The sequence below is a fragment of the Streptomyces sp. NPDC001787 genome (assembly GCF_040297465.1).
Classification (GTDB): Bacteria; Actinomycetota; Actinomycetes; order Streptomycetales; family Streptomycetaceae; genus Streptomyces.
The window spans coordinates 1-57,671 of the sequence record NZ_JBEOZE010000029.1; the positions used below are offsets into that span (position 1 = coordinate 1).

At 68.4% G+C, this 57,671-nt stretch carries 29 protein-coding genes and 3 pseudogenes (1 of these 32 running past the window's edge); 6 read left to right on the plus strand and 26 right to left on the minus strand.

The window, feature by feature from the left end; translation table 11 throughout:
• Positions 1–1,005: 1,005 nt before the first annotated feature.
• The 5 genes and pseudogenes from ABT170_RS31050 to ABT170_RS31070 all read left to right on the plus strand — a co-directional run bounded on the left by ABT170_RS31050 (position 1,006) and on the right by ABT170_RS31070 (position 5,816).
• The gene (locus ABT170_RS31050; protein WP_351872882.1) at positions 1,006–2,292 is read left to right on the plus strand and encodes an MFS transporter; all 1,287 of its coding nucleotides are present in this window, start codon (positions 1,006–1,008) and stop codon (positions 2,290–2,292) included.
• 402 nt (positions 2,293–2,694) lie between these two features.
• Positions 2,695–2,961 (plus strand): hypothetical protein, encoded by a 267-nt coding sequence (locus ABT170_RS31055; RefSeq protein ID WP_329944502.1) that lies wholly within the window; start codon positions 2,695–2,697, stop codon positions 2,959–2,961.
• A 242-nt stretch (positions 2,962–3,203) separates the two neighbouring features.
• A pseudogene (locus ABT170_RS31060) lies at positions 3,204–4,066 on the plus strand (IS110 family transposase); the annotation flags it as partial.
• Positions 4,067–4,131: 65 nt separating this feature from the next.
• Complete coding sequence (locus ABT170_RS31065; RefSeq protein ID WP_329944503.1) at positions 4,132–4,647, plus strand: hypothetical protein; 516 nt, start codon at positions 4,132–4,134, stop codon at positions 4,645–4,647.
• Positions 4,644–5,816: an MAB_1171c family putative transporter gene (locus ABT170_RS31070; protein ID WP_329944504.1), complete on the plus strand. Its 1,173-nt coding sequence runs from the start codon at positions 4,644–4,646 to the stop codon at positions 5,814–5,816. The genes ABT170_RS31065 and ABT170_RS31070 overlap by 4 nt, the downstream gene beginning before the upstream one ends.
• A 139-nt stretch (positions 5,817–5,955) precedes the next feature.
• Here the strand turns inward: ABT170_RS31070 and ABT170_RS31075 are convergent, their stop codons facing one another.
• The 12 genes and pseudogenes from ABT170_RS31075 to ABT170_RS31130 form a co-directional block, all read right to left on the minus strand.
• Entirely contained in the window at positions 5,956–6,771 is an 816-nt protein-coding gene (locus tag ABT170_RS31075) for an SDR family NAD(P)-dependent oxidoreductase (protein WP_329944505.1), read from the minus strand.
• 959 nt (positions 6,772–7,730) lie between these two features.
• Positions 7,731–8,897, minus strand: a complete 1,167-nt coding sequence (locus ABT170_RS31080; RefSeq protein WP_329944506.1) for a lipid II:glycine glycyltransferase FemX — start codon at positions 8,895–8,897, stop codon at positions 7,731–7,733.
• Positions 8,898–9,010: 113 nt separating this feature from the next.
• A pseudogene (locus tag ABT170_RS31085) lies at positions 9,011–9,353 on the minus strand (hypothetical protein); the annotation flags it as partial.
• Between the two features lie 44 nt (positions 9,354–9,397).
• Positions 9,398–10,705, minus strand: coding sequence for a cation:proton antiporter (locus ABT170_RS31090; protein WP_329944507.1), 1,308 nt, complete (start codon positions 10,703–10,705; stop codon positions 9,398–9,400).
• A 216-nt stretch (positions 10,706–10,921) separates the two neighbouring features.
• Positions 10,922–12,220, minus strand: a complete 1,299-nt coding sequence (gene dpgC, locus ABT170_RS31095) for a (3,5-dihydroxyphenyl)acetyl-CoA 1,2-dioxygenase DpgC (protein WP_329944508.1) — start codon at positions 12,218–12,220, stop codon at positions 10,922–10,924.
• Complete coding sequence (dpgB, locus tag ABT170_RS31100; RefSeq protein WP_351872890.1) at positions 12,217–12,885, minus strand: enoyl-CoA-hydratase DpgB; 669 nt, start codon at positions 12,883–12,885, stop codon at positions 12,217–12,219. The genes dpgC and dpgB overlap by 4 nt, the downstream gene beginning before the upstream one ends.
• A complete protein-coding gene (dpgA, locus tag ABT170_RS31105) occupies positions 12,885–13,985 on the minus strand; it encodes a 3,5-dihydroxyphenylacetyl-CoA synthase DpgA (RefSeq protein ID WP_329944510.1) in 1,101 nt (366 codons plus the stop codon). The genes dpgB and dpgA overlap by 1 nt, the downstream gene beginning before the upstream one ends.
• A gap of 232 nt (positions 13,986–14,217) precedes the next feature.
• Positions 14,218–15,294 carry an alpha-hydroxy acid oxidase gene (locus ABT170_RS31110; protein WP_329944511.1) on the minus strand — a complete coding sequence of 359 codons (1,077 nt, stop codon included), beginning with the start codon at positions 15,292–15,294 and terminating at the stop codon, positions 14,218–14,220.
• Positions 15,291–16,322, minus strand: coding sequence for a 4-hydroxyphenylpyruvate dioxygenase (gene hppD / locus ABT170_RS31115; protein ID WP_502970586.1), 1,032 nt, complete (start codon positions 16,320–16,322; stop codon positions 15,291–15,293). Before hppD ends, ABT170_RS31110 begins: the two co-directional genes overlap by 4 nt.
• Positions 16,323–16,897: 575 nt before the next feature.
• Complete coding sequence (locus ABT170_RS31120; RefSeq protein WP_351872898.1) at positions 16,898–18,097, minus strand: cytochrome P450; 1,200 nt, start codon at positions 18,095–18,097, stop codon at positions 16,898–16,900.
• 14 nt (positions 18,098–18,111) lie between these two features.
• Entirely contained in the window at positions 18,112–19,848 is a 1,737-nt protein-coding gene (locus tag ABT170_RS31125) for an amino acid adenylation domain-containing protein (RefSeq protein WP_351872901.1), read from the minus strand.
• Between the two features lie 94 nt (positions 19,849–19,942).
• The gene (locus ABT170_RS31130) at positions 19,943–20,767 is read right to left on the minus strand and encodes an alpha/beta fold hydrolase (RefSeq protein WP_329944515.1); all 825 of its coding nucleotides are present in this window, start codon (positions 20,765–20,767) and stop codon (positions 19,943–19,945) included.
• A gap of 286 nt (positions 20,768–21,053) precedes the next feature.
• On the opposite strand from ABT170_RS31130, the gene ABT170_RS31135 reads away from it, so the two are divergent.
• Positions 21,054–22,307 carry an aminotransferase-like domain-containing protein gene (locus ABT170_RS31135; protein WP_351872987.1) on the plus strand — a complete coding sequence of 418 codons (1,254 nt, stop codon included), beginning with the start codon at positions 21,054–21,056 and terminating at the stop codon, positions 22,305–22,307.
• Positions 22,308–22,322: 15 nt separating this feature from the next.
• Here ABT170_RS31135 and mpaM read toward each other — a convergent pair whose 3' ends face one another.
• From mpaM to ABT170_RS31205, 14 genes and pseudogenes are all read right to left on the minus strand, one after another.
• Entirely contained in the window at positions 22,323–23,144 is an 822-nt protein-coding gene (gene mpaM / locus ABT170_RS31140) for a daptide-type RiPP biosynthesis methyltransferase (RefSeq protein WP_329944516.1), read from the minus strand.
• A gap of 23 nt (positions 23,145–23,167) precedes the next feature.
• A complete protein-coding gene (locus tag ABT170_RS31145) occupies positions 23,168–24,046 on the minus strand; it encodes a PIG-L deacetylase family protein (RefSeq protein WP_351872905.1) in 879 nt (292 codons plus the stop codon).
• Entirely contained in the window at positions 24,043–25,269 is a 1,227-nt protein-coding gene (locus ABT170_RS31150) for a glycosyltransferase (protein ID WP_329944518.1), read from the minus strand. The genes ABT170_RS31145 and ABT170_RS31150 overlap by 4 nt, the downstream gene beginning before the upstream one ends.
• Positions 25,270–25,328: 59 nt before the next feature.
• The gene (locus ABT170_RS31155; RefSeq protein ID WP_329944519.1) at positions 25,329–26,807 is read right to left on the minus strand and encodes a tryptophan 7-halogenase; all 1,479 of its coding nucleotides are present in this window, start codon (positions 26,805–26,807) and stop codon (positions 25,329–25,331) included.
• Between the two features lie 70 nt (positions 26,808–26,877).
• Positions 26,878–28,098, minus strand: a complete 1,221-nt coding sequence (locus tag ABT170_RS31160) for a cytochrome P450 (protein WP_351872910.1) — start codon at positions 28,096–28,098, stop codon at positions 26,878–26,880.
• A gap of 64 nt (positions 28,099–28,162) precedes the next feature.
• The gene (locus ABT170_RS31165) at positions 28,163–28,996 is read right to left on the minus strand and encodes a sulfotransferase domain-containing protein (RefSeq protein WP_351872912.1); all 834 of its coding nucleotides are present in this window, start codon (positions 28,994–28,996) and stop codon (positions 28,163–28,165) included.
• 54 nt (positions 28,997–29,050) lie between these two features.
• Positions 29,051–30,247 carry a cytochrome P450 gene (locus ABT170_RS31170; RefSeq protein ID WP_329944522.1) on the minus strand — a complete coding sequence of 399 codons (1,197 nt, stop codon included), beginning with the start codon at positions 30,245–30,247 and terminating at the stop codon, positions 29,051–29,053.
• 45 nt (positions 30,248–30,292) lie between these two features.
• On the minus strand, positions 30,293–31,498 hold the full coding sequence (locus ABT170_RS31175) for a cytochrome P450 (RefSeq protein WP_329944523.1): 1,206 nt from the start codon (positions 31,496–31,498) through the stop codon (positions 30,293–30,295).
• 114 nt (positions 31,499–31,612) lie between these two features.
• A complete protein-coding gene (locus tag ABT170_RS31180) occupies positions 31,613–31,819 on the minus strand; it encodes an MbtH family protein (protein WP_266932989.1) in 207 nt (68 codons plus the stop codon).
• On the minus strand, positions 31,816–37,410 hold the full coding sequence (locus ABT170_RS31185; RefSeq protein ID WP_351872917.1) for a non-ribosomal peptide synthetase: 5,595 nt from the start codon (positions 37,408–37,410) through the stop codon (positions 31,816–31,818). Before ABT170_RS31185 ends, ABT170_RS31180 begins: the two co-directional genes overlap by 4 nt.
• A 10-nt stretch (positions 37,411–37,420) precedes the next feature.
• The gene (locus tag ABT170_RS31190; RefSeq protein ID WP_351872920.1) at positions 37,421–49,729 is read right to left on the minus strand and encodes a non-ribosomal peptide synthetase; all 12,309 of its coding nucleotides are present in this window, start codon (positions 49,727–49,729) and stop codon (positions 37,421–37,423) included.
• Positions 49,730–50,392: 663 nt separating this feature from the next.
• On the minus strand, positions 50,393–51,490 hold the full coding sequence (locus ABT170_RS31195) for a prephenate dehydrogenase (protein WP_329944526.1): 1,098 nt from the start codon (positions 51,488–51,490) through the stop codon (positions 50,393–50,395).
• An 82-nt stretch (positions 51,491–51,572) separates the two neighbouring features.
• Positions 51,573–51,852: pseudogene (locus ABT170_RS31200) on the minus strand (IS5/IS1182 family transposase); the annotation flags it as partial.
• A gap of 39 nt (positions 51,853–51,891) precedes the next feature.
• Positions 51,892–57,671, minus strand: partial view of a non-ribosomal peptide synthetase gene (locus ABT170_RS31205; protein WP_351872922.1) — the 3' portion only. The gene runs 3,643 nt beyond the window's last position; the window shows 5,780 of its 9,423 coding nt (coding positions 3,644–9,423); its start codon lies off the right edge, out of view; the stop codon is at positions 51,892–51,894.

Consider the following 57,671-nt stretch of genomic DNA (forward strand, 5'->3'; position numbering starts at 1 on the left):
GGCAGGAATGCCGACCTGTAGCGCCATTGGGGCCTCACTCATCCCGGGGCCGAACCCCAGATCTCGAATGTCCGTCAAAGCGGATCAAGCCCAGCCATCGTCTGTCGTGCAACCAGGACAGCGAATGACGAAGTGTCACGAAAACCGCTGGAGCGAAGGTTGGCCGGAATGACCTTGCTCGACATGATGGCTCTTGCCAACCAGTGGGGAGGCTGGGTACGCATATGTCGCGGGTCCCGTCTGCGGTGTGGGAGCTCCGCGCGGATGTCCCCTGGGAACGGAGACACCAGGCCATGACGCGAAGCACCATGAACTCGTAACAGAGTCATGCTCAGTGCTTCTTGAGGCGTCGCCAGCAGATGATGCCGCAGGTCAACGAGATGAGACATTCGTGGAGCTCGACTCGCCGTTCCCAGTGCACGGGCAGGCGTTTGAACTGGTGGAGCAGAGCAAAGATCTGCTCGACGGCATAGCGAAGCCTGCCCAGGCCCCTCCCTGATGTTCGGGGAGCCCTTGCGGGAGATCACCGGCATGATCCTGCGGCGCCGCAACGCGTGACGTACGGCCTTGGAGCCGTATGCCCTGTCGCCCAGGACGCACTCGGGATGCCGTGGAGTGACGTGCCCAGGCCGTCACGGATCAGGTGATGTCAGGCGCCGCCAGCAGGTCTGGCCGGAGCCGAACCCCAGCTCCAGGGGCAGCAGTTGCCAGTCGACATCGCTTGCAGAAGACGTACCGGATGCCCTGAAGTCAATGCCGGTCGCCCACCGTGCCGCGACCGCTCGGGCCAGGACGGCAACAGCAGCTTCACGCGTGCCCACAAGTCATCGTCCACGATCCACGGCCGAGTACTCACACGCCACGAACGGCCGGAGCAACCACATCGGTCACGCCCAACCAGGTCCAACAACCATCATCTCGCGACGAGTTCATAGTCCGCCCACTGCAGTTATCTCTTGGAGCACGATGCGCCTGCCCTCGCGCGCACCTACTAGACGCCCGCGGTTGTCCCCTGCCTACAAGGCCGGACTCGCCGGCCTGATGGGAACCACGGTCGAGTGGTACGACTTCTTCGTCTTCTCCACCGCATCCAGCCTGGTCTTCCCAGAGTTGTTCTTTCCCGACGTGCAGCAATCCACCGGTCTGCTCGCATCGTTCGCCACCTTCTGGGTTGGCTTTCTGGGGCGCCCGATCGGCGCTGTTCTGTTCGGTCATTTCGGGGACCGGCTCGGACGAAAACGCAGTCTGCTCACGACACTTGGGCTGATGGGAGCAGCTACCGCAGGCATCGGACTACTGCCTCGTTACGAGGAGGCGGGAGTCATCGCTCCCGTGCTGCTGTGCGTCCTGCGGCTCATTCAAGGGGTCGCAGTGGGTGGCGAGTGGGGCGGCGCGGTACTGCTGGCCGGCGAACACGCGCCACAGGGGCGTCGGGTCATCCTGACGGCCATGGTGCAACAGGGCACACCGCTGGCCTCCATCCTGACCAGCGCCGTCTTCCTTCCGTTCTCGCGGCTGGGCGACGGCGAGTTCCTGACCTGGGGCTGGCGGGTTCCCTTCCTGCTCTCCCTCCCCCTCATGGCCGTCGGCCTGGCCATACGGCTGGCAGTGCCAGAATCCCCGGAGTTCGAGCGACTGTCGGCGCAGGGCCAGGTGGCCTCTGCCCCGGTGCGCGACGCCGTGCAACGCCACTTCCCGAGGATTGCGGTGTGCGTCGGTGCCTGCGCCGTCCCTGTTGCCGGGACGTATCTAGCCGGCACCTTCGTGCTGTCCTGGGCGACCGCGCACATCGGCTTTCCCCGGGAGAAGGTGCTGAGCGTGGTGCTACTCGCGGCGGTCGCCCGGTTCCTGGTCCAGCCCCTGGCTGCGATAGCCGCCCAACGCTTGGGGGCCGCACGCATCTGCGCCCTTGGCCTGGCTCTGTACCTGCTCGCCGTTCCCCTCACTGTCCTTGCCTTGGGCAGTGGTTCGCTGGTCCAGATCACGCTGGGGGTGTGCGCGTTGGAGTCCGCCAGCGCCATCGTCTACGCGGTGGTCGCCGCCCTGCTCACCGATGCCTTCCCGGTCCGGGTTCGCTACACCGCGATCTCCTTGGCCCAACAGCTGGCCGGTGTGGTGTTCGGGGGTACGGCTCCGGTCCTGGCCCAATCCCTGGTCACGGCAGGACATGGCTCACTATGGCCGGTGGCCGCCTACCAGGCGCTCCTGGCCGTCCTGTCGGCCTGCTGCCTGCTGGCTCTGACATCCGCCCGCCGCAATGCCACGGCATCTGCGCACACCGTCGGGAAGTGACCAACGCGCCAGAGTGAGTTCCCTGGAGCAGCATCTCATTACAACGGCCAACACAATGAGTTGATCTGTCGACGGGTGATCAGGCAGCGGGCGAGCTTGAGGAAGGCTTCGTGGATGCCGCACAGCACCTTCCGGTCACGCATCGGCTTCCGGCCCGGGTGCCGGAACCGACGCTCCTTGCGCGTCAGGAGTGGCTCGTCCGCTCCCACAAGTCATCCGGCACAATCCACGGCGAAGTCCCCATGCATCGCCAACGCCCAACTCCTGACGCGGACACGGCTACCCAGGCCCAGCCAACTCATTGTGTTAACCGTTGTTAGCCGGGCTAGACTCTCCCTCGTTTGGCAGACGCCGGGTTGGCTCCTGCCTTCGTTGGGAGACCTCGGCTAGGAAGGGCGAGAGATGCGCAGTAACGGATCGGCCCGCGGCGAGGAAGACCGTCCGCTGCTCCTGCAACTCGAGCAGTTCCTCAACAAGCCGATCGATGCACTCCATTCCGACGAACGCACCCGTCCCGGTTGCGCGCGGCTCGCCAAGGAGATCCGCGAGACGACCGGAGGAACCATCTCCGCTACCCATCTCTGGGAATTAGCCACCGAAAAGAGGAGCAACCTCACACTGGAACAGCTGGACACTCCCGCTCATATCGCAGCCGGATCGCATGGCTGAGGAAACGTTCCCGTTGGAACATCCAGATGGTCCGGGTCCGTTTCTCTGCCACCGGCGCTCCGGAGCGCACGCGTCCCGGAAGCGGCCGACCTCCCCCCATCGCCGTTTTCGTAGACTCGCAACGGAGTTACCGACCTTCGGAGTTGGCATGAATACCGGCCTTTTTCGCAGGCCGGGAGGCTCTTCGTAATGTGGATGTGGCGATCAGTGCCGTGGCAGGACCGGGTGAACAGCACCGAAGGATGCCCGACGTGATCGATGCCAGCAGCATCGACGTCGACCTCGGCAAGGGCGAACACCACGCCACCGCACTCACCTCCACCGGCAAGAAGCCCCTCCACAAGCGCCCGCCCGACAGCGAACCCGGACTCCGCGACGTCTTCGTCGGACTGCAGGCCGGACACGGCACCGTCCTGGTCATCATCGACCAGGACGCCTCCATCGGAGCCCTGCCACCGACCATCGCCCGCGACCTTGACCGGCATGTCGCCCATCTGCCCGGCCTGACGATGCGGCGGATCGCCGACCTCCATCCCGGCGAGGCCAAGACCGACACGAGAGACGCGTCGATCAACGACATCTTCACCGCGCTCGACGAACAGACCGTCGTCGTTCCCGGCACGGACCCGGCCGCATTGATCGTCTCCAGCCTCATCGGCCCACTCCAGGCGGTACTTGACCAGCGCGCGCTCCTGGCCCACCGGATCGAGGAACTGCTGGAGGCCCACTCTTTCGAAGGTCCCGATGGCCATGCCCGACATCGGCATCAGGGCAGGAGCCCGCATTCTCATCGACGCCGGATGCGGTACCGCGTTCCCCTCCGCGGCCCATCTCGCCGCTTACGCGGGCCTCGGCCGCACAACCCGCAGCTCCGGGTCCTCAATTCGGGGCGAACAGCCCTCCAGGAGAGGAAAAAGGCAGCTCAAACGCGCCTACTCCCTCTCCGCATTCGTCACCCTGGCAGAACCCGGCCTCCCGCACCTACTACGACAAGGAGATCGCCCAGGGAAAGCACCACACCCAAGCCCTCCCCTGCCTCACCCGACGCCGAGCAGACGTCCTCTTCGCCATGCTCCGCCTCGGAACCTTCTACCGACCAAAAACCACCAACCCCCACTCACCCCTTGACCAAGGTCATAGGGAACCCCCACGCAGGCTATTGGGAGAACCATGCCGAATGAATACGCTCAATTGCACCAGCGTTGCCAGTCGGTCCTAGAGCAACTCAATGTGCCACACCCCTTCACCATCGATGCTCTGTGCGAGGAGCTGTCCGTCCAGCGGGGACGGCCGTTACATCTGCATCCGCTGCCTCAAGAGGCTGTCAGGAACAATATCTGCGGTATGTGGCTCGCCACCGAGACCGACGACCACATCTTCTGCGAGCAGCGCACCAGCCGAGTGCACAGAGAACACATCCTGCTGCATGAGATCGGGCACATGCTGTTTGACCACTGCGGCATAGACTTCGGCCACAGCGAGGCGTCTCAAGCGCTTCTGCCCAATCTAAGCCCGCAGTTGGTGCAACGGCTACTCGGCCGCACCAACTACACCAGCCGTCAGGAACGGGAAGCGGAGATGCTCGCCAGCCTGCTGCGCATCCGAGCTTCGCAGTCCGCCACCAAAGCTCCGCACGGCGTGCTGGGCCGGCTGGAGGTCGCGCTGGGGCGCGCGCGCCGCGGATGAGCGCTGGACCCTCCGCTGTGCTGAGCTGGTTCAACTACTTCTGCGTGAGTTGTCTCTGGCTGGCTCTGGCACTACGTGGCTCTACCGCTCTACGGACCCCTGAGCAGCGCGGGCTGTGGTTGGCCGTGGCCACCGCTACGGTTGCCATCACTCTCACGCTCCCCGCCGCGACCCAACTCGCACTCCAGGCCAATGTAGAGGGACATTCCATTGTCCTGGTGCGGAACCTGATCGGAGTGCTTTCGTCGGGGGCAGTGCTGTACTTCGTCTCAGCCACCGTCGGCGGCCGATCACTTCTGCGCGTGTGCTCTGTGACGATCCTGGCCATGGTGTCCCTGCTCATCACGGATGCCTTGGCTCCACCGCACCAGGGACACACCGCCACGGGTCACGGTGCACCGGACCCTTCCACTGCCTACTGGCTCATCCTGGTCATGGTCCATCTCATCGCGGACTTCTCCTGTACCTCCCTGTGCCGCCAGTACAGCAGGCGCACGTCGGACCCCGTCCTGAAGGCAAGCCTGGGGATGTTCGGAATCGGCACAGCGCTCTCCTTCGTGTACTGGCTCTGCCAGCTCATCAGCCTGCTGTTCCACTCCGAACTGCTGATGCCATACCTCCCGTATGTCATGGGCTTTCACGGGCTGTTACGGGCGATCGCTCTATTGGCACCCACACTGTGGGCTGTGCGGGGCGCCGTCACGGAGATCTGCACCATCTGGCGCCTGTGGCCGCTGTGGCACGACTTAGTACAGGCCACGCCAGACGTCGCGTTCCTCAAACCTCGCCACCGCCTGCTCGAGATCATGTGGCCGCAGGCAACGTGGCAGCTGCTGGCCTACCGCAAGATCATCGAGACTCGCGATGCCATCCTCGTCCTCAACGACTATGTGGCCGAAGGTGCGTGGGCTCGCGCGCGCCGGCATGTCGAGCGTATGGATGTCGCTCACTCCAAAGTCGATGCGACGGTGCTCGCGTGCGTGATGGCGGGGGCACGCAACGCCAAGCTCGCGGACATGCCTCAAGAGCAGTCCGCTGACAGTCTCGTCAACTTCGACAAAGGTGACCTCGACAGCGAGAAGTCTTTCCTCCTCGACATGGCGCGAGCCTACGTCTCGCCTCCCACCCGGAAATTCGTGATCCATACGGATACGTCCACCAGGAAGTAGGAACTCGTCACGAGATCTGGTTGCTGGAGAGCCGGCTCTGCCACGGGCGCGTCAGGCCTCTTGCTGGGGCCCTGACCCTGCCATGGATCCTGAGTCACCTTGAGCCGGGCCCCTGGGGAAGCGGCCTGTCCCCAGTCCGTTACGGGCGCGGGGGACGCGCCTCGATTCGGTAGTCGAAGGCGGCACCGCCGACGCCGACCGCGGTCACCCCGCCATCGACCGTGAGGACGGAACCGTTGACGTAGGACGCGGCGGGTGACAGCAGCCAGTCGATCGCCGCGGCGACCTCCGCCGGATCGCCCGGCCGACGGGCGGGAGTCAGCCGGGTCGCCTCCGCATAAGCCTCCTCGACACCGCCCGCCAGCTCCTCCTCCGCCGCGAACCGCGCCATCCGGCCATCGGCCATCTCCGTACGCACCCAACCCGGACACACCACGTTGGCCCGCAGCCCCTGCGGCCCGTAGTCGACGGCGAGGGAGCGGCACATGTGGAGCAAGGCCGCCTTGGACGTCGCATAGGCGGCGTTGCCAACGCTGTTACGAAGCGCGGCAACCGAGGCGACCGCTACCACCGCACCGCGGGTCTTCAGCAGGTGCGGCAGCGCGGCACGCAGCAACAGGAACGGGCCGGTGAGGTTGGTCCGCATCAGCTCTTCCCAATCCTCGACCTCGGTGTCGCCGACCGCGCCGCCCCGCCCGATTCCGGCGTTGAGTACGACACCGTCGAGTCTCCCGTAGGCCTTCACCGTCGTCTCGACGAGTTCGCAGACGGCCTCGGGATCCGCGACGTCCGCAGGGTGGGCCAGCGCTCCGGTCTCGGCAGCGACCCGGTGCAGCAGCTGCGGTCTCCTGCCGGCGATCACGACACGGTGTCCGTCGGCCCGTAGCAACCGTGCCGTCGCAGCACCGATGCCCGTCCCCCCGCCAGTCACGACAACAACTCGCTCGCCGGTCATGAACGTTTGAACTCCTCACCTCTTGAAAGCGTGCAGTTCGATCATATGCAGCACTGTCGAATTCGGATGGCTCCGCTCTTGTTCACACATGTCAATGGCTGGTTGTGTCGCTGACGATGATCGATGGTGGCTGAATAGCGGGCTCGCAATCCCCCGGGCTGCAATTCTGCTGAGCGTTCAGACGCTGTTGGCCTTCCCGCTGTCACCGCCTCCTCTGTGGAAACCAGTGGGCGGTGCCGGCGGGGTCGGAAAACTCCCCTCATCCGGTCCAGGCACTGGACGATGCCGTGCGCAAGCCGAAGCCGCCGGTCCGAGTCGAGCCGGAGGAGCGTTTCTCGGTGCGGTCGCCATCACGAAGGTCGAACGCCGGCTCCCTGACGGAAACGAGCGTGAGGAATTCTGGCGCAGCCAGGGGGATATCGACGCGGCCGATTCGAAAGCTGAGCTGCTTAGCTGCTTAGCTTGAATGTGTGATGCCGGTGCCAAGGGCGACTGTCGCGAACGTCCTACGCTGCGCTTCGACGATCAAAGAGAATGCATGGAATCCTGCGCCGAGTGCGGTGTGTCCGGCGTCCGGTGGCGGCCTTCGGGCCGGCTGATTACGCCGACGTACCGGGTGCTCGACCTGGTCCTCGACCGGCTCGGCGGCGGTCCTTCACGCTGCGGACCGCCGCCACCTCGGCTCGCATCGGGCTGCCGCTCGTGGGCGCGCGCACCAGGCACTCGACGCGGCTGCTGCCACGGCGGCAGCACTCGCGGCAGAGCTCCCCCTCGATGTGGCCGCGGCGGCGCGATGCTGGTCAACGGCTCCTACGACGCCCCGTCTCCCGGGCCGGCGTGGTGGCGGCTGTCGAATGGCTGCGCGGCCACCTTGCCGCAGACGAATGTGTGCTGGTCAAGGCTGCCTGCGGCACGCCGCGACGAAGTCCCCGCCGCGCTCGCGCAGCCGGCTGTGCGGTTCAGCGTCCGCGCCGCCTCATGTAGAGGCCGAAGGCCCGGTAAACCATCGGCCGCAGCGGCAGGTCCCATTCGCCGACGTACCGCAGCGCCTGGCCTCCGGTGCCGACTTTGAACTGGACAAGGCCGACGTGCGGGTCTTCGGCGTCGAGGGTGGGGGTGATGCCGCGCAGGTCGTAGACGTCGCATCCGGCCGCGAGCGAGTCGCGGATCATCGCCCACTGGCAGGCGTTGGAACCACGCACCTCGCGCTTCGCGGTGGAGGAGGCGCCATAGGCGTACACAGCGTGGGCGCCGACGCGGACCAGGACAGTGGCGGCGGCCAAGTCGCCCTGGTGGCGGGCCATATAGAGCTTGATCCGCTCGGGGTCCTCGGCACTCAGCGCCGCGAACATGGTCTCGAAGTAGCGCAGCGGCCGGGGTGTGAAGTGGTCGCGCTCGGCGGTGTGGACGTAGAGGTCGTGAAACGCCTTGAGGTCTTCCGCGCTCCTGTCGCTGACCGTGACCTCGACGCCCTCCTTGGCCGCCTTCTTGATGTTGCGGCGCCACTGCTGGTTCATGCCCTTGAGCAGCTCGCCCTCGGTCCTGCCTGCCATCGGGATCTCGTACTTGAACTGTGGATGCCCGACCCCGAACCCGTCCTCCGGGCTCTGCGACAGCCAGCCGGCCTCCCGGAGCTTGCTGCCCACGCGGGCACCGACCGGGTCGGACCAGTGGCCGGAGATGTCGGTGAGCCGCTTGCAGCCCGGGTCGGCGATGCCCTCCTTGACCTGGGCGGCGCTCCAGGCGTCAGTGCGCACCGGCGGGCCGAGCCGGATCGCGAACGCGCCCTGGGCCTTGAGATGGGTCGCCAGCGGATCGAGCCAGGCACCGATCTCGCCGCTCCAGTCGATGACCGGGCCCTCGGGCAGATACGCCAGCGTGTAGCGGTCGAGCCGCGGCACCGGGCGGTGCAGTACGAGCCCGGCACCAACCAGGCGCTGACCCAGGAACCAGCCGAGGGACTCGCTGCGCCACTCGGTCTTGACGCGGCCCCACGCCGGGGTCTGCAGAAAGCTGACCGACCGCTGGGCCTGCACGAACGCCACATGCTCTGCGTCGCTGATCGGCCTGACGACCGGATTCCCGGCTGCAGTCCGCATGAGTTCGCTGGAGGGGTTGATGGACATGCCGCCAGTCAATGTAGTGGTGTGTTGCCCGGGCGTATGCGTTTCTCGATATGCCGACGATATGTCACCGCCCGGCGGCCAACCATCTGATTCTGGCCACCACCGGCCGACAGCTCCACGCCGCGGACCAGGGATTGTTCGATCCGCGCCACCTCGCCGGCCAGCTGGAGCCGAACCCGTCCCCGGCCACCTCCAGGACCGAGCGCAGCCGCGGGGTGAGGCCGTCGACCCGGTCGTCCACGGTGCCGTCGAAGCCACCGAGCACCGGCACCCGCTCGCTGCGCCCGGCGGCGACGGCCGTGGTGAGCTTCGTCGCACCGGCGTCCCACGAGTCCGTCCGGAAGTCGCCCCTGCGTATCCCCCTCACGGACCCGGATGCGCCACGTACACCGCCGGCAGCCCCCTCTCGGTGGCCACCGTGGTGCGCAGCGCACGAGGTGGGTCCACCGGGATGTCCTCGGCCCGACCATGGGTCTGGGCCTCCGGCGGGTGCTTGCGCCTCAGTGCATGTCGGTCGTCGCGAGGGGGCGTGGTGCCGGCGCCGGAGTGGGCACTCCGCTGCCGAGTTGCATCTCCAGGTGTTCCGGGAGCGCCCGGCGGTACAGCGGCAGGGCCGTGGCGCTCGTGACAACGGCGACCACGACGAGAACGGAGAAGACCGGCTTGGTGATCAGGCCCTGCGCCAAGCCGATGTTGATGAAGATGAGGATCATCATGCCGCGGGCGTTCATCAGTCCTCCCACAGCGAAGGCCTCGCGCCAACTGAAGCGCAGTGTCTTCATGGCCAGGGCGCTGCCGAAGTACTTGCCCGCGAATCCCGCCAGGAGCGCGGCGACGCCGAACAGCAGGGTGTCGGCCGAGATGCCCTGCAGGTCGGTGGTGAGGCCGGACAGGGCGAAGAAGATGGGCAGCAGTAGCGTGGAGACGGTGTCCATCATCCGGCTGTGCAGCGCTTGGCGGAACTGCGGGTCACGGGGCATGGCCAGGCCGGCGACGAAGCCGCCGAAGACCGCGTAGATCCCGATCAGGTCGGTGAGGTATCCGCAGACGATCGGGACGATGACGACGACGTACATCACGCCGGGGCTCAGCGTGCCCTGCCGGCCGACGTGCCGCGCCAGCGGTCGCAGCAGCCGGGACACTCCGAGCAGCATCACGGCGGTGAACAGGATGCTGTAACCGATCATGGGCAGAGCGCCCGCGGCCCCGGAACCGGTGTGCACGGCCGTCAACACGGCCAGGAAGCACCAGGCCCCCGCGTCGTCGATCGACGCGGCGACCAGGGACAGCCGCCCCAGGCGGGAGTTCTGCAGACCCCGCTCGTACAGCATGCGGGCCAGCATGGGGAGCGCGGTGAGGGACAGCGCGCCGCCTACGAAGAGGGCGAACTCCCACTGGCCGACATCCCCGCGCGCGACGTCGTCCCACATCAGCAGGCCGACGAGACCGCCGAGGACGAGGGAGGGCAGGAACCCCGAGGCGGCAAGGACCGCCGGGTGGTGCTTGCGACCGGACTCCTGGCGGACGTGGTCGAGACCGGCGCCGACGAGGAACATGTAGAGCGTCAGCCCGATGGTGCTCAGGACGTACAGCACCGACCGCGCCTCCGCCGGGAAGACATCCGCTTGGAGACCGGGCGCCAGCCAGCCGAACAGGGTCGGGCCCAGCAGGATGCCGGCCAAGATCTCGCCGAGCACCCTCGGCTGTCCGAGCATGGCCGCGAGCCTGCCGAACACGGCCGCCGCCAGCAGGATTATCGCCAGCGCGGGAAGCACGTCGAGCGCCAGTTCAAGGTTGCGATCGCTCACGGCCAAGGACATATGGTCGTGCATGGGAATGAGCTCTCCTTGAGTCGGGGGCCAAAGGCTGTCGTCAGTGACGGATCAGACAGAGATCAGCCAGGGGTCAGTGGGCGTCGCGCCCCGGCCGCACGCCACATCAGGTCGAGGGCGGCCGTGCGCGGAGTGGACGGCTGCTGCATGCACAACAGGGAGCGGATGACCCGCAGTTGGGCCGGATGCGGTTCATGTCCGCCGTGCGGCGAACCGGCCCACCTTGTCGATGACATCGGCGCCGTACAGCCGCAGCGCCTGCTGGAGCGCGAACTCCGCCATGTAGCGGCGGAACTCCTCGGGCGGCTCCTCGGACAGATTCAGCATCCGACGGTTGGCGAGCACCGCTTCCCCGCCCAGCCGTTCCAAGGCCCGTTCGATCGCAGCGTCCAGGTCGGCGGGTTCGGCGACCTCGTCGACGATCAGACGGGCGTCCGGCTCGCTCGCCCACAGCCGTCGGCCGCCGAGGATCACCTGCCGGGCAGCGCGCGGGCCGACCGACCGGGTGAGGCGGAAGTTCGCGACACCCGGGATGATGCCCTCCTTGGCGGCGGGCAGGCTGAGGAAGGCGTCGGACGCGGCCAGCACATGGTCGAAGACGAGCAGCAGCTGGGTGCCGCCGCCGATCGCGAAAGCGTCGACGGCTGCCGCCCACGGCTTGGCCGCATACGGCGGCCGCCAGTCACCGTCGTCCAGGCGGAGCCCGCGAACGATCTTGTTGATGTAGCCGAGCTCACGGCGGAGCAGGAACCCGACGAGCGGGATGTCGCCCGACGACAGGTACTTGAGGTTGATCCCGGCACTGAACACGCGCCTGCCTCGGTAGCGCGGATGACTCATCTCGCCGCCGCGCACGAACCCGACCTTGACGTCCTCGTCCAGCAGGGTCAGGTCGACCGCGGTCTCCATGTCCTCGACCTGTTGCTCGTCCTCGGCGTTGAGGCGGTCGCCGCGGCACATCGTCAGATGAGCCACGCCGTCGCGCCGCTCCAGCCGAACGGACTCGGTCTCCAGGAGGCCGGTCCGCCGAAACTCCGGGAGCAGTGCGAGCGCCCGCGCGGTCGGTCGGAGCATCGCGTCGACCAACTGCGGGCCCGTGACGGGCGAGCCGAGCACCGCCCGCAGGAAGATGCCCTGGTCGATCTCTCGGCCTTCCTTGTCCGCCTGGACCCGCGACCGCTCGTCCGCGAGCTGTGCCTCCGTCGGGACCAGGCCGGGGAAGACCTCGGCGGCCTCCGTGACCAGGGCCTCGATCCGCAGGCTCCGGCCGCCGGTGAGCCTGGCGTACACCTCCTCGACGTGGTCGGCCAGGAACCGCTCGCGCAATCGGCGCACCTCGTCCTGGGCGGCGGCGGCCTCGGCCCGCTGACCGGGGGTCCGTTGAGTGGGCTCGGGCAGGACGGCGAGCAGGTCGTCGACCCGCTCGGCCGCCTTGTGCAGCGCCTCCCCGGCGGCGGCGAGACCGCTCGGAAGTCTGCTCGCGACCGTCATGCGGACGGTCCCGTTCGGCGCAGGGTGCGGTCGCAGGCAGCGAGGTGCCTGCCGAGCGCGTCCTCGAAGGCCGTCGAGCCGGCTTCGAGAATCAGCTGCCTGCGAATCGCCAGCTCCGTGCCGTCCACGGCACCGGCCGCCTCGGCCAGGTGGGCCAGCGTCGTCGCCGGGTCCTCGGTCACCTCGTCGACCAGGTTGAGCGCGAGCGCGCGGTCCGCCTCGATCGGGACCCCGAGCAGCACGGCCCGCCGGATGCCTGCCGTACCGGCCTGATGGGTGAGCCGGTGCACGGTCATCCCCGGCCAGGTGGCATCGCCTGCCCAGGAGGGCAGCAACCGGGTGCCAGGAGCGACGATCCGGACGTCGGCGGCGAGGAGGACGTCCAGCGCCGTTCCGGCGCAGTCGCCCGACGCCACCGCGACCGTGAGCCGGCCGAGCCGTTCGAACCGGCGCACCACCCGTTCCCATTTGGAGACCACGCCGACTGTCAGCTCCGTCCACCAGCCGACTGGTGGGACACCCGTGACGTGGACGGTGACCGGGCCGGATTCCCGATGGTCCTCGGCGCGGTCGCAGAGGTCGTTCATCTCCTCGACCGACGCGGCCGACAGCGGCCGAGTGCCGTCCAGGTGCAGCATCAGTTCGCCATTCGTTTCCCCACGCATCACCACTGGATCAACACCATTTCGATCGAGGAGCCGGGCCCCATGGTCATCAGCACTCCGTATTCGCCAGGCCGGGCGACGTCCTCTTCGACGAGTCGCTCGTAGGAGAAGAGGAAGGAGCCGCTGGAGAGATTTCCGTAGTCGCGGAGCACACCGGTGGTGTGCCGGACGTCATGCCGGCTCAGGCCGAGATTGACCACGACGGCGTCGATCACCTTCTTGCCGCCGGAGTGCACCAACCAATGGCTGATGTCGCTGCGGCGCAGCCCCGTACCGGACAGCAGCCTGTCTACGACGATTTCAGCGTGTGCACCGACCACGTAGGGAATCTGCGGATCGAGGAAGAAGCTGAACCGGTCCTGGTCCCGGTCCCATTCGTAGCGCATCGCCTCGATCGCGTCGGTGATGATGTAGCTCGCGGACTTCAGCACGCGTGGACCGGGCACCCGCCCATCACCGGAGACGACGGCGAGGGCGGCGGATCCGTCGCCGAACAGGCTGTTGACGACCGCGGTCCGCATCGTGCCGTCCAGAGCGTACGCAGCGGAGCATGCCTCGCTGCACAGGACGACGCCGAGCTCACCCGGGTGCGCCGCGGACCAGCCCGCGACCATGTTGAGCGCGTTCAGACCCGCGTTGCATCCCATGCCCACGATGTCCGAACGGCTGCAATGCGGGTCTATGCCGAGTTCACGGATGATCAATGCGCTCAGGCCGGGAGTCAGGTAGCCGGTCGAGGTGACGCAGCACAGGTGACGCAGGTCCGAAAGTGTCGCTCCCGCCGACTTCAGGCAGGCCTCGAGCGCCCGGCACCCCATGTCGACGGCGATCTTCTTGTGTTTGTCCAGGAGATCACCCTGGGGTTCCGCTGCACGCACTCCACCGGGGCCCTCCTGCGGAAGCGTGAGAAAGCGCCGGTCAATCGCGCTGTTCAGGAATACCGATCGGACCCTGGGATCCTCGATATCGAGGATTTCGAGCAGCTCGGATTGAGAGTAGGACGTGTCGGACACCGCGGTCCCGACACCCGCGAACCTGGTGATCTCGGTTAGTCCGGTGAGAACGGAAGGGTCCACGGCCGGCGCGATAGTGGTAGTCATCGGTACATCCAGCCCCAAGTCCTGAGCTTGCTACGGAGCACTGGCCTTATCTGTGACGCGGTCATCGATCTCACCTTTCGCGGGTATGAACGGACACCATGAACGCAGCTTGACCGCCTTGTGACAGCGGGGGCGGACATTCCCGAGGCATCACATGCCGAACGCCGGCGGCACCACCTTTCGCCGTCGTGGCCAAAGGGCGCTGTCGCCGCCGGACCACTCCCGCGGAGCATCAGCCATACCGGAGCCCCCTCGTGCTCAGCCGACCGGCCGCGTGCACCGACTCGCAGCCCGCCAGGCCCATCGCGTCCCGGAGTTCGACGGCGATCAGTTCGAGCACCTCGCGAGCGCCGTCCTGGCCCGCCGTGGCCAGCCCCCACATCACGGGCCGTCCGACCAGCACGGCCGACGCGCCAAGGGCGATCGCCTTGAGGATGTCTCCGCCACTCCGGATTCCCCCGTCCAGCAGCACCTGACAGCCGTCGGCGACCGCTGCGACGATCTCGCCCAGCACCTCGATTCCGGGCACGGCACCGTCCAGCTGACGGCCTCCGTGGTTGGACACCACGATGCCGCTGACACCGGTCTCGACGGCACGGCGGGCGTCCTCGACAGCGAGAATCCCTTTGAGCACCACCGGCAGGTTCGTGCGCGCGCACACCGCCGCCACGGAGTCCCAGCTGGCGGGGGCGAACTCGTGCGCGGTGTGGTCGGCCACGGCCGACACCCCTCGGGTACGGCGGTGCGCGATCTCGGATGCTTCGAAGTTGGCAGGCGTCACCCACTCCGGCAGCGCGAAGCCGTTGCGCATGTCACGCAACCGCCGCCCCATCCACGGCACATCGACGGTGAGCACGATCGCCTCGCAGCCGGAGTCCTCCGCCCTGCGCACCAAATCCAGAGATCGTTTCTGGTCACGCAGCCAGTACAGCTGGAACCACGGCCGGCCACCGACGGCCGCGATCTCCTCCAGCGGAAGGCTGCTCATGGTGCAGATGGTGTACGGCACGCCGGCGTCCCGAGCCGCGCGAGCCGCCGCGAGCTCGCCCTCGGGATGGAACAACCGCTGGTACGCGATCGGCGCGACCGCCATCGGCAATGCGGCGTGGTGGCCGAGGACTTCGGCCCCTGTGCTGCTGTCGGTCAGGTCACGCAGCATCCGGGGCACCACGAAGATCCGCTCCAGCGCGGTGCGGTTGGCCGCCAGAGATGCCTCGGTGCCGCTGCCCCCGGCGAGAAAGTCCCAGACCTGGCCGGGCAGGGCGTCTCGGGCGGCACGTTCGAACTCTGCCAGGCGAAGGTACGTCATCGTCGGATGGCGCCAGGCTGGCTCTGCCCGGTCCGTTCCAGCTCCACGGCCTCGTACAGGGCCTTGATGTTGGAGCTGCCGAAGGTCTGCGCCCCCTGCCTCTCGATGATCTCGAAGAAGATCGTCCGCCGAGGATGAGTAGAAGCGGTGAAGATCTGGAACATCTGGCCGGCGTGATCCTCGTCGGCGAGCACGTTCGTCGCCCGCAGATCATCCAGCTTGTGCGTCTCCAGCGCGATCCGTTCACCGAGCATGTCGTAGTAGGCCGCCGGCGTCTTCAGGAACTCCACCCCGCTCCGGGACAGCGCCTGGACCGAGCGGACCGCGTCGTCGCTGGTGAATGCGATGTGCTGGACGCCGGCCCCGTGGTGCTCCTTGAGGAAGTCGTCGATCTGGCCCGGGTCAGCGCTCCCATCGGGCTCGATCAACGTGAGGGTGACCGCTCCCGACGCACTCTGCACGACGATGGAGTTCATCGCCTGGGCACCGACCACGATGTGCTCCTCGAAGATCTGCCGGAACCCCAGTGCCCGCTCGTAGAACTGCACCGTAGGGCCGAGGTCACCCCCGCTCAGGCAGACCGCGAAGTGATCGATCTCGAGCAGGTCCGCGTCTCCCCCGCGATGGCCGTTCGCCTCCGGCGGGGCGGTGGTTTCGTCACTCTGGACCAGGGTGTGCACCACATCGCCGAAACCGACGACGGCTGCCGTGACGCCCGGTCCGTACGGCTCCGATTCGTCGCGCCGCGCCGGCTCCCGGACAGCGACCGCCCCGCCCCGCACGGCAGCCTCGAAAGCGGCGGCCGCGTCCGAAGTACGCAGCGCGATATCGGCCACACCGTCACCATGGGTCTGGAGGTAGGCCGTCGCCGGATGACGATCCGACGTCGGCTCGGTGAGGACCAGCTTTATCGGCCCCTGAGACAGCGTGACGCTCCGGTGGTCGGCCGAGCGGCTCGTACCGGCGACGGCGAAAGCGTACTTGTCCACCCAGCCGAAAGCGGCCTCCTCAAGATTCCCGACATACATTTCCACATACTCGATCTCAAAATCCTGAACAGCGCTCAAGACTTCCTCCATCAAGGAATAGATGCCTATTCACAGCATGACTGCGAGTCAATTTCGCATCAACTGTGTCAGCTTGACGTCTCCCGGGCACCGGCGTCATGGATACCGGTTGGACAAACGCCGTTTGTGCCCCCGAATACCAACCACTACTGCTGATCGATATCCCTGCAATTGCGGTGGCCGAGGCGACGGCGGCTGACGTGAGTTGGCCGTGGGAACGTCGCCGTGGATGGTGTCGGGATGAACTGCGGCAGCGGATCGAGCCATTCACCGGCGCGGCATCGACGAGCAGGTCGCCCAAGGGCTGTCCCGCAATTCCTGGTGGATCAGCGCGCGGCGTCAGATGCGGTGCATCGCAAGGCGGAGAGGCGCCCGCATACTGGATGTATTCGGGCGTTTCGACAACGCGGCGAGGTGCCGCAGCTGTCGTCGTGCGCCCGCAAGGAATTGCGGGACAGCCCTCAGGCCGAGGCGGGACAGCCCTTACGCCCGCGCGAGCACTTCGCACGGAACGATCCGGCGAATCGGCTCCCGGGTCAACGCCCCGTGAACCGCACCGGGAGCTCCCGGTACCCCTGCACGGTGATCGCACGCAACCAGGTGGGCTCCTTCACCAGTTCCACCTGCGACACTCGCTCGGCCAGCTCGCGCAACACGACCGACAGCTCGATCCGGGCGAGTGCGGAACCGAGGCAGTGGTGCACCCCATGGCCGAACGTGATGTGCCGATTGGGCTTGCGCCCGGGGTGGAACGCGTCGGGGTCGTCGAACTCGGCGGGATCCCTGTTCGCGGCGGGCAGCCACGCGACCACCGGCGTGCCGGGCGGCAGGTGACGGCCGTTGATCGTGACCTCGCCGGTCGTCACCCGGAGCACGTGCATCGCCGGCGAGGTCCAGCGCAGCACCTCCTCAACGACGGTGTCGACGTCCACGCTCCCGTCTCGCAGGTCGGTCAGCAGGCCGGGCACCGTGGCGATCGCGTGCACCGCACCGGTGATCGCGTGCCGGGTGGTCTCGTTGCCCCCGATCAGTACGTTGTCGCAGTTGAGCAGCACGTCGTCGATGGTGAGGCTGTCGTCGGCCACCAGCGTGCTGACGAGATCGCTACCGGGGCGCTCGCGGCGCGCGGCGATCAACTCGTAGAAGTAGACGAGGATCTCGGTGTGGGCCTGACGCGGCGTCATCCCGTCGAAGGATTCGTCCGCGCCGCCGAACGCGTGATTGGTCAGCCCGATGAGCAGGTCCTGGTCCTCGGCCGGTACGCCGAGGATGTCGCACACGACCGCGGCCGGAATGCGTGAGCCGATCGCCGGGGCCACGTCGCACACCCCGTCGTCGAGCGCCTGGTCGAGCACGCTGCCAACCTCGGTCCGCACTCGCTCCGCCAGCCCCTGCGCAGCCGCTCTGGAGAGCAGCGGTCCGACCAGCCTGCGCAACTTGCGGTGTTGCTCCTGTTCGGAGACCACCATCATCCGGCCGCCCGATGTGTCCGGATGGTCGCGGTCGAACCCAATCATCATTCCGTACTCGGAGGTGAACGGCGCGGAGGGCGCGAGGACCGCAGAACATGCCCGGTGCGAGAACACGGACCAGAAGCCGGTGGGTGAACTGCCCGGATCACTCCACACCATCGCGTCTTCCGCCGCGAGCGCGCGCCAGCGGGCGTGCCGGTCGAGCGTCGTGTACAGATCGGGGTTGCCGAGGTCGGTCTCGACTACGGTTTTCGTCGTACGCATGGATGGCCTCCCGGTCACGTCGGTGCGCCGTCGAGCACCTTGGCGAGTTGTGCCACGGTCGGCGCGTTGAAGAAGGCCTGTACCCGCAGCCGGACGTTCAGGCTTTCGCGGATGCTGGCCACCAGCCGAGTCGCGAGCAGCGAGTGGCCGCCGACCTCGAAGAAGCTGTCCTCGACGCCGATGCTGCTGACGCCGAGCACTTCGGCGAACAGCCCGGCCAGGAGGATCTCCGTGGGTGTGCTCGGCGCTCGCCCCGATGTCGCGCGTCGGGCGCTCTCGGGATCGGGCAGGGCGGCGCGGTCGACCTTGCCGTTCGGTGATGTCGGCAGACGCGGCAGGTCGACGACCACGTCGGGTACCAGGTAGGAGGGCAACCGCTTACGCAGCTGTGCCAGGAGGTGTTCGGCTGCCACCGGCGCGCCCGCCGTGCCGACCACATAGGCGACCAGCCTGTTCTCGTGCTCGATCACGACGGCCTGGGCCACCCCGTCCACTTCGAACAGGGCGGTCTCGACCTCGCCTGGCTCGATCCGGTGGCCACGGACCTTCAGCTGGCCGTCGGCGCGGCCGACGAAGACGAGCTGGCCGTCCGAACGCGCCCGCACCCGGTCGCCGGTGCGGTACATGCGGTCGCCCGGACTGCCGAACGGATCCGGCAGGAACCGCTGCGCGGTCGCCGCCGGTCGGTACAGGTATCCGCGGGCGAGGCCGGGGCCGGTCATGTACAGCTCGCCCACGTCCCCGTCCGGGACGGCCCGTAGCCGGTCATCCAGAACGTACGTACGGACGCCGGTGATCGGCCTGCCGATCGGCGGCGTTCCATCGCCGGTCAGTGGCTCGCTCGCGGTCACCGCGACGGTGGCCTCGGTCGGGCCGTACGCGTTGATCATCACGCGGTCGGTGGCCCAGCGTTTGGCGACCGGTGCCGGGCACGTCTCGCCCGCGACCAGGAGGGTCAGCCCTGCGGGCAGGCCGCCGGCCTCCTCCAGCGGCGCCAGCGCGGACGGCGGCAGGGTGACGTGGGTGATGTTCTGGTCGCGCACCAGCCGGGCGAGCGGTTCGCCCGGGATCAGGTCCGACGCGGGGGCCAGCACCAGGCAGCCACCGGCCAGCCAGATCGGCCAGAACTCGGCGACGGAGGCGTCGAAGCTGGGTGACGCGAACGCCAGCAACCTGCTTTCCGGCAGCTGCCGCTGGCGGCGCACGTAGTCGGCAGCCAGGTTCGGGATCCCGCGGTGCGTGACCAGCACGCCTTTCGGTCGTCCGGTCGAGCCCGAGGTGTAGATGACATACGCGGGGTGGTCGGGAAGCAAGGGGCTGAGCCGGTCGTGGTCGTCCAGGTTCGGCTCGGACCGGGATGGCTCCCGTTCCACGGTCATGGCGACGCGAGCGCCGGCCACATCCTGCCCCGGCAGGGACAACACGCAATGCGCTGACGCGTCGTCCAGCATCTGCCGCCTGCGTTCCTCCGGATAGTCCGGGTTGACAGGCACGTACGCGGCACCGGCCTTGTGCACGGCCAAGACCGCGATGACGAACTCGATCGACCGCGGCATCACCGTCGCGACGAGCCGTTCCGGGCCGACCCCGTACTCGACGAGCCGACGCGCGAGGAGGTTGGCCTCCGCGTTCAGCTCGGCGTAGGTCAGCGTGGTGTCACCCATCGCCGCCGCCGGCCGGTCCGGCACCGCCGCGGCGGTTGCCTCGAACAGTGCAGGCGCCGTGGACGGCAGCACTATCGCGCCGGTCATTCCTGCTCCTCCGCGGCTCCGCGGGCGTCCTCGACCGTGTCGACGGGGAGCCCGGCACGACCCAGGTGACTTTCGTGGGCTGACTCAAGGGGTGTCATGCGGTCTCCTCCAATGGCGCGCGGGACTCGGCGTGGAGAAGCCGGATCAGCTCGCGGTTCACCGCTTCCGGGTTCTCCAGGTAGCCGAAGTGCCCGCACCCGGGAATCGTGCGGTGCGTTGCGCCGGGAATCGCGGCGGCCAGCTCCCGTCCGGCTGCCGGCGGGGCCACGAGGTCGTGCTCGAACGAGACGACGTGGCAGGGCACCTTGACAGCGCGGTAGGCCCGGATGCGATCGGGCAACGCGCTCAGGAGCAGCTGAGCCCGGACACCCGGCCCCCCCGTGCCTGACGCCTCGAGCAGGTCGAGCCAGTCGGCGGTGAGGTCGTCGTCGGTGAGCGTCGCGGGCCCCAGGTTGTGCAGGGCGCGAACGGCGGCGAGGTACCCCTGCGGCAGATCGATACCGCGTTCGATCAGCTCCGCCTCGGCCTCGGCCAGCACCTGCTGGACGAGGCTACTCCTGCCGCAGGCCGCCATCAGCACGACCGCGTCCAGCAGCTCGGGGCGGGCAAGTGCCAGCTCCTGCGCGATGTACGAGCCCATCGAGGTGCCGACCACGCGGCACGGCGCCACACCGAGGTGCTCGATCAGGGCGGCCACGTCCGCGACGAGGTCGTCGATGGTGAACCCGTCCGTGCCGTCGTCGCTGGGCGGGATCCCGCGGTTGTCCATGGTGATCACCCGAAATCCGGCGGCGCGGAGCGCGGGCACCTGGTGCAGGTCCCACACCGAGCTCGGCGCCCCGGTGCCGGTCAGCAACAGCACGGGGGAACCATTTCCATGGTCGTGGTAGGACAACCGGATCCCGTTCACCGTTGTCATCAACATGCCGCTCCTCCCCCGCCCGCCGCACGTCCACTGCGCGGCGGAGTTCTCGTTTCCCGCAACGGTTTGGCCCTCACCAGGTGCTGTGGCATACGTGTGACCGTACCTTCGAATATCGAGCATCTGGAATAGCGCTCATAGACATCCACAGTTTTGGACACGCTCAGCGCAAATCAGCGAGAACCGCCATCAATTCGCGTCCACGGCCGCTTCTTGACACCTCAGCCACGTATGAAAAACCCTAGCATTCATGGAATCATACGGTCTATCCACTCGCTTGAGCGTGGAAACTCTGCACGGCTCCCTCGCCGATCCGGCCATCTCGTCGATGAACCTGCTCAATGAGCTGATCGGCGAATATCCCGTGGCCATTTCCATGGCGGCAGGTCGCCCGTACGAAGAGTTCTTCGACGTCCGCCTCATCCACGAGTACATCGACGCCTACTGCGACCACCTCCGGAACGACCGGGGGCTGGACGAGGCGCAGGTCACCCGCACGCTCTTCCAGTACGGCACCACGAAGGGCGTCATCACCGATCTCATCGCCCGCAACCTCGCCGAGGACGAGGACATCGACGCCGACCCCGAGTCCGTGGTCGTCACCGTGGGGGCGCAGGAGGCCATGTTTCTGACTCTCCGCACGCTACGGGCGGATGAGCGGGACGTGTTGCTCGCCCCCGCCCCCACCTACGTCGGCCTGACCGGGGCCGCGCTGCTGACCGACACCCCGGTCTGGCCGGTCCGGTCCACCGAGAACGGCATCGACCCCCAGGACCTCGTCCTCCAGCTGAAGAATGCCGAAGAGCAGGGCAAGCGAGTCCGGGCCTGCTACGTAACGCCCAACTTCGCCAACCCCACGGGCACCAGCATGGACGTGCCCGCCCGCCGTCGGCTCCTCGAGGTCGCCGAGGCGAGCGGCATCCTGCTCCTGGAGGACAACGCCTACGGGCTCTTCGGATCCGAGCACCTCCCCACGCTGAAAGCACTCGACCGGTCGGGGACCGTGGTCTATATCGGCTCCTTCGCCAAGACCGGCATGCCCGGCGCCCGGGTCGGCTACGTCGTGGCGGATCAGCACGTGGCCGGGGGCGGCCTGCTCGCCGACCAGCTCTCGAAGCTCAAGGGCATGCTCACGGTGAACACCTCGCCCATCGCGCAAGCGGTGATCGCCGGAAAGCTCCTGCTCAACGACTTCAGTCTGGTCAAGGCCAACGCCAGGGAAATCGCCATCTACCAACACAACCTCCAGCACACGCTGGGCGAGCTCACCCGCAGGCTCGGCGGCTGCCCCGGGGTCAGCTGGAACACGCCGAAGGGCGGGTTCTTCGTCACCGTCACGGTGCCCTTCGTCGTCGACGACGAGTTGCTGAAACACGCCGCCGGCGACTACGGCGTCCTGTTCACCCCGATGCATCACTTCTACGGCGGCAAGGCCGGGTTCAACCAACTCCGGCTTTCGGTCAGCCTGCTCACACCGGAGCTCATCGAGGAGGCCGTCTCCCGGCTCGCCGCACTCATCACCGCACGCCTCCCCTGATCCGAGCTCAGAGAGTCATGAGGGATCGCCCCTCAATGACGCCTCCAGCAACAGCGCGTCATGGCGGCCGCTACCCCCGGCGGACCTGAACGAAGCCGGCTCCATCACGTCGAATCCGGCCTGTTCCAGTTCCCGCACCACCTGATTCGACTCCAGGAGCCTCAGGCGACTCGTGCAGATGACGAAGGGGTCCGACGTCTCGTCGGCGGGGTAGACGGTGATTTCCTGGATTGATTCCGCCGGCGACCGCCGCACGTGCAACACGTACCGTCGGCCGCTCCGACCTGACAACTCTTGATCGCGCTCCAGCGACTCCGACTTGCCGGCGTTGGACATGCTGATCAGGAACTGCCCGCCGGGCTTGAGGTGCTCACGAACCGACATGTACAAGCCACGCCTTCCGGCGTCGTCCAGGAGGCTGATCGAGCCGTAGCTGATGACCACGCTTCCGAAGCGCTGATCCAACGCGAAGGCGCTCATGTCTCCCTGAACCACGGTGCACCGGCCCCGAAGATCTGCCGGCTCGTCCTCCAGCTGCCGCCGAAGGCTGGCGACCATCGTGGTCGACAGCTCAAGTGCGGTCACCTCGAACCCGAGCGTCAGGAAGGGGAAGGTCAGCCGGCCCGTTCCGGCAGCGAGTTCCAGCACCGGTCCGGACGCGGGGCGAATGCGGGCGGCCATCTCCTGCGCTTCCGAGATGCCGTCCGCATCCTGCATCAAGTCGGACCCGACGTCCTCGTCATAGAAACTGCGCAGTACGCCTCGCTCGCCCACGGAGGCCAGCAGAGCTTCCGCGCGAGTCGTCCGAATGGGGCCATGCTCCAGCTGATTACTCATGAGGCCAACCTCCTGGTCGACATTTATTGGACAACTTCCCAGGTCTTTTCGCCGTATCCGCCGTGTGGTGAGTTTTCCCGAGCATGCTTTTCCAGCTGGGCGAACAAATCCTTTTCGGGCCCGTTGAGCATCGACATCTGCGACGGATAGCGCTTCAGGGCTTCGAATTTCCGCGCCCGTGCCTCCGTCTTGACGGAACTGAAATCGGGAGGACCGAGACGAAATCCCCTCGGCAGTTCGACGGGACCCAACCCGAAGATCGCGTGCGGAAGGTCTTCCCACAGCCGTACCGGTATGCGCTGCTCGCGCGCCACGAACAGCGCGGCATCTCGTGCGATCTCGTTGTCGATATGGCCGTTGGCGGCCGCGCAGGTGACGATCAGCGTCGGAGTACACTCGTCGACAACCGTCTCGATGTCAGCCTTTACCGCGGAAAACAGATCCGAATCACCCTGTGGCGATTGTCTGCTGATTGCCACCTTCTGCCGGCCTGGCACGTTGTCAGCCAGCCATTGACCATCCGGCGACTTGCGATAAATGGCCTCAAGGAATCGGCCGTGCCGGTGGTCGACCCCCAGGTGGCCGAGCGCGGCAATGTCTTCTTCACGGCGATACAGCGATGCGTCTTGATTCGGCGAGATGCCCCAGATTCCGTGCAATCGCTGCGCCGCCGGGGAGTAGGGAGGTGACGCGGTGCCGGCGAATACCGTGAAGACGGTCGCCTGCGCACCGTCCCGCTCCGCCTGGGCGAGGCCGGCCCCGAAGGACAGGACCGCGTCGTCCAGATGAGGGGATATCACCAGCAATCGGGGCCGGTCGGGGCCGCGGAACGTGGCTGTCAATCCATCGACGGCCTTACCGCTTCGCAACGAGTGAGGACTGGACGGACCGGTGTGGTTCATGCGGGGACAGCCTCCTTGTCCTGGCCGGCCGCATCGAGCAGCAGCTCCGCGGCCACCCTTGTCCCATCGCCGCGGATCGTGCCCGCCGCGGCCGTCGCTCGTGCGCGGGTTCCCGGGGCAAGGGCTGTGCCGAGCGCGACCGACAAGGAGTCGAACGTCGGGGCCGGACCGTCATGTGCCACCCCGATGCCCAGCTCGGCCACCCGGCCGGCGTAGTACGGCTGGTCCGCGATCTGGGGCACCACGACCTGGGGGACGCCTGCCCGCGCGGCCACGTGCGTCGTGCCCGCGCCGCCGTGGTGGATGACGGCGGACACCCGGCCGAACAGCACCTGTTGGTTCACTTCTCCGATGGTGAAGCAGTCGTCCCGGTCGTCGGGCAAGATCAGATCGGCCCATCCGCGGGAGAGGATCACCCGGCGGCCATGGGCACGGACCGCCTCGACGGCCACCCGGACGGCGTCTGCAGGCGCACGCAAGCTGCCGAAACCCACGTACACCGGCGGTGACCCGGCATCCAGAAACGCCTCCAGCTCCACCGAAAGGGGCCGTTCGTCCGGCAGGATCCAGGCGCCGGTCTGCACGGCGTCGCGGCCCGTCGGCTGCAGCGGGGCCAGGACCGCGTCCGCCGCCAGCCAGGGATGATCGGTGTAGCCGAAGGTGAAGATGTCCTCCACCGGTGGCAGGCCGATCGCGCGCCGCCTGTCGTTGAGCGGGCCGCCGTACCGCCGGTGGGCGCTCCGGTTGTTCCGGTCCCACAGCGCCCCGATGTCGGTCACGTCCCGTGCGGGCGGCTCGCCAAGGGGCGGCGGCGGCGGGTAGTACGGCGACGGCATGTAGATCGGGCAGTGGAAGGCGTAGAAGTAGGGGATGCCCAGTTTCTCGGCCACCGACCGGACCCCGATCGCGACGGGCAGCAAACCGGTCGTCACCACCGCGTCACACCCCTCGGCGGCTGCCGGGAGTTGGTCGAACTGCGTGGCGATCGCCTCGGCCGAGAATCTGAGCATGTCCTCGGCAGTCGGCGGGGCGGTTCCGTGTCTCGGCGCGCGCGCCGACGGGCCGACCGGCACATGCGGCACACCGACCTCGGCCAGCCGCTCCGCGCAGTCCGGCGGTGCGCACACCCGCGCCTCAGCGCCGAGCTCCCGCAACCCCGCCGCCAGAGCTGCCAGCGGCTCGACGTCTCCGCGGCTGCCATACGTCGACAGCAACACACGCATTTCGCATCCCCTGTTTCGTAGGACCTTGGGCACCGGCGGACTGTCCGGAGTACGGAGGTTCACGCCGGCTGATGAGGCATCCATTTCATTCCGTCGGGCGAGGTCACGAGCCCGCCGGGGAACAGCGGCAGCTCGGGCTCGGCGTCCTCGCCGAGCAGCGCCTTCATCTGCACCTGGCCTGCCTCCTGCATCGCCTGCTGGACCACCTGCGACTTGAACATCGGCACCATGTCCTCCTGGTCGCCGCCTGCCATCTGATCCACGGCCGCGGCGAACTCGGCGCTGCGCTCGGCTATCCTGTCCGCCGGCGTCAGCGCCGTCTCACCGGACGACACCCCACCGATCAGCTCCACGAACGACTCGATATCGGTGGCGTTCTGACTGTTCGTGACCTTCTTGGCCTGCCAGAAATACGAGTCCTCGTTCACGTTCATCTGGTAGAACGACATGAGGAACTCGTAGAACACCTGGTACTCGCGGCGATACCGCGCCTCGAACTCGGTCAGTACCGTCTTCTCATCCAGCTCGCCCGCGAGGACGCTGTTGATCGACCGGGCCGCGAGCAGCCCGCTGTAGGTCGCCAGATGCACCCCGGAAGAGAACACCGGGTCCACGAAGCACGCGGCATCGCCGACCAGAACCATCCCCGGCCGCCAGTAACTCGTCTGCTGATACGAGTAGTCCTTGCGGACCCGCAGTTCCCCGTACTTTCCGGTGGTCACCCGGGTCGCGTCCGACAGGTATTCCGAGATCATCGGGCACTCGGCGATCAAGGAATTGAGTGCCTTCTCCCGATCTCCCTGGACCTTCTCGGCGTCCTCCCTGCGCACTACCGCGCCGACGCTGGTCAGCGTGTCGCTCAGCGGGATGTACCAGAACCAGCCGCTGTCGAAGGCCACGCTCAGGATGTTGCCGGAGGCGGGCTCGGGCAGCCGCTTACCCCCTTCGAAGTACCCGAACAGCGCCAGGCTGCGGAAGAACTCCGAATAGTTCCGCGTGCCGCCGACGTTGGTGTACAGCCGGCTCTTGTTGCCCGACGCGTCAACCACGAAGCGCGCCGACACCGCACGCTCAATGCCATCGGGATCGGTGTAACGCAGACCGGTGACACGATCGCCGTCTTCCACCACATCGGTGACCGCGCATCCCTCGCGCACGACCACACCCTTGCGTTTGGCGTTGTTCAGCAAGATCTCGTCGAATCGCGCCCGCTCGACCTGATAGGCGTACGACGTCGAGCCGGCCATCCGGGCGGAGAGGCCGAAGTGGAACGTCCACGGCTCCGGGCGAGCGCCCCAGCGGAACGTGCCACCCCGCTTCATCGGGAACCCGCATTCGGCCAGTTCGTCCGCGACGCCGAGCATCCGGCACACTCCGTGCACCGTGGCAGGCAGCAACGACTCACCGATCTGGTACCGGGGAAAGTTCTCTTTCTCCAGCAGCAGCACCCGATGGCCCTGCATGGCCACGAATGTGGCCACCGTCGAACCACCCGGCCCACCGCCGGCCACCACTACATCGAATTCTTCGACCGACATCTCGCCACCGTCTCCTCTGTTGCGGGTCAAATTACTGCGGCTAACTCTCCGAGCGTGCACCGCTCGATCACTACCAAGTGACTGGCACCTGATCCGGGCAGTCGACGAACGCGTTTCGGTACTTCACTTCACCGATGGGCACTGCCAGTCGGAGCCCGGGGAAGCGTTGCCAGAGGGACTGATAGGAAATCCGCAGCATCGCCCTTGCCAACGCCGCGCCCACGCAGTAGTGGATGCCGTGCCCGAATCCCACGTCCGAGACCGGTTCACGGTTCGCGTCGACGACGTTGGGGTTCGGCGTCAGCGCGTCATCCCGGTTGGCCATGAGAACCGAGCACAGCACATAATCCCCCGCCTTGATCAACTGTCCATCAATGACCACGTCCTTGATGGCCAGGCGGGGATTCGGCCCCTGCACGGGCGACAGATAACGCACCAGTTCGTTGACCAAGAGATCGGCCTTCTCACGGCCCTCGAGAAGCAACGGTATTTGGTCGGGGTTATCCAGAAGCGCGACGACCCCGAAGCCGATCATCCCCGCGACGGTCTCGACACCACCGAGGATCAGCGCCATGCACAGGCCCTTCAACTCCTCGTCCGTGATGTTGTCTCCGTGCCCTTGCACGACCATGCCGAGGAGCCCCTCGCCGGGGTCCTTCCGCTGCCGGGTGATCAGGTTGTCCAGGTACCTGTTGAACGCCGCGCTGTCGGCGGCCCTCGCCTTGAGCCCGCGACTCAGATCGACGTTCCGCCTGAGCCGTCGGACGAACTCGCGTCGATCATCCCGCGGGATGCCGAGCAGCTCACACAGAACACCCGCGCCGATCGGATCGGCGAAATCCCGCTGGATGTCCGCGGGTGGTCCCGCGGCGTCCATCATCTCAAGCCGATCGTCGATAAGGGCTTGTATGTTGGGCTCCATCTTGCGTATGCGCCGGACCGTGAACTCCGGTGTCAGCATCTTCCGCAGGCGTGTGTGCTCAGGCGGATCATACGTCGATATCTGCCCGACGAACTGGGGCTCTACGCGTTCCTCTGATTCCCCCTGGATGAACCGGGGCCGGGTCGTGAAATTCTCGTGATCGCCCAATATCCTGCGCACGACGTCGTACCCGAACGCCTGCCAAACATAGTCCCTGCCCAGCTGCTCGGACGCCTCTCCGACAATCCGGAACAGCGGGCCATGCGCTTTGAGATCGAAGTTTTCCGCATGCGGATCACAGTTCGTTCTCAACTTGAAGTTCGGCGGCTCTCGTAGGATTGGTGCGACCTGACCGATACGCTGCCCCATACGAGTTCAATCTCCTTCACTGGCAGATACTAAGGGACAGCCCTTAGCGTTCGGGGGCAGCTAACTAATCGGCGTACCCGAACTGCTTCGCGTAATGAGCGTATCCAGAGTCCCCATGCAGCAGCTCCTGATAGGCGGACTCGATGTCATCGCCCAAGAAGGACAGTGAACGGTCGCCGTACCTGCCCTCGCCCACGAACTTCGGCCCGTTACCGCCGGCCTCCTGGCCAGTGGGCGACGTCCCACCACCCACCCGTGCGCTCTGCTGCTCCAGTTCACGCATCCGTTCCAGGGTGCTGGCTTCCACCGCACGGCGAATGTTCGCGATCTCGACGGGCTCCCCGAGGGCGAGGAATTCCATGATCTCGGCGAGCCGTGCTACCGGATCGGCACGCAGATCCTCATAGCGCACCGTCAGCAGGTCCGCGTTCGGGAAGCGGTCACTCGACGACTCGGTCCAGCTCCGCACGTTCTCCGGCCACGACCCGATACCGACGCCCGGCGAGAGCGCCGCCAGTTGGTGGCCTTCCGTGGCGATGAACTCGCGGACGAAGGCGCGGCTTCTCTCCAGGTCGTCGATCGGTATCGCGGCCATGCGCAGCGAACTGAGCAGGACGTCCCTCGGGTTGCGCACAAGATAGAGAACCTTGCCGGTCGACTTCCTCAGCACGTCCAGCACCGGCACATCGGCCCTGAGGTGCGTCTTCAGCAGCAGCGGTTCCGTCGGCTCCACCGGCGGCAGATCTCCGTAGCGCAGCATCCCCTCAAGCACGGGGGTCGTGGCGTACACGTCGTTCCAGACCTTCGGGGATTCTCCCGATATGTAGGCGGCCAGCATGCACCTGAGCCACGTGTTTCCGGCCTTGGGATAGGACGCGATCCATCGGATTCCGTTCATACCTACTCCTCTGTGGTCGTTTGCATCACCGGTCACAGCAGTTATTCCGGACAATCACCAAGCGACCATCAGCTCCGTCAGTCCATACGCAGGGGTGGTCAAGCGGAACATGTCCTCCTGCGCGGGATCCGCGAGCCTCAGCCCGGGAAATCGCCGCCACAGAGCGGTATAGACGGTCCGCAGTTCGAGGCGGGCCAGAGCTGCTCCGAGGCAATGATGGACGCCGTGCCCGAACGCGACATGCGGGACGGAATCGCGCGTGACATCGAGACGTTCCGGATCCGGCGTCAGGGCAGGGTCACGGTTGGCCGCCGGAAGCGAGCAGATGACGCTCTCCCCCTTCTTGACCACCTGGTCCCCGATGATGACGTCCTCCATGGCGATGCGGGGTGTCGGGGAATAGGTGACCGTCAGGTAGCGGATCAGCTCGTCGACCGCCCGTTGCGCCGACCGCTCGTCGCCCCGAAACGCGGCGATCTGCTCGGGGTGCCGCAGCAGCGCCAGCACGCCCAGCCCGATCATTCCGGAGATGTTGTCGTCGCCGGCCAGCATCACCTGGACGCAGAAGCCCCTCAGCTCCTCGTCCGTGGCCGCGTCGCCGTGTTCGGCGACGATGGCTCCGATCAGCCCCTCGCCCGGATTCTTCCGTTCCCTGGCGATCATCGCCAACAGGTAGCGGGAGAAGGCCTCGCCGGCCGCCGCCCGCCTCTTCTGGCTTCGCGAGGCATCGAGATGCCCGTGACACAGCTGCATGAACATGACCCGGTCGTCCCGGGGCACGCCGATCAGCTCGCACAGCACGGCCCCGGGCACCTCCTCGGCGACGTACTCGATCAGATCCGCGGGGGATCCCGCCTGCTCCATGGCATCGAGACGCTCGGTCACGATCTGTTCGATGGAGGGCTGCATACGCTGCATCTTGCGCAGCGTGAAGCCGGAGGTCAGCTTCTGCCGCATCCGGGTGTGCTCCGGCGGGTCGTAGTCCATCAGGTTGCCGACCAGCTCACGCGGCCGGAAGATGCCCTCCCCGCCGATCTCGTCCCGCCGGTCCCAGCGTCGCCGTGTGCTGAACCTCCTGTGATCGCCCATCACCTGTCGGACGAGGGCGTGCGTGGTCACCATCCAGCGGGTCACGGCGTCCGCTCCGGATCCGACGGTGACCCTCGTCAGCGGTCCCGCAGCGAGCAGTTCGTCCGCCGGATCGAGGCCGTGCCTGCGAATGTGGACGGGGCGTGGGTCGTCACCACTCAACGGGAAGCTCCTCCCCTGCCATCGATTCTCCTCCTAGATCCGGCGCTACCAGTTGAGCCGCAGGGCTTCCACATTGAGCGGCGGCTGCCCCAACTTGATCTCGCGGTCCGGTTCGGCCAGCCGCAGGGTGGGAAAGCGGTGTGCCAGAGCCGGAATCGCCACCCGGAACACCATCTCGGCCAGCGACCGGCCAAGGCAGTGATGGATGCCGTGCCCGAACGCGACATGCGCGGGCTTTTCCCTGGTGATGTCGAAGCGGTCGTCCGGGCCGGGGAAGTTCCAGCGGTTCGCGGCCAGGAACGAGGGTGTGACGGTGTCGCCTGCCTTGATGGGGCAACCACTGATACGCACGTCCTCCAACGCGACGCGCGGAGTGGTCTTCTCGTCACTGGTGATGTACCGGACCACCTCGTCCAGCCAGTCCGGCACGGTGTCCGGCCTGTCCCGCAGCACGGCGAACTGCTCGGGCTCCTCGACCATCAGCCATGCGGCCGCCGCGAGGAAGCGAGCCACCTGGTCCCCGCCGGCGCCCATGACGAACGCGGCCACTCCGATCAGCTCCGCGTCGGTGATGTCGTCGCCGTGCTCGCGCACCACGACGCCGAACAGGTCGTCACCGGGATCGCGGCGGGTACGCGTCACGACCTGGTTCATGTACGCCCAGAACTTGTTTCCCGCCGCCAGGCGCCGCTTACCCGACCGTTCGGCCCGGCTGGCGTGCAGGGCACGGGACAGCTCCACCTGATCATCGCGTGGAATGCCAACGAAATCACAGGTCACCGTCGTCGCGATGGGCCACCCGAAATGCGGGACGAAGTCCACCGGGCCACCGGTGGCCTCAATGTCGTCAAGGGTGGCTTCGACGATCTTCTCAACCTGCGGCCGAAACCCCTGTATTCGCCGGATGGCGAACGGGCCTGTCACCATCCGGCGCAGACGCGTGTGTTCCGGTGGATCGTACTGGGTGAGGAAGCCGGGGAATATGAAACCGGCCGCGGTGCCGTGGTAGAGCAGCTTGGAGCTGAATTTGTCCGAGCTGAGAACGTGCCGGATCTCGTCGTACCCGGCGGCAAGCCACGCGGTCCGCCCTTCGGGGACATCCTCGACGCCCAATACGGCCATGGGGCCTTCGGCCATCAAGGCGCGCAGCTCCGGCACCGGATCGAACCGGTCCCGTCGGTGTATGTCCAGGCCCAGGTCAACGTTGATCTCCTCGAACGTTCCCCGGACAGCGTTGTTCTCCTCGGGCACTGCACAGGTCCTTTCGCCTCGTCCAGCCTCGGATGAGGAATCGTTGTCGCGAGCCGGTTGGACGGGCGCCGAGCCCGTCCAACCGTCCACATCGAGCAGCTGGACGCCTTCGCCTCAGACGCCGGCTTCCTGGATGAGGCTCTTCGGCCGGAGGTCCTTCCAGTTCTCCTCGACGTAGTCGAGGCACTCCTGACGGGTGGCCTCACCGTGGACACGGGACCATCCGGCAGGCACTTCCGCGAAGGTCGGCCAGAGGGAATGCTGGCCCTCATCGTTGACCAGCACGAAAAAGGATCCGTCGTCGTCGAACGGGTTGGTCATCGTTCTGTCCTTTCGCTCTTCGGCCGGGAATGGAGCTTCTCGGCGACGATGGCACCAATCTGGGCCAGCGCCGCTGGTTGCACCAAGTCGTAGTGGTTGGACGGGATCTCGTGGGGCTCGATGGTTCCGCTGGTGAAGTCCTTCCAGCTGGCTATCGCCTCCGGTACGGGCAGATGCGCCGGCCGTTCCATCGAGGCGATGAAGAGCAGGATGTCGCCGGCGAAGGGAGAGGCGATATGCCGCGGCCCGACCTCCCAGAGGTTTCGCATCACCGCCTCAAGGCGCTTCCTGGTGCCGGGCCCCTGGACCAGTCCACCGGCGAGCTCCAGGTCCTGCTCCTTGCGCTTCTGCACGGCCTCCTCGTCGCGCATGGCTTCTTCGCTCACCGTGCCGGTCGCGTTCCGTCCCATGTAGACGGGATAGGCGTCGAGCAGGGCGAGCAGGCCGACCTCCTCCCCTTCCGCCTCGAGCAACGCGACCATCGCCTGCGCGATCCGCCCGCCGAGGGACCAGCCGAGGAGGTGGTACGGCCCGGTCGGCTGCACAGCCCGGATGTGTTCGAGGTAATCGGCCGCCATCTCCTCGACGCTGCCGGGCAGGGGTTCGGTACGGGCCAAGCCGCGCGCCTGCACTCCGTAGACCGGCTGATCCACGGGAAGATGCCGCAGCAACGGCTGGTAGTTCCAGCTCAGGCCGCCGCTCGCGTGGATGCAGAACAGTGGCGGGCGGTCACCGCCGACTTGCAGCGGCAGCAGGATCTCGTAGTCACCCGTCTTCACCGAAGGGGTCGAGCGCCGCCGCTCGCCTACGACGACCAGGGTTTTGGCTGAGGTCTTCCGGGCGAGCAGGCCCGTGCGCAGCATCTGATGTCCCGGAGTCCCGAACGGGCAGGGCTCGGTCGATCGACCGGCCTTGCCCGCGTCCACCGCAGGCCCGGTGACGTAGAGGTTGCCCACGGCCCCGGGAGCGACCGGGCACAGCTGGTCGTCGAGCAGGAGCGCGCCGGGCGGACCGTCCTCGGCCAGGTCGGCGAGCGCCGGGGGCACGGCCCCGGCCCACCGTGCCGGTGCGATGACCGGACGGCTGCGTTCGAAGTCGTCCAGGAAGATGTCCAGGTCGCTGATCCGCCGCTGGGGATCCTCCGCCACCTGTTCCAGGACGCGGACCAGCCGCCGGGCCACCGACTCGGCCGTGTCCCGGTCGAACAGGTCGGTGGCATAGCGGAGGATGCCTTCGATGCAGTCCTCCTCGTCGTCGTCAAGGCGGTCGGTGAGCTTGAACGCGAGATCCAGCTCCATGGCTTCGGCCCCGCCGGGTTCGACATCGGTGCGCAGGCCCGGCAGTTCCATCGCGTCCCAGGTGCCGAGCCCTTCCTCCAACACCTCCAGCCCCACCTGGAACACGGGGTGGCGGGAGAGCGAGGCGGGCAGGTCGAGCAGCTCGGCGAGCCGCTCGAAGGGCACGTCCAGGTGCTCCTGCGCGGCCTGGAACGCTTCCTGCACGCGGGTGACGACTTCCAGGAAGGTCGGGTCGCCGGAGACTTCCGTGCGCAGGGCGACCGGCCGGGCGAACGGCCCGATCATCGGTTCGAGGTCGATGAGGTCCTCGTCCCGGGGCAGCGTCGTGCCGATCACCAGGTCGTGGCCCGCGCCCAGTTTCGTCAGCAGCATGGCGAGCGCGGCGTGCACCACGTGGAACGCGTCCGCGCCGGCCGACTCCGCCGCGTCCATCAACCGGGCGTACGGGCCCGCGTCCAGCCGCAGCTCGACCGTACCGGCCCGACGCGACGGGACAGCCGACCGCAGGCGGTCGAACGGCAGCGCCGTCTCTCCGTCGATGCCGGCCAGGTTGTCCCGCCAGAAGGCAACCTGCTCATTGGGCAGGCTGCCCGGCTCGTTCTCGTCCGCGAGCAGTCGCTGCTCCCAGATCGCGTAGTCGGCGAACTGCACGGCCAGGGGCGCGCGCTCCGGGACCCGGCCCTCGCGCCGCGCGCCGTACGCGGCCGCCAGGTCGCGGAAGAACACGTCCAGCGAGTCGTCGTCGGCGAGGATCCGATGCACCTGCAGGTGCAGCACGTGCTCCTTCTCCGCGAGTCCGAAGAGCTCACATCGCCACGGCACGTCCTCGGTGAGGTCGAACGCCGACTCGCGCCGCTCGGCGAGCAGCCCGGGAAGGTCCTCCTCGGTGGCCGGGACGGGAGTCAGCTCGACCGCCAGGTCGTCCTGAATGTGCTGGTGGACACTCTGTGCGTCGCCGGGGAAGGTCGTGCGGAAGATTTCGTGCCGGGCCGCGACGTCGCCGAGCGCCGCCGCCAGCGCGGGCACGTCCAACCGGCCGCGCAGGCGCAGTGCGACCGACGCGTGCAGGCCGGCCGTCTCCTTCCCGGGATCGGCCAGCAGCCGGGCGCGCAGCTGCCGGGTGGTGACCGGCACCCGGTCCGGCCGCTGGGCGGCTTCCAGTGCGGGGCGTGACTTCGCGGCGAGCACCCTCGCCAGACCCGCGGGTGTCGGCGAGGAGAACAGCTGCCGGATGGGCAGGTCCGCGCCGAGTTCCTCACGGATCCGCGCGATGAGCCGCATGGCCAGCGCCGAACTCCCGCCGAGGTCGTGGAAGGTGTCGTCGCCACCCACATGGTCGACGCCGAGGATCTCGGAGAACAGGGCACACAGCACCTGCTCGGTCTCGCTCTCCGGCACCTTCTCCGACGCGTGTCCCGCGAGATCCAGGGCGGGCAGGGCGCGGCGGTCCACCTTGCCGTGCGCGGTGACCGGCAGGCCGGGCAGGGCGACAACCGCCATCGGCACCATGTACGCGGGCAGGACCAGGGCCATGTGACGCCGGATCTGTTCTGCTCCCGCATCACTGCCGTCGGAGACGAAGTAGCCCACCAGACGCTTCTCGCCCGGCTGGTCCTCCCGCGCCATGACAACTGCCTCGACCACCCCGGGCTGGGCCGCCAGCACGGCCTCCACCTCGCCCAGCTCCACCCGGTAGCCGCGGATCTTCACCTGGTCGTCGGCTCGGCCGAGGAACACCACCTCGCCGTCCTTGTTCCAGCGCGCCAGGTCGCCGGTGCGGTACATCCGTTCACCGGCGAGGAACGGGCACGCCACGAACCGCTCGGCCGTCAGGCACGGGCTGGTGAGGTACCCGCGGGCCAGCCCCGTGCCGGCGATGTACAGCTCGCCGGCCACTCCCGGCGCGACCGGGCGCAGGAAGGCATCGAGGATGTAGACCTTGCGGTTGGTCATGGGACGGCCGACCGGCAGCTCCCGCCCGAGCTCCTCGCCGGGCTCGATCGGCTTCCACGTCGCGCACAGAGTGGTCTCGGTCGGTCCGTAGGTGTTCCGCACCCGCAGGCCGGGCTGGGCCCGCCGCAGGTTCCGCACCGACTGCGCGGGGACCACGTCCCCGCCGGTCCCGATCTCGACCAGGCCCGCGAAACACTCCGGAGACGTCTCCGCCAGGGCGCGGAAGGTGCCGGCGGTGAGGTGGACGGCGGTCGCGCCGCGTTCGACGGCCTGGCGTACCCCGGCTGCGTCCAGCACACCCGGCTCGGTGAGCAGGACACGGCCGCCCATGGCGAGCGGCACCCACATCGCGTACAGCGAGGGGTCGAAGACGTGCGTCGCGTGCATCAGCACGCCGTCGCCCGGACCGATCTGCCAGCCCGCGTCACCGGCCAGGCCGGCCACGCCCCCGTGGGGGATGCCCACGCCCTTCGGGAGGCCGGTGGATCCCGAGGTGTACATCACGTACGCCAGGTCGTCGGCGCTCGGCAGGCTCTCCGGCGCCGTGGCGGCGCAGCCGTCGACGGCCGCCCGCGTCCGAGGGGCGTCGAGGACGATCGCGTCCTTCGGCGCGACTCCGCTGGTCGCCTCTGTGCACAGGACGGTGGAGACCGCAGAGTCGTCGAGAATGAACGCGATCCGCTCGGCCGGGTACTCGACGTCCACCGGGACGTACGCCGCACCTGTCTTCCATATCGCCAGGAACGCGATCAGCAGGTCCGGCGACCTGTCCATGGCCACCCCGACCCGGTCGCCGCGGCCGACGCCACGACCGGCGAGGTAGCCGGCCAGCCGGTTCGAGGCCCGGTCGACCTCGGCGTAGGTCAGATCCGCGCCGCCGGCGTCGGTGATCGCCACCGCGTCCGGCGCCGCGGCCACCCGCCGCGCGAACATCCCGACCATGGATTCCCCTGGCACCGGGCCCTCGGTCGCGTTCCATTCGTCCACCACCAGGGCGCGCTCGGCCTCGCTCAGCAGCGTCAGGCGGCCGACCAGCACATCGGGCTCGGCGACCAGCCGCTCCAGCACGCGGGCCAGCGCGCCCACGACCGATTCGGCGACCGTGTGGTCGAACAGGCCCCGGTCGTAGTCGAGGATGAGCGGCATCTGTTCGCCGGGTCCGGTGATCAGGGTGAACGGGTAGTGCGAGGAGTTGCGCCCCCGCTTCAGCGGGCGCAGGGTCAGGCCCTCGTCCGGCGCCTGGCCGAGTCCCTTGCGAGGGAAGTTCTCGTAGATGATGAGCGTGTCGAAGACCGCTCCGGGGCCGGCGACGGCCTGCACGTCCTGCAGGCCGATGTGGTGGTGGGGCATGAGCGCCGACTGGTCGCGCTGCAGCTCGGCGAACAGCTCGACGGCCCGCCGCCCGCCGTCGAGCCGGACCCGCACCGGCAGGGTGTTGAGCAGCTGGCCGACCATCGACTCCACACCGGCGAGGTCGCCGGGCCGCCCCGAGGCGGTCGCGCCGAACACCACGTCGGTACGGCCGGCCAGTTGCGACAGCACGACGGCCCACGCACCCTGCACGACGCTGTTCAGGGTGAGGCCGTGACGGCGCGCCATTCCGGCCAGGTCTTCCGTCAGTTCCGTGGACAGTTCGAGCACCACCGTGTCGATGTCCGGCACGCGGGTCGGATCGGCCGGGGCGACCGTGGTGGGCGTGTCCAGCCCCGCGAACTCCTTCCGCCAGGCTGCCCTGGCCGCCTCCTTGTCCTGCCGGCCCAGCCACGCGAGATAGTCCCGGTAGGACCCGGTGGGCGGGAGTCCGGATGTCTCCCCGTCCGCCGCGTAGATCGCGGCCAGTTCGCGGTGGATGACCGGCATCGACCAGCCGTCCACCAGCACGTGGTGAAGGGTGTGCACGAGCCGGTGGCGCTCCGGGCCGAGCCGGATCAGGTGCAGCTTCATCAGCGGCGCCGTCTCGATCTGCAGCCGCTCGGCCACCTCGTCCGCCGCCAGCCGGTCCACCTCGCTGTCGGCGACGTCGTCCGGCAGCCCGGAAAGATCCGTCTCGTGCCAGGGGATCTCGGCGTCCCGCGCGATGACCTGCACCATCTGCGCGCCGCTGACATAGCGGAAACATGCCCGCAACGCGGCATGCCGGTCCACGACGGCCTGCCACGACGCCCTCAGTCGGGCAGCGTCCAGCGGGCCGTCGATGCCGTAGACGGTCTGCACGGTGTAGGTGTCAGGACCGTCGTGGTCGAGCGCGGTGTGATACAGCATCCCTTCTTGCAGCGGCGAGAGGGGCCAGACATCCTCCACGCTGGAGCGAGGCCTCGGGCGGGTACCGTCAACTGTCACGGTCTGCTCCTTACAGCGCTTGTTCATCGGCCAGTCCGGCCTCGAGTTGGTCCATCTGGTCGGATGAGAGATCGACGAGCGTGCCCGCCGAGGACTCCGGCACCTCGGTGGCATGGCCGTCGGCGGGGAGTTCCGCGACAAGCACCGCCAGCCGTTCCGGCGTCCTTTCCTCGAACACCTGCCACGCGGCCAGTTGCAGCCCCTTCCGGCGGGCTCGGGCCGAGAGCTGCATCGACATGATCGAATCGCCGCCGAGTTCGAAGAAGCTGTCGTCGGCACCCACCCGGTCCAGGCCGAGTACCTCCGCGAACAGTTCGCACACCCTCGCCTCCATCGCCGTGCGCGGCTCCCGCCCGGAAGACATCCCGGTGAAGTCGAGGGTCAGCAGCGCCCGGTGATCGAGCTTGCCGTTCGGGGTGAGTGGCATGTTCTCCAGCGCCACGAATGCCGCGGGCATCATGTACTCCGGCAGGCGTTCGGCCGCCAGCTCGCGCAGCTCGGTGGTCAGCGTGCCGTTCTCGCCGGAAGCGTCGGCCGACGGCACGACATACGCCATCAGCTGCTTGTCGCCGGGGCCGTCCCTGCGGACCGCGACCGCCACCTGGCCGACCCCCGGATGCTCCGCGAGCACGGCCTCGATCTCAGCCGGCTCGACCCGGTATCCGCGCACCTTGACCTGCGCGTCGACCCGGCCGGCAAAGAGCAGCTGGCCCTCCCGGTTCCAGCGGAACATGTCGCCGGAGCGGTACATCCGCTCACCGGGGGCGAACGGACTCGCGACGAACCGCTCCGCCGTCAGGCCAGGGCGTCCGAGGTATCCACGAGCCAGTCCGACGCCCGTGATGTAGAGCTCGCCGACCACTCCCGGCGGTACCGGCTGGAGGAAGGCGTCGAGCACGTAGTGCCGCACGTTGTGGATCGGGCCGCCGAGCGGGACCACATCGTGTCCTGGAGCCAACGGGGCACTCATCGTCGAGCAGATGGTCGTCTCGGTCGGCCCGTAGGCCTGGATCACCCGACGGCCCGGCGACCAGCGGTCCACCAGTGCGGCCGGCAGTGCCTCGCCGCCCGTCAGCACTGTCTGCAGGGTGTCCGGCAGGTCGTCCTCGCTCGCCAGCACGCTCGGCGACACGGTCAGGTGGGTGATACCCGCCCTGCGGATCGCGTCGCCCAGTGTCACCCGGGGCGGCATGCTCTCCGCGTCCGGCAAGACCAACGTCGCACCGGCCAGCAAGACCATGTAGAGCTCGGAGACGATGGCGTCGAATCCGATCGCGGACAACTGCAGGACACGCGAGGAGGACGTCACGGCCATCCGCTCGATGTGCGCGTACCCCAGATTGACGAGTCCGGAGTGGGCCACCAGGACGCCCTTGGGCACCCCTGTCGACCCCGAGGTGTAGATCACGTACGCCGCGTCGTCGGGTGCCACCGGCGACAACTCCACACCCGGATCGGCGGCGGGCAGCTCATCCAGCACCAGCACCCTGCCCGCGAACTCCGCAGGCACGACCGCGCGAGTCTTCCTCGTGCACACCAGCACCTCTGGCGCCGAGTTCGCCAGGATGAACTCGATGCGCTCACGGGGATAGTCCGGATCGACCGGTACGAACGCCCCGCCGGCGAACAACACCCCCATCAGGGTCACCGCCAGCTCGGCCGAGCGCTCGACCAGTACTCCCACCCGGGCCTCACGCCGCACGCCCGAGCCCACGAGCAGTCGCGCCAGCGCTTCCACCTCGCCGAGCAACTCGCTGTACGACAGGCTCCGCGCCGCGTCCTGCACCGCCGGCGCGTCCGGCGTCTGCTCGACCTGCCTGCGGAACAGCACCGGCAGTGTCTCCGCCGCAACCGGCTCGTCGGTCCTGTTCCACTCGTCCGCCACCAGGCGGCGTTGCTCAGGTCCGATCAGGCCGACCCGTCCCACCGGCGTCCGGGGATCGGCCACGACCTGCTCAAGAGCCCGGAGGAGCGACGCGAGAAGCTCCTCGACCTGGGTCCGCTCGAACGCGTCCGGCCGGAAGATGACTTCGCCGTGGACGGGACCCGCTACGGATGCGCGCATGGACAGTGGGTAGTGCCCGGTGTCGTTCGGAATTCCCGCGGGACGCATGACGAGTGCGTCGGGTTCGTCGGACACGGGCGGCGGGGGCGGGTAGTTCTCGAACACCACGATCGTGTCGAATGCCGCGCCGGGCCCGGCATGCTGTTTGATCTCGGTCAGCCCGACGTGCTGATGCGGTATCAACGCGACCTGCCGTTCCTGCAGGTCCGCCAGCATGTCGACGAACGGTTCGGCGCCGGCCAGGTGGGCCCGGACGGGCAGCATGTTCATGAACAGGCCGACCGCGGACTCGATACCGGGGATCTCGGGCGGACGACCGGCCACCGCGGCGCCGAAGACCACGTCCTGACGACTGGTCAGCCGGGCCAGCAGCAGTGCCCAGACCCCTTGGAAGAGTGTGTTCGCCGTCACACCGTGTTGGCGGGTGAACTTCACCAGGCGCCGGCTCAGATCGTCGTCGAGTGCGAACCCGACCCGGTCGGGCTCGACGGGCGCGATGATCGTCTCCGGTGGCACGACGTGGGTCGCCTCGTCGAGCCCCGCGAGTTCGGCCCGCCACGCCTCCCGGGCAGCTGCCTTGTCCTGGTGAAGGGTCCAGGCGAGATAGTCGCGGTACGACGTCGGGGTCGGCAACGCCCGGCCCTCACCGCCGGCGTAGTACGCCGCCAGTACCTCACCGGTGATGAGCGGCAGGGACCATCCGTCCGCCGCAATGTGATGCGACGTGAAGACGAGCCGGTGCCGGCGGTCACCGAGACGCAGCAGGTGCAGACGCAGCTGCGGCGCCCGGGTCAGGTCGAACCGCTCGGCATGCAGCTCCGCCGCGAGACGGTCGACCTCCGCCAGCGCCTCGTCCTCGGGCAGATGGGACAGATCGGTCTCCTGCCAGGGCAGCGTCACCTCGCCGGCGACCGCCTGCACCGTCGCACTGGACCCGAGCTGATGAAAACTCGCCCGCAGGGCGGGATGCCGGTCCAGCAGCACCTGCCACGACCTGCGGAAGTTGGCGACGTCCAGCGGTCCCTCGATGACGAGGGTACGCATACTCGCGTAGACGTCCGGGCCGCGCTCGTCGGCGGCGTGGAACAGCAGGCCCTCCTGGAGCGGAGACAGCGGCCAGATGTCGACCAAGCCCGGTACGGCGGCCTCGACCTCCGCCACATCCCGCTGCGTCAGCGCGGTGAGCGGGAAGTCGGACGGCGTGTGCCCCCCGACGCCGCCGGCGTCGACGTGGGCGGCGAGGCCGGACAGCATGTCCATCCAGCCCTGCCCGAGCGACTCCGCCTCGGCTTCGCCGAGAATGCGCCCGGCCCAGGTCACGGTCAGTTCGAGCTCGGGTCCGTCGTCGGCGTCCAGCACGACCGCGTCGATCTCCAGGACGTGCCGCAGGGCCGTGTCCTGGTCCGTCGTACCGCCGATGGTCCCCACCATCTGCCAGGGCTCCGCGGCACCGTCGGGCCGGGACGAAAAGCGGCCGAGGTAGTTGAACCCGATCTCCGGCTTCGGCAGTGCCGCCAGGGCCGGCCCGGTCTCGGCGTTGAGGTAACGCAGCATCCCGTAGCCGAGCCCGCCGTCGGGCACGGCTCGCACGTTCTCCTTGACGCTCTTCAGCAGCCGACCTGCCGCGTCGCCACCCGAGACGGCTTCGGCCGTGTCGATCCCGGCCACATCCAGCCGGAGCGGATGTATGTCGGTGAACCAGCCGACCGTCCGGGACAGGTCCAGGTCACCGATGGGCTGGCGGCCGTGACCCTCGACGTCCACCACGACGGCCGTGTCGCCGCGCCATCGGGCCACCGCGCCCGCCAGGGTGGCCAGCAACACCTCGTGAACACCACAGTGGAAGGCCGAGGTTGCCTTCGCCACGAGCACGCCGGCCTTGTCCCGCGGCAACCTCCAAGACCTGCGTCCCGCGGTCGACATCGTGTCGCGCGTGGGGTCGAACTCGCCCGGCCACGACTGCGCTCCGTCGAGGATCGCCGTCCACGTCCCCAGCTCCGCGGTCCGGATCGCCGCCTGGTCGGCCAGTGTTCGCGCCCAACGCCGGTACGAGACGTCGACCGGATCGAGCGCCGGTTCCCGGCCCGCGGCCACGGCCGCACACGCCTCCTGCAGGTCCGGCAGCAGGACTCGCCACGACACGACGTCGGCCAGGAGGTGGTGCGCCACCACCACGAGCCGTCCGGGGCGGCCGGGTCCGGCGTCCACCCACACCGCCCTGATCATCACGCCGGCGGCGGGATCCAGCCGGGCGGCCGTCTCCTCGGCGCAGCGCTCCGCGATCTTGTCCACGTCACCGGCACCGGCCTCGACCCGCTCGACCAGCGTCGCCGCGGTCACCGCTGCCCGGTCGGCCACGACCAGTCGGGGCTGCTCTCCGTCGGTCTCGACGATCCGGCTGCGCAGCATGTCATGGGTGTCGATCACCGCGGCCAGTCCGGCCGCCAGCACGTCCACGGACAGGTCGTCGGGCGCGCCCACGGTCACCCACTGCGCCAGTGCGCGTCGGGTCATCGCGCGGGGATCGCGTTCGAGCAGTGCCCGCACCACTGGCGTCCACGGAACCTCGCCGATGCCGTCGGCGACGTCGGCCCGCGCCGGTCCGCCACGCTCGGCGACCGCCGCGATCCTCGCGGGCGTCTTCTGCTCGAAGACCTGCTTCGCCCCGAAGACGAGATCCTCACGACGCGCGCGGGCGGCCAATCGCATCGACAGGATCGAGTCGCCGCCCAGCTCGAAGAAGCCGTCGTCGGCGCCGACCCGGTCCAGCCCGAGTATCTCGGCGAACAGGTCGCACAACACACGCTCGGCCTCGGTACGCGGCTCGCGGCCTGCCGCCCTCGCGGTGAACTCCGGAGCTGGCAGGGCCGCACGGTCGATCTTTCCGTTGAGCGTCAGCGGGAAGCCGTCCAGCACCACCACCACCGCGGGCACCATGAACTCCGGCAGCCGCGCCGCGAGCTGCTCGCGGATCGCGTCGGAATCCGGTCCCGTATCCCCTTCCGTGGTCACATACGCGATCAGCCGCTTCTCGCCGGGCTGGTCCTCCCGCACCACCACGATCGCCTGCGCGACCTGCGGAACCTCGGCCAGGACCGCCTCGATCTCCCCGGGCTCCACACGGTAGCCCCGGATCTTCACCTGGGAGTCGGCCCTGCCGACGAACAGCAGCTCACCGTGGTCCGTCCAGCGCGCCAGGTCGCCGGTGCGGTACATCCGCCCGCCCGTCGCCCGACCACCACGTACGGAGGCGGGAGCGAACGGATCGGCGACGAACCGCTCCGAGGTCGGCCGGCTCGCGCCCAGATAGCCGTGCGCGAGGCCGGCGCCCGCGAGGTAGAGCTCGCCGGTCACGTTGGGCGCCACCGGCTGGAGGAACGCGTCGAGCACGTAAGCCTGCCGCCCGGCCAACGGTCGGCCGATCGGCAAGGTGCCGCCCGTCTCGTCCCCCGGTTCGAGGAGGTGCCACGTGGCGCAGAGGGTGATCTCGGTGGGGCCGTAGAGCTGCCGGACTCGAACCTCCGGGCACGCCCGGCGCACCCGCGCGACGGACGCGAGTGGTACCGCGTCACCGCCGGTCAGGATCTCGCGCAGCCCGCGGAAGGACTCCGGCGATTCCTCGGCCACCACCCGGAAGCTCCCGGCCGTCAGATGGGCGGTGGTGACGCCACGCTCGATCGCCTCGCGCAGCTGCTGCGCGTCGACCGCGCCCGGTTCCGCGACCAGCACGCGGGCCCCGCTGACCAGTGGCACCCAGATCTCCACCAAGGACGCGTCGAACGCATGCGAGGCGTGCAGCAGCACGCAGTCGTCCGGGCCCTGCGACCAGCCGGCGTCGCTCGCCAGCGCCGCCACGCTTCCGTGCGGCACCACGACGCCCTTCGGGACCCCGGTCGATCCCGACGTGTACATCACATAGGCCACGTCGTGCGCCCCGACCGTGAGTGCCGGCGCCTCGTGCGGCACTCCCCCGATCGCCGGTGCGTCCATGACCACCGGCTCGACCCCGTCCGGCACCGCGTTGCGGGTCGCTCCCACGCAGACCGCCACCCGTGCGCCGGCATCGGCCAGCATCCGGTCGATCCGTTCCGCGGGGTAGTCCACATTCACCGGCACCTGCGCGGCCCCCGCCTTCCAGACCGCGAGCAGGGCGACGAACAGGTCCGCGCCTCGTTCCATCACCACGCCGACGCGGTCGCCACGCCGCACGCCCATCCCGGCGAGGTGCCCTGCCAACCAATCCGATGTCCGGTCGAGTTCGGCGTACGACAGGGTGCGTGCCCCGTCCATGACCGCCACCGCATCCGGGGACCTGTTGGCCTGCCGCCGGAACAGCGACAGCACCGACCGGCTGCCGTCCGCTTCGCCGACCGAGCTCCCGTGCTCCACCACCGACGCACGCGTCGATTCGTTCGTCACGGCCAGGCGGCCCACCGGAAGCGAGGGCTCCGCCACCATCCGTTCAATGACCCGTACGACCTGCCTGGCAACCTCGGCGGCCGTTTCGCGGTCGATCCGATCGGGCCGGTAGGCCACGTCGATCCGCAAGCGGTTCCCGGGAGAGACGCTCATGGTCAGCGGATATCCGGTACCGGTCCGGGTGCGGATCGAGCGGATCGCGAACCCACCGTCGCCGCCGGGACCGGCGTCGTCGTCCGGGTAGTTCACGACCATCACGATGCTGTCGAAGATCGCGCCCGTCCCCACCAGCCGCTGGATTTTGGACAGTCCCAGGTACTGATGCTCCGTCAACGCCGCTTGGCGCCTCTGCAGGTCCTGAAGCATGTCCAGCGTCGGCCGGCTGCCTTCGAGGCGCACACGCACGGGGACGGTGTTGATGAACATCCCCACCATCCGCTCGACGTCCGGCACATCCGCGGGACGCCCCGACACCACGGTCCCGAACACCACGTCCGTCCGGCCCGCCAGCCGCGCCAGCACCAACGCCCATGCGCCCTGCACGATCGTGCTCAGCGTCAGTCCATGGCCACGTGCGAAGTCGGTGAGGGCCTGCGTCGCCCCCTCGGGCAGCCATTCGGCGTGCCCGTCCGGCATGACCATCGACTTGTCCGCGTCGGCGTCCATCAGGGTCGGTTCGTCCGACCCGGCGAGCTCGGACAGCCACGCCGCTCGTGTCGCCTCCTCGTCCTGACGGCGGAGCCACGCCAGGTAGTCCCGATAGGACGGCGGCTTCGACGAGCCCTGTCCACCCGCGTAACCCGTCGACATCTCACCCAGGACGATCGGTGTGGACCAGCCGTCCAGGACCACATGATGCGACGTCACGACGAGCCGGTGCCGGCTCTGACCGAGACGGATCAGCAGCAGCCGGAGCAGCGGTGCCCTGGTCACATCGAACCGCTCCGCCTGGTCCCGCGCGAGCAGGCGCTCGACCTCCGCCGTCGCGGCCTCCTCGTCGAGGTGCGACAGGTCGGCCTCACGCCATGGGATATCGACCTCGCCCTCGACGACCTGGACCGTTTCGCCGGATCCGAGCTGGTGGAAGCTCGTCTGGAGCGACTCGTGCCGAGCGACCAGCCGTTGCCACGCCGTACGCAGCCGTTGCGCGTCGACCGGTCCGTCGAGGTCCAGGATCCGCTGACTCTGGTAGACGTCGACGCCGTCCTCGTCGATGGCCCGCTCGAAGAGCATGCCTTCCTGCAGCGGTGACAGGGGCCAGACGTCCGTCAGCCCTGGCGCCGCGGCCTCCAGATCCGCCACGTCCCGCTGTGTCAGCTCGACGAGGTCGAAGTCGGACGGGGTGTGCCCGCCGGTGTCGGGATCCTCGGCCAGCGCCGCGAAGCCGGTCAGCATCTCCAGCCATGCCTCACCGAGACGCTCCACCGTGGCGGGGTCGAGATCCCTGCCTACGATGGACAGCCTCAGCCGGGGTCCGGCGGGCGTGTCCTGAACGTCCGCGGCGACCTCCATCGGGTGGGCCGCAAGCATCTCCGGACCGCCACCGAGCGACTCGTCGCTCCCCTGCCACGCGGTCTCCTCGGCGGCGAGGCTGGACCGGCCGAGGTAGTTGAATCCGATCTGCGGGGACGGCAACTCGGCCAGCCTGGCCCCGGTATCGGGGTTGAGATAGCGCAACAGCCCGTAGCCGAGGCCATCGCCGGGGACGGCGCGGGCCTGTTCCTTCACGGCCTTCAGCAGCTGCCCGGCCGCGGCGTTCCCCGCTGCGGCGGCGGCAAGGTCGACATCGGAGACATCGAGGCGGACCGGGTGGACGCTGGTGAACCAGCCCACGGTGCGCAACAGATCCTCACCGTCGGCGGCATGGCGACCATGGCCTTCCACGTCCACCAGAATCCCGGCGCCGGCACCGCCCCGGCGCGCCACCGCACCCCCGAGGCCCGCCAGCAGGACTTCGTGAATCCCGCAGTGGAAAGCCTTCGGAAGCCGGGAGACCAAACCGCGCGCCGTGGTTCCGGACAGCGTCCGTGACCACGAGTGCGACTGCCCGGTCTGCCTTTCGAGGGACGAGTCCGCACCATCCAGTACGGCGACCCAGTGATCGACTTCAGCGATCGTGCTCTCGCTGAAGGCCTGCTCGGTCAGCCGCCGCGCCCAGTGCCGATACGACGTCGTCGCGGGCTCAAGGGCAGGGAGCCCGCCGGAGATCACCGCGTCGTACGCCGATCGCAGATCCGGCACCAGGATTCCCCATGAGACCGCGTCGACCGACAGATGGTGCACCACCAAAGCCAACCGGCCCGGCCGGTCGCTTCCGGCGTCGACCCACACGGCCCGCACCATGATTCCCGCCGACGGGTTCAGCGTGCCGGCCGCCGTCCTGGCTTCGTGCTCGGCGAGCTCATCGAGGTCCGCGGTCCCGGCCGGCACCCGCGTGACCAGGCCGGCCGCGTCCACCGCGCCGCGCTCGGCCACGAACAGCCGTCCGTCCGGCTCCACCCGTGCCCGCAGCAGATCGTGCACATCCAGCACCGCTTGCAGGGCGATCACCAGGGCATCCGGACTCAGGTCTGCCGGGGTGACGACGACTTTCGCCTGCACGAAGTCAGGGCGCACCGCAGCGTCCCCGAGGGCACGCATCACCGGCGCCCAGGGGATTTCTCCCACGCCTGTGCCCGCCTCGGAGCGGTCCCGTATGCGTGTCGTCAGGGCCTCTTGTGTCAGTGCCGCAAGTCGCTCTGGGGTCCGGTGCTCGAATATCTGCCGCGGGGTGAGGAAGATCCCCTCGCGTCGCGCACGGGCGGCCACCTGCATCGACGAGATCGAGTCCCCGCCCAGCTCGAAGAAGTTGCCCTCGACCCCGACCCGTTCCAGGCCAAGGACTTCGGCGAACACTCCGCACAGGATGCGCTCGGCCTCCGTGTCCGGCTCGCGGCTGACCGCCTTCGCGGCGAAGTCCGGTTCGGGCAGGGCCTGCCGGTCCACCTTTCCGTTGACCGTCAACGGCAGCTGGTCCAGCACCAGCACCGCGGCCGGAACCATGAACTCGGGCAGCGACTCGGCGAGCTGCTCGCGCAGCCGCACCGGGTCGACGTCGTGCCCCGCTTCGGCGACCGCATAGCCGATCAGCTGCTGCTCGTCCCGTACGGACACGACGGCCTGGCCCACACCGGGCAGGCCGGCGAGGACCACCTCGATCTCGCCGGGCTCCACTCGATACCCGCGGATCTTGACCTGGTCATCGGCACGTCCGGCGAACGCCAGCGCACCCTGGTCCGTCCAGTACGCCAGGTCGCCGGTCCGGTACATGCGCTCGCCCGTCGCCCGGCCACCGCCCCCCGCGGAGGCGCTGTGCGCCGCCGCGTCACCGGGAACGAACGGATCGGCCACGAACCGCTCCGCCGTCAGTGCCGCACGACCGAGGTAGCCCTGTGCCACACCGGCTCCAGCGACATACAGCTCGCCCACCACGCCCGGAGGCACAGGGCGCAGGAACGCATCGAGGACGTATGTTCGCCGCCCCGAGAGCGGTCGTCCGATCGGCAGCACTGATCCCGTCGTGTCGCCGGGTTCGAGCAGCCACCACGTCGCACACAGCGTGGCCTCCGTCGGGCCGTAGAGATGCCGCACGCGCACGCCAGGACTGCTGCGCCGCACCCGCTCCACCGCCGCGGGCGGCACCGCGTCCCCACCGGTCAGCACCTCGCGCAGACCGGCGAGCGACTCCGGTGACTCCTCGGCCACCACCCGGAAGGTCCCCGCGGTCAGGTGGGCGACCGTGACACCGTCGGCCACATAGCCGGCCAGAGCCTCGCCGTCCACCGCACCCGATCCGGCCAGCACCACCCTGGCACCCGAAAGCAGCGGCACCCACAGCTCGAACAGGGATATGTCGAACGCGTGCGAGGCATGCATCAGCACGGCGTCATCGGGGCCGATGGCCCATCCCGGCTCCCCGACCAGCGCCGCGACGTTGCCGTGCGTCACCACGACGCCCTTCGGTGTTCCCGTCGACCCCGATGTGTACATCACGTACGCGAGGTCGTCAGCGTGTACGCCAACGGACAGACGGGGGCACTCCGCCACCGCCTTCCGCGTCCGGGCATCGTCCAGGACGATCGGATCGAGCCCTCCGTCCAGTACGACATCTCGGTACGCTTCTGCGCACAGCACCGCCGACGGCCCCGCATCCGCGAGCATGAACTTCAGGCGTTCCGCCGGATAGGCGGGATCCACGGGGACGTACGCCGCTCCTGCCTTCCACACCGCGAGCAACGTCGCGATCAGCTCGGGCGACCGGCCCATCACCACGGCCACCCGGTCCCCGCGCCGAACTCCCCTGCCGCGCAGATAGCCGGCGAGCCGCTCCGCGTGCTCAGCCAGTTCCCCGAACGACATCGCCCGATCGCCATCGACGACCGCCGCCCTGTCGCGGTGGCGCTCCACCTGACGGTCGAACAGATCCGGGGCCGGCCGGCCCGGCATCATGGCGGCTGTCGCACCCCATTCGTTGACCACCTCACGCTCGGCCGCGGTCGTCACATCGACCTCGGCCACCGTCAGGTCGCCCGCGCCCGTCAGCTGACGCAGAACCTCCTTCAATCGCTCAACGATGGAGAATGCTGTGGCCCGATCGAAGAGCTCCGTCAGATAGTCGAGTTTGAGGAGCATCGATTCGCCGGGGACACAAACCAGCGTCAGCGGGTAGTGGGCGGCTACCCGGCCCTGATTTATTCGAATGCCAAAGTTTCCCTCGGAGTCCGATTCGGCGGGCTTGTTGGGGAACTTCTCGAAGACGAGCAGGGTATCGAAGACCGCGCCGGGGCCGACCGCCTGCTGTATGTCCACCAACCCCACGAACTGGTCAGGTATGAGCGCCGACTGCCGTTTCTGCAATTCCGCCAGCAGCTCCATCACCGGCATCGAGCCGCGGAGCCGCACGCGCACCGGAACGGTGTTGAGGAATAGCCCCACCATCTCCTCCACGCCGGGCAGATCCGGCGGGCGCGCCGATACCGCCGCCCCGAACACCACGTCCGTCCGGCCCGCCAGTCGCGCCAGCACCATCGCCCACGCGCCTTGCACCACGGTGTTCAGCGTCAGCCCATGGCCACGAGCCAGCTCGTCCAGCGAGCGCGTGAGGGTCGCGGGCAGCTCGATCTCGACGCTGTCCGGCACGCCGGGCGCTCGCCCCGGATCGGCGGGCGCCACCAGCGTCGGCTCCTCGGCACCACGCAGCTGCGCCGCCCATGCCGACAGGGCCCGCTCCTTGTCCTGCCTGCTCAGCCACGCGAGGTAGTCCCGATATGACGTCACCGCAGGCAGGGCCAGCGGGTCGCCGCCGGCCGGGTACAGCTTCGACAGCTCGTTGACCATGACCGGCAACGACCAGCCGTCCGTGATCGTGTGATGGCAGGTCATCACCAGTCGATGCGTACGGTCGCCGAGGCGGATCAGGGTCAGCCGCAGCAACGGCGCCTGCGCGAGGTCGAATCGCGTCGTCCGATCCTCCTCGGCCAGCTCGCGCACGGCCTCGTCGGGGTCATCGAGGTGGGAAACGTCGACCTCTCGCCACGGAAGCTCCACCTCTTTGAGGACGATCTGCACCGTCTCGCCCGATTTACGCTGCCGAAAGCAGGCCCGAAGCGGAGCGTGCCGGGTCAGCAGCGCCTCCCATGCCGCGCGCAGCCTGGCCGCGTCCACCGGCCCGTCCAGGTCCAGGATCCAATGGCCTACGTAGACGTCGGGCCCTTCGCCGTCGTAAACCGCGTGGAAGAGCAACCCAGCCTGCAGTGGCGAAAGCGGCCAGATGTCCTCGATCCGCGACTGGGCCATCAATGTCTCCCTTAATCAGCTATGGGCTTGACGTTGGTCGTCGAACTCAGCCGTGAATTCCTCAAACTCGCCCTGATCCAGGTCGAGGAGGTCGACGTCGAATGCGGAACGTGCCGCACAGAAGAATCATCCGCCTGACGGGCGAGCCCGGACAACATGTCCAGTCGCACCAGCCGCGGTCGCTCGATCGCGGTCGTCCGATACACCCGCAGACCACTCTCGTAACCCGCCGTTCCAAGGGCTGTCCCGCAATCCCTGGCGGATCAGCGCGCGGCGCCAGATGCGGTGCACCGCAACGCGGAGGGACGCCCGCATACTGAATGCATGGGGGCGTCCGGACAACGCGGCGAGGTGCCGCAGCGGTCGTCGTGCGCCCGCCGGCACCGACTCCGTCGGCGGACGTCATGAGGCTTCTGGGCCAAGGGCTGGATCCGAGTGGTGCCGTGCCGTCGTAGGGACGGGAAGGTTGCCTGCCGTTCCAGGCCGAGGGGATCCCGACGGACAACGGGGCCGATGTCCGGTCCGCTTTCCACTTCCACGTGCTCGACAAGGCATCGCGCACGCCTCGCCCCAGGCGTAGTCCATGGTCTTCGGTCGCACACCCGCGGCGCGAACTCCTCGCCGCCCAGGGACTCGGGCCACACATCGGGCCGAGGCCGGCGCTCAGCGCTCGTGCCAGCCGCCGATCCGCAGGGCTTCCCTCAGCGGTGCCGTCATGCCGGGAGCGACGCTGACATGGACCAGGCCGGCCTGGCGGCCGGTGGCATGCTCGATGCGGATGTCCTCGATGTTGACGTCCGCGCGGTCCGCATCCGTCAGCAGCCGTGCCAGTTCGCCCTGCTGGTCCCCGATCATCACGGTCACCGATTCGAACCGCTCAGGCTGCGTCCCGTGCTTGCCGGAGATGCGGCCGCGGCCTGACTTCCCCTTGCGCAGCATGGTCCCGACCGTCTTCATGCCACTGCTGCGCTTGGCTTCGTCCGTCGCTGCCATGGCGCGCAGCCCGGCAACCATCTCGCCCAGATCGGCGCCCAGTTCGTCCAGGACGTCCGCCACGACCGCGGCGTTGCCGCCCAGGATGTCCAGCCAGAGCTGGGGGTCGGCCTCCGCGATCCGGGTCAGGTCCCGCAGCCCCGGGCCCGCCAGGCTCACCTCACGTTCCTCGGCGCTGTCCAGGCGCATCGCGACCAGGCTCGCCACCACATGGGGCGCGTGGGACACCAGCGCCACGGCACGGTCGTGCGCCGCCGCCTCCATCAGCACAGGAACAGCGCCGCACAGCGTCACCAGTTCCAGTGCCGTGTTGAGCGTTTCGGTGTCGGTGTCCGCCGTCGGCGTCAGCGCCCAGGTGCGGCCCTCGAAGAGGTCGCCCCGGGCCCTCAGCGGACCGCTGCGCGACGCGCCCGCCATGGGATGTCCGCCGATGTAGCACGAGGTGTCGCATTTGAGGGCGATGACGTCGTGCTGCGGTTCCGCCTTCACGCTCGCCACGTCCGTGTAGTGCCGCGCCAGGTGCCTGCCCTGTGCGTCCGCCAGCACCTTGCCGATCAGCGGCGGGGGCACCGCGACGATCGCCAGGTCGACGGCTTCCGTGGGCGACTGCACCGTACCGGCGCCCAGCGACGCGGCCGTCCGGGCAGCCGCCGAGTCGACGTCCCTGAGGTACACGGTCACGCCACGCGCCCGCAGCGCCAACGCCACCGACGTACCCATCAGTCCTGTGCCGATCACCAGCGCGGAGTGCATCACGGCCACATCCATTCCTAGTACCTGAGAGCTGCGCGGGAGGTTCGCTCCCGTGCCGGACGCCGACGAAGCGGCGCGATCCATGACTTCGGCAGGTGATCCGGTGACGGACGAGGCGTCCGACCCGGAACCACCTGATCTGGCACCACATCAGGAAGCGGCGGTGGGGCGTGGAACCGGAGACGCCGAAGCGGGGTGGTAGCGCCCGCCGGACGCGGTTCGCGACCAGTCCCTTGGGGGATGGCCGCGAACCGCGTCTCCTCAGGTGTGTCCTGAGTCCCGCCGCCCTGAGGCCGCACCTTCGACGGCGGGATCAGTGGCTTCGCGATCTCCGACACCCCGCCTGAGACCGTCCAACTCCACTTCTCGCGCCGCATGTTGAGGTTCTGCCGTGCCTCACCGCTGAGGACACTGTCCTACCGGTGGTCGAACTCGGCCTCGAATTCGTCGATCTCCTCCTGGTCCAGGTCGAGGAGGTCGACGTTGGATGTGATGTCTCCGCCCGCAGCGGGATCATCCGCGCCCAGCTCTACGATCGTCGCGATGCCCGCAGGCGTCCGACGATCGAACACCTCCCGCGAGCCGAAGACCATGCCGTCACGGCGGGCCCGCGCCGCCAGCTGCATCGAGAGAAGCGAATCCCCGCCCAGCTCGAAGAAGCTGTCGTCCGCACCGACCCGCGGCAGACCGAGCACCTCGGCAAACAGATCGCACAGCATCCGTTCGACCTCGGTGACCGGCTCCCTGTCCGAAACGCGTCCGCTGAAGTCCGGATCCGGCAGCGCCTTGCGGTCGACCTTCCCGTTCGATGTCAATGGCAGCGCATCGAGCACCACCACTGCCGCCGGCACCATGTATTCCGGCAACCGGGCCGCCAGACCCTCGCGCACCGCGACGGCATCCACGGCGGTCTCCCCGGCCGCGGTCACATACCCCACCAGCCGTTCGCCGGCATGACTGGGGCGGACCACCACCACCGCCTGGCCCACCGACTCCTGCGCCACCAGCGCCGCCTCGACTTCACCGGGCTCGACTCGGAACCCCCGCACCTTCACCTGGTCGTCGACACGACCGACGAAGACCAACTCCCCTTCCGGGTTCCACCGGACCAAATCCCCGGTCCGGTACATCCGCTCACCGGAACCGAACGGATCGGCTACGAATCGAGCCGCGGTCAACCCCGCTCGGCCCAGATATCCCCGCGCCACACCCACACCAGCGATATACAGCTCGCCCACCGCACCCGGTGGCACCAGCCGCAGCCACGAATCCAGCACGAACGCCCGCGCGTTCGCGGTCGGATACCCAACCGGCGGGATCTCATCACCGACCGGAATGTGCCGGCCGATCGTCATGGCGATGGTGGCCTCGGTCGGCCCATAGGTGTTGATCATCCGGCGTCCGGGCGACCACCGATGCACGAGCTCAGGAGGACACGCCGCCACACCCAGTACCAGGCATGGCAGTACCGTCTCGGGTGATTCGGGAACGGTGGCCAGCACGGGGGGCGGGATCAACGCATGGCTGATCTCCCGGTCGGCCAACACCTCGGCCAGCTCTCCACCGGCCACAACACCCTCAGGCGGAACCACCAGTGCGGCGCCGCCACCGATCGCCATGAGCAGTTCCAGTACCGAGACATCGAAACTCGGCGATGCCAACGCCAGGACCCGGCTCCGTGTGGTCAGATCCAGCCGCTCGGCCAAGCTGCCGGCCAAACTGGCCAGACCGGTATGGCTGACCACAACGCCCTTGGGTTCCCCGGTGGAGCCGGAGGTGTAGATGAGGTAGGCCGCATTCTCGGGCACAGCCCGCAACCGCACCGGATCGGTGGGGTATCCGCTGACCTCGCGCACCACCGACTCGTCCACCACGACCGCCGGCTGCGCGTCCGCGAGGATGTAGTCGATGCGCGCCTGGGGGTAGTTCGCATCGATGGGTAGCCAGGCGGCTCCGGCTTTGGTGACACCCAGCACGGCGACAACCAGTTCCAGGCAGCGAGGCAACATGATCGCGACCCGGTCCTCGGGTCCGATGCCGTGGTCGATGAGCCAGTGGGCGAACTGGTTGGCGCGGACGTCGAGCTGGGCGTAGGTCAGCGACTGGTTCTCGAAGATCGCCGCAGTCGCCTCGGGGGTGGCGGCGACCTGCGCGGCGAACATCTCCGGCAGCGTCTGTGCCGGTACCTCCGCCGCGGTGTCATTCCACGCCCACAGCTGTTGCCGTTCGGACTCGGTCAGGATCGGCACCACGGACAGCGGCACCTGCGGAGCAGCGACCAGGGCTTCGAGCACCTGCGTGAACCGATCCAGCACGGTATCGGCCTGCGCGGCGGTGACCAGCTCCGGCTGGCGTTCCAGCCGCAGCTGCAGGCCGTTGTCCGGGATGGCCGTCAGTGCCAGGGGGTAGTGGGTGGAATCGGCATCGGTCACACCCCGCACACGCAACCGATCCGGTCCTGTGTCGGCAGCTGCGTCATCGCTTGCGGCAGGCTTGGGGTAGTTCTCGTAGACGAAGAGGGTGTCGAACAGCTGCCCAAGTCCGGCGGCCTGCTGAATGTCGGTGAGCCCGAGGTGGTGATGAGCGAGCACCGCTGTCTGCTCGCTCTGCAATCGCCGCACCAGCTCGGCGAAGGTGTGCTGCGGCTGCATCCGTACCCGGACCGGGACGGTGTTGATGAAGAGTCCGACCATGGTCTCGATCCCGGGAAGCTCGGCCGAGCGCCCGGACACCACCGACCCGAACACCACATCGTCGCGACCGGTTATCGCCGCCAGCACCACTCCCCACACCGCCTGCAGCAGTGTGCTGACCGTGACGCCGAACTCGCGGGCCCTCGCCGCCAACGCCTCGAAGAACGCCTCGTCCAGTGCGGTCCATGTCTGTTCGGACATCTGGACCGGCACCGGCCGGTCCGCCGCGATCAGAGTCGGCTCCGGCAGGCCGGCCAAAGCGTTGCGCCATGCGGCGATGGCAGCGTCCCGATCGGTTTCGCTCAACCAGGCCAGGTACTGCCGATACGGCGTCACCGGCGCCAGCGCCAGCGGATCTGCTCCGTTGCCGTACAGCTTGAACAGTTCATCCAGCAGCAGGTGTATCGACCAGCCGTCGAGCAGGATGTGATGAGAGGTCAGCACCAGCCGGTACTGGTCCGGACCCACCACGATCACCGCGAACCGCAGCAGCGGGGGCCGGGCAAGCTCGAACGGTCTTGCCCGTTCGGCCGCGGCCACCACCAGCGCTTCGGCTTGCGGATCTACCGATTCCGTCACGTCCACCTGGGTCAGTGGCACCTCCACGGTGCCGGCGATCACCTGGTAGGGGGCCCCGGCGGCGCTGTGCCGGAATCCGGCACGGAGATTGGCATGCCGATCCAGCAGCCCGCGCACCGACTTCCGCATCAGCTCCATGTCCAGCGGACCGGTCAGGTCCAGCACCGCCTGTGCGGTGTAGACATCGACGCCGTCGCGTACGTAGCCGGCGTGGAAGGCCAGCCCGTGCTGCAACGGGGAGAGCGGCAGCACCTCGGCCAATCCGCCGGCACCCGAGTGTTCGGCCTCAAGGGCCTCGATCTCGTCCTGCTCCAGGTCGACGAGATCGAAGTCGGATGCGGTGTGTCCGCCTGCGGCAGGGTCATCCGCCTGACGGGCCAACCCGGACAGCATGTCCAGCCATGCCTGGCCCAGTCGTTCGATCTCGGCCTCGTCGAGCAGATCGTCCGGCCATTCCAGCGTGAGTATCAGCTCCGGACCGTCCGGCAGGTCCTGGACGATCGCGTTGGCGTCCACCGCGTGCGGCAGATCCGTGCTCGCATCCATCGAACTGCCGATGTCCCCGGCCAACTGCCACGCCCGCACACCGTTCTGGTCACCGACAGCGAACCGGCCCAGGTAGTTGAACCCGATCTGGGGCGATGGCAAGGCCGCCAGAACCGGCCCCGTCTCACCGTTGAGATGGCGCAACAGCCCGTAGCCGAGCCCATCGCCGGGCACCGCCCGCGACTGCTCCTTGACCGCCTTCAGCAGGTGCCCGGCCGCCGAACCACCGGACAGCACATCCGTCAGGTCGATCCCCGCCACATCCAGCCGCACCGGATGCACGCTGGTGAACCAGCCCACTGTCCTGGACAGATCCATCCCGTCGACGGGATGACGGCCATGGCTTTCCACGTCCACCAACAGCGCGTCCCCGCCGTGCCACCGCGCCACCGCGCCGGCCAGCCCGGCCAGCAGGACTTCATGCGCCCCGCAGTGGAACACCCTCGGAGCCCGCCCCAGCAGCACCGACGTCTCCGCCTTCGGCGCGACCCACGACCGCGAGCGCACAGCACCGCCCGCGTCCCGGCCGGTGGTCAGCCCACGCGCACCGAACGGCTGTTCCTCCTGACCGACGATCGCCTCCCACGCCGCCAACTCACCGACGCGCTCCGCGGAGACCGCCCACTCCTCCAACAGACCTGCCCACCGCCTGAACGACACCTCCACGGGTTCCACCACCGGATCCCGCCCGGCGGCCACCGCCTCGCAGGCGGCCTGCAGATCCGGCAGCAGGACCCGCCACGACACCCCGTCGACCGCCAGGTGATGCACCACCACCACCACCCGGCCCAGCCGATCCGGCCCTCCGTCCACCCATACCGCCTGCACCACCGCACCCGCCGCGGGATCGAGCCGCTCCACCGCACCCCGCGCGGCGTCCTCCACGACCTCGTCCAGCCGACGTCCAGCAGCCTCCACGCGCGTAACCAGGCCGGACGGATCCACCGACCCTGGCTCACCCACCACCAACCGCCCCGGCTCCACCCGCACACGCAACATGTCATGCGAATCCACCAGCGCCGCCAGCCCCGCCGCCAGCACGTCCTCCGTCAAGTCCGGCGGCGCACCCACCACCGCCCACTGGGCAAACCCTGCCCCCACAACCCCGTCCCCCAGCATCCGCATGACCGGCGTCCACTCGACGCCACCCACACCGTCAGCCGCGGGGGAACGATCACTGTGCGGCAGCGTCGATTCCGCCGCCAGCCGCGCGAGCCGCTCCGGCGTCCTGCACGCGAAGACGTCCCGCGAGGCGAACGTCAAACCGGCATGCCGCGCCCGCGACGCCAGCTGCATCGAGAGGATCGAATCCCCACCCAGCTCGAAGAAGCTGTCGTCCGCACCGACCCTGTCGAGACCAAGCACCTCGGCAAAGAGGTCACACAACAGGCGCTCGGCCTCCGTGACCGGCTCCCGTCCAGCGGTCGCCGCGGCGAAGTCGGGATCAGGCAGGGCGCCCCGATCGATCTTCCCGTTCGCCGTCACCGGCAGCGCATCCAGCACGATCACCGCCGCAGGCACCATGTGCTGAGGCAACCGGGAGGCGAGCCTCTCGCGCACCGCTCGCGGATCGATGTCGCTCGGTGAGACATAGGCCAGCAGCCGGTCCGCGCGGACGGTCACCGCAGCTTGGGAGACCCGTGGGTGGTCGGACAGGACAGACTCGATCTCGCCGGGCTCGATCCGGAATCCACGGACTTTGACCTGGTCATCGGCCCGCCCTGCGAACACCAACTCACCCTGGCTCGTCCGGTACGCCAGGTCCCCTGTCCGGTACATCCGCTCACCGGGGGCGAACGGATCAGCCACGAACCGCTCCGCGGTCAATCCCGCGCGACCCAGATAGCCGCGGGCCAACCCGATTCCGGCCACGTACAGCTCACCGGCGATCCCCGGCGGCAAGGGAAGCAGGAACGCGTCCAGCACATAACAACGGCCCCCCGCGATCGGCGTCCCGATCGGGACCACATTCCGGCCCGCCGTCAACGGCGCACTCATCGCCGCGCATACCGTGGCCTCGGCAGGCCCATAGGCGTCGATCAGCCGCCGCCCCTCCGCCCAGCGATCCACCAGGCTCGGCGGACAGGCCTCCCCCGCCACTACCACCGTCTGCAGCTCGTCCGGCAGGGCGTCGGCTGTGCCCAGCACAGACGGCGGAACCGTCACGTGCGTGACCTGCCACCGTTCCAGCGCCTCGGCCAACGACACCTGCGGCGGCAGATCCCGCGCCGGCGCCATGACCAGCGTCGCCCCCGACAGCAATGCCATCAGCACCTCCGACACCATGGCGTCGAAGCCCAGCGCCGCGAACTGCAGGACCCGTGACGACGGCGACACACCGAACCGGTCGATCTGCGCCGCCGCCAGATTGCCGAGCC

Excerpts from the sequence above, each read along its gene's own strand:
- ABT170_RS31055 (WP_329944502.1), top strand. The coding sequence starts at position 2,695 with ATGCGCAGTAACGGATCGGCCCGCGGCGAGGAAGACCGTCCGCTGCTC.
- ABT170_RS31065 (WP_329944503.1), top strand. The coding sequence starts at position 4,132 with ATGCCGAATGAATACGCTCAATTGCACCAGCGTTGCCAGTCGGTCCTA.
- ABT170_RS31070 (WP_329944504.1), top strand. The coding sequence starts at position 4,644 with ATGAGCGCTGGACCCTCCGCTGTGCTGAGCTGGTTCAACTACTTCTGC.
- ABT170_RS31075 (WP_329944505.1), bottom strand. The coding sequence starts at position 6,771 with ATGACCGGCGAGCGAGTTGTTGTCGTGACTGGCGGGGGGACGGGCATC.
- ABT170_RS31080 (WP_329944506.1), bottom strand. The coding sequence starts at position 8,897 with ATGTCCATCAACCCCTCCAGCGAACTCATGCGGACTGCAGCCGGGAAT.
- dpgC (WP_329944508.1), bottom strand. The coding sequence starts at position 12,220 with ATGACGGTCGCGAGCAGACTTCCGAGCGGTCTCGCCGCCGCCGGGGAG.
- dpgB (WP_351872890.1), bottom strand. The coding sequence starts at position 12,885 with ATGCGTGGGGAAACGAATGGCGAACTGATGCTGCACCTGGACGGCACT.
- dpgA (WP_329944510.1), bottom strand. The coding sequence starts at position 13,985 with ATGACTACCACTATCGCGCCGGCCGTGGACCCTTCCGTTCTCACCGGA.
- ABT170_RS31110 (WP_329944511.1), bottom strand. The coding sequence starts at position 15,294 with ATGACGTACCTTCGCCTGGCAGAGTTCGAACGTGCCGCCCGAGACGCC.
- hppD (WP_502970586.1), bottom strand. The coding sequence starts at position 16,322 with ATGTATGTCGGGAATCTTGAGGAGGCCGCTTTCGGCTGGGTGGACAAG.
- ABT170_RS31120 (WP_351872898.1), bottom strand. The coding sequence starts at position 18,097 with ATGCGTACGACGAAAACCGTAGTCGAGACCGACCTCGGCAACCCCGAT.
- ABT170_RS31125 (WP_351872901.1), bottom strand. The coding sequence starts at position 19,848 with ATGACCGGCGCGATAGTGCTGCCGTCCACGGCGCCTGCACTGTTCGAG.
- ABT170_RS31130 (WP_329944515.1), bottom strand. The coding sequence starts at position 20,767 with ATGACAACGGTGAACGGGATCCGGTTGTCCTACCACGACCATGGAAAT.
- mpaM (WP_329944516.1), bottom strand. The coding sequence starts at position 23,144 with ATGAGTAATCAGCTGGAGCATGGCCCCATTCGGACGACTCGCGCGGAA.
- ABT170_RS31145 (WP_351872905.1), bottom strand. The coding sequence starts at position 24,046 with ATGAACCACACCGGTCCGTCCAGTCCTCACTCGTTGCGAAGCGGTAAG.
- ABT170_RS31150 (WP_329944518.1), bottom strand. The coding sequence starts at position 25,269 with ATGCGTGTGTTGCTGTCGACGTATGGCAGCCGCGGAGACGTCGAGCCG.
- ABT170_RS31155 (WP_329944519.1), bottom strand. The coding sequence starts at position 26,807 with ATGTCGGTCGAAGAATTCGATGTAGTGGTGGCCGGCGGTGGGCCGGGT.
- ABT170_RS31160 (WP_351872910.1), bottom strand. The coding sequence starts at position 28,098 with ATGGGGCAGCGTATCGGTCAGGTCGCACCAATCCTACGAGAGCCGCCG.
- ABT170_RS31165 (WP_351872912.1), bottom strand. The coding sequence starts at position 28,996 with ATGAACGGAATCCGATGGATCGCGTCCTATCCCAAGGCCGGAAACACG.
- ABT170_RS31180 (WP_266932989.1), bottom strand. The coding sequence starts at position 31,819 with ATGACCAACCCGTTCGACGACGACGGATCCTTTTTCGTGCTGGTCAAC.
- ABT170_RS31190 (WP_351872920.1), bottom strand. The coding sequence starts at position 49,729 with ATGGCCCAGTCGCGGATCGAGGACATCTGGCCGCTTTCGCCACTGCAG.
- ABT170_RS31195 (WP_329944526.1), bottom strand. The coding sequence starts at position 51,490 with ATGGATGTGGCCGTGATGCACTCCGCGCTGGTGATCGGCACAGGACTG.